Origin of the sequence: Tenacibaculum gallaicum, assembly GCF_003387615.1 — a bacterium.
In the GTDB taxonomy this organism is placed as follows: Bacteria; Bacteroidota; Bacteroidia; order Flavobacteriales; family Flavobacteriaceae; genus Polaribacter; species Polaribacter gallaicus.
The window spans coordinates 1-57,671 of the sequence record NZ_QUNS01000012.1 but is presented as its reverse complement, the minus strand read 5'-3'; the positions used below and the strand labels follow the sequence as shown (position 1 = coordinate 57,671).

At 31.9% G+C, this 57,671-nt stretch carries 47 protein-coding genes and 2 pseudogenes (1 of these 49 running past the window's edge); 29 read left to right on the top strand and 20 right to left on the bottom strand.

Features of this window, described 5'->3' with window-relative positions; translation table 11 throughout:
- A protein-coding gene (locus C7448_RS15020) for an LTA synthase family protein (RefSeq protein ID WP_245939492.1) crosses the window boundary here: on the bottom strand, positions 1-763 show its start. The gene continues 1,043 nt to the left of window position 1, outside the view; 763 of the gene's 1,806 nt are visible here — the first part of the coding sequence; the start codon lies at positions 761-763; its stop codon lies off the left edge, out of view.
- A 66-nt stretch (positions 764-829) separates the two neighbouring features.
- Complete coding sequence (gene tsaD / locus C7448_RS15015; RefSeq protein WP_115902228.1) at positions 830-1,858, bottom strand: tRNA (adenosine(37)-N6)-threonylcarbamoyltransferase complex transferase subunit TsaD; 1,029 nt, start codon at positions 1,856-1,858, stop codon at positions 830-832.
- Positions 1,859-2,040: 182 nt separating this feature from the next.
- On the opposite strand from tsaD, the gene C7448_RS15010 reads away from it, so the two are divergent.
- The 5 genes from C7448_RS15010 (at position 2,041) to C7448_RS14990 (ending at position 11,100) form a co-directional block, all read left to right on the top strand.
- On the top strand, positions 2,041-6,444 hold the full coding sequence (locus tag C7448_RS15010) for a translocation/assembly module TamB domain-containing protein (protein WP_245939491.1): 4,404 nt from the start codon (positions 2,041-2,043) through the stop codon (positions 6,442-6,444).
- A 12-nt stretch (positions 6,445-6,456) separates the two neighbouring features.
- Positions 6,457-7,380, top strand: coding sequence for a DUF368 domain-containing protein (locus tag C7448_RS15005; RefSeq protein ID WP_115902226.1), 924 nt, complete (start codon positions 6,457-6,459; stop codon positions 7,378-7,380).
- A gap of 39 nt (positions 7,381-7,419) precedes the next feature.
- Positions 7,420-8,427: a DUF368 domain-containing protein gene (locus C7448_RS15000; protein WP_115902225.1), complete on the top strand. Its 1,008-nt coding sequence runs from the start codon at positions 7,420-7,422 to the stop codon at positions 8,425-8,427.
- Positions 8,408-9,169 carry a shikimate dehydrogenase family protein gene (locus C7448_RS14995; protein WP_115902224.1) on the top strand — a complete coding sequence of 254 codons (762 nt, stop codon included), beginning with the start codon at positions 8,408-8,410 and terminating at the stop codon, positions 9,167-9,169. The genes C7448_RS15000 and C7448_RS14995 overlap by 20 nt, the downstream gene beginning before the upstream one ends.
- 86 nt (positions 9,170-9,255) lie before the next feature.
- On the top strand, positions 9,256-11,100 hold the full coding sequence (locus tag C7448_RS14990; RefSeq protein WP_115902223.1) for a DUF349 domain-containing protein: 1,845 nt from the start codon (positions 9,256-9,258) through the stop codon (positions 11,098-11,100).
- A 58-nt stretch (positions 11,101-11,158) separates the two neighbouring features.
- Here C7448_RS14990 and C7448_RS14985 read toward each other — a convergent pair whose 3' ends face one another.
- Complete coding sequence (locus tag C7448_RS14985; protein ID WP_115902222.1) at positions 11,159-11,566, bottom strand: hypothetical protein; 408 nt, start codon at positions 11,564-11,566, stop codon at positions 11,159-11,161.
- 21 nt (positions 11,567-11,587) lie between these two features.
- Complete coding sequence (locus C7448_RS14980) at positions 11,588-13,258, bottom strand: M1 family metallopeptidase (protein WP_245939490.1); 1,671 nt, start codon at positions 13,256-13,258, stop codon at positions 11,588-11,590.
- A gap of 92 nt (positions 13,259-13,350) precedes the next feature.
- Between C7448_RS14980 and C7448_RS14975 the strand changes: the two genes are divergently transcribed.
- From C7448_RS14975 to C7448_RS14960, 4 genes are all read left to right on the top strand, one after another.
- On the top strand, positions 13,351-14,151 hold the full coding sequence (locus C7448_RS14975; protein ID WP_115902221.1) for an SDR family oxidoreductase: 801 nt from the start codon (positions 13,351-13,353) through the stop codon (positions 14,149-14,151).
- Positions 14,152-14,265: 114 nt separating this feature from the next.
- The gene (gene fsa, locus C7448_RS14970; protein ID WP_115902220.1) at positions 14,266-14,919 is read left to right on the top strand and encodes a fructose-6-phosphate aldolase; all 654 of its coding nucleotides are present in this window, start codon (positions 14,266-14,268) and stop codon (positions 14,917-14,919) included.
- Positions 14,920-15,028: 109 nt separating this feature from the next.
- Positions 15,029-16,684 carry a 2-succinyl-5-enolpyruvyl-6-hydroxy-3-cyclohexene-1-carboxylic-acid synthase gene (gene menD / locus C7448_RS14965; RefSeq protein WP_115902219.1) on the top strand — a complete coding sequence of 552 codons (1,656 nt, stop codon included), beginning with the start codon at positions 15,029-15,031 and terminating at the stop codon, positions 16,682-16,684.
- 1 nt (position 16,685) lies between these two features.
- Entirely contained in the window at positions 16,686-17,096 is a 411-nt protein-coding gene (locus C7448_RS14960; protein WP_115902218.1) for a S1 RNA-binding domain-containing protein, read from the top strand.
- 1 nt (position 17,097) lies between these two features.
- On the opposite strand, the gene C7448_RS14955 is transcribed toward C7448_RS14960, so the two are convergent.
- Positions 17,098-18,330, bottom strand: coding sequence for an alpha/beta hydrolase (locus C7448_RS14955; protein ID WP_115902217.1), 1,233 nt, complete (start codon positions 18,328-18,330; stop codon positions 17,098-17,100).
- 94 nt (positions 18,331-18,424) lie between these two features.
- On the opposite strand from C7448_RS14955, the gene C7448_RS14950 reads away from it, so the two are divergent.
- From C7448_RS14950 to ftsY, 7 genes are all read left to right on the top strand, one after another.
- On the top strand, positions 18,425-19,264 hold the full coding sequence (locus C7448_RS14950; RefSeq protein WP_115902216.1) for a 1,4-dihydroxy-2-naphthoyl-CoA synthase: 840 nt from the start codon (positions 18,425-18,427) through the stop codon (positions 19,262-19,264).
- Positions 19,265-19,362: 98 nt separating this feature from the next.
- Positions 19,363-19,971, top strand: coding sequence for a fumarylacetoacetate hydrolase family protein (locus C7448_RS14945; protein ID WP_115902215.1), 609 nt, complete (start codon positions 19,363-19,365; stop codon positions 19,969-19,971).
- Between the two features lie 41 nt (positions 19,972-20,012).
- Positions 20,013-21,257, top strand: a complete 1,245-nt coding sequence (locus tag C7448_RS14940) for a competence/damage-inducible protein A (RefSeq protein ID WP_115902214.1) — start codon at positions 20,013-20,015, stop codon at positions 21,255-21,257.
- Positions 21,258-21,421: 164 nt separating this feature from the next.
- Positions 21,422-21,661, top strand: coding sequence for a 50S ribosomal protein L28 (gene rpmB / locus C7448_RS14935; protein WP_115902236.1), 240 nt, complete (start codon positions 21,422-21,424; stop codon positions 21,659-21,661).
- 27 nt (positions 21,662-21,688) lie between these two features.
- Entirely contained in the window at positions 21,689-21,871 is a 183-nt protein-coding gene (gene rpmG / locus C7448_RS14930; RefSeq protein ID WP_093113661.1) for a 50S ribosomal protein L33, read from the top strand.
- Between the two features lie 28 nt (positions 21,872-21,899).
- Positions 21,900-22,052: a DUF4295 domain-containing protein gene (locus C7448_RS14925; RefSeq protein WP_115902213.1), complete on the top strand. Its 153-nt coding sequence runs from the start codon at positions 21,900-21,902 to the stop codon at positions 22,050-22,052.
- 236 nt (positions 22,053-22,288) lie between these two features.
- Positions 22,289-23,242 carry a signal recognition particle-docking protein FtsY gene (gene ftsY / locus C7448_RS14920; protein WP_115902212.1) on the top strand — a complete coding sequence of 318 codons (954 nt, stop codon included), beginning with the start codon at positions 22,289-22,291 and terminating at the stop codon, positions 23,240-23,242.
- Positions 23,243-23,306: 64 nt separating this feature from the next.
- Here ftsY and C7448_RS14915 read toward each other — a convergent pair whose 3' ends face one another.
- Entirely contained in the window at positions 23,307-23,906 is a 600-nt protein-coding gene (locus tag C7448_RS14915) for a nitroreductase family protein (RefSeq protein ID WP_170137058.1), read from the bottom strand.
- 95 nt (positions 23,907-24,001) lie between these two features.
- Between C7448_RS14915 and C7448_RS14910 the strand changes: the two genes are divergently transcribed.
- The 6 genes and pseudogenes from C7448_RS14910 to C7448_RS14885 all read left to right on the top strand — a co-directional run bounded on the left by C7448_RS14910 (position 24,002) and on the right by C7448_RS14885 (position 30,243).
- On the top strand, positions 24,002-24,358 hold the full coding sequence (locus C7448_RS14910) for a winged helix-turn-helix transcriptional regulator (protein ID WP_115902211.1): 357 nt from the start codon (positions 24,002-24,004) through the stop codon (positions 24,356-24,358).
- A gap of 111 nt (positions 24,359-24,469) precedes the next feature.
- The gene (locus tag C7448_RS14905; RefSeq protein ID WP_115902210.1) at positions 24,470-26,116 is read left to right on the top strand and encodes an amidase family protein; all 1,647 of its coding nucleotides are present in this window, start codon (positions 24,470-24,472) and stop codon (positions 26,114-26,116) included.
- Positions 26,117-26,266: 150 nt separating this feature from the next.
- A pseudogene (locus tag C7448_RS16235) lies at positions 26,267-26,371 on the top strand (IS200/IS605 family transposase); the annotation flags it as partial.
- 366 nt (positions 26,372-26,737) lie between these two features.
- Positions 26,738-28,072, top strand: coding sequence for an autotransporter outer membrane beta-barrel domain-containing protein (locus tag C7448_RS14895; protein ID WP_115902209.1), 1,335 nt, complete (start codon positions 26,738-26,740; stop codon positions 28,070-28,072).
- Between the two features lie 13 nt (positions 28,073-28,085).
- Entirely contained in the window at positions 28,086-29,315 is a 1,230-nt protein-coding gene (locus C7448_RS14890; protein ID WP_170137057.1) for a gliding motility-associated C-terminal domain-containing protein, read from the top strand.
- Positions 29,316-29,319: 4 nt separating this feature from the next.
- A complete protein-coding gene (locus C7448_RS14885) occupies positions 29,320-30,243 on the top strand; it encodes a PorP/SprF family type IX secretion system membrane protein (protein WP_211321929.1) in 924 nt (307 codons plus the stop codon).
- Between the two features lie 68 nt (positions 30,244-30,311).
- On the opposite strand, the gene C7448_RS15925 is transcribed toward C7448_RS14885, so the two are convergent.
- On the bottom strand, positions 30,312-30,479 hold the full coding sequence (locus C7448_RS15925; protein WP_170137056.1) for a hypothetical protein: 168 nt from the start codon (positions 30,477-30,479) through the stop codon (positions 30,312-30,314).
- A 272-nt stretch (positions 30,480-30,751) separates the two neighbouring features.
- On the opposite strand from C7448_RS15925, the gene C7448_RS14880 reads away from it, so the two are divergent.
- The 6 genes from C7448_RS14880 (at position 30,752) to C7448_RS14855 (ending at position 44,587) form a co-directional block, all read left to right on the top strand.
- The gene (locus C7448_RS14880; RefSeq protein WP_170137055.1) at positions 30,752-34,462 is read left to right on the top strand and encodes a two-component regulator propeller domain-containing protein; all 3,711 of its coding nucleotides are present in this window, start codon (positions 30,752-30,754) and stop codon (positions 34,460-34,462) included.
- A 176-nt stretch (positions 34,463-34,638) separates the two neighbouring features.
- Positions 34,639-37,707 carry a SusC/RagA family TonB-linked outer membrane protein gene (locus tag C7448_RS14875; RefSeq protein WP_115902205.1) on the top strand — a complete coding sequence of 1,023 codons (3,069 nt, stop codon included), beginning with the start codon at positions 34,639-34,641 and terminating at the stop codon, positions 37,705-37,707.
- A gap of 19 nt (positions 37,708-37,726) precedes the next feature.
- The gene (locus tag C7448_RS14870; protein ID WP_115902204.1) at positions 37,727-39,310 is read left to right on the top strand and encodes a RagB/SusD family nutrient uptake outer membrane protein; all 1,584 of its coding nucleotides are present in this window, start codon (positions 37,727-37,729) and stop codon (positions 39,308-39,310) included.
- A gap of 79 nt (positions 39,311-39,389) precedes the next feature.
- Positions 39,390-41,192, top strand: a complete 1,803-nt coding sequence (locus C7448_RS14865) for an alkaline phosphatase (RefSeq protein ID WP_245939489.1) — start codon at positions 39,390-39,392, stop codon at positions 41,190-41,192.
- Entirely contained in the window at positions 41,185-42,690 is a 1,506-nt protein-coding gene (locus C7448_RS14860; protein ID WP_115902203.1) for a calcineurin-like phosphoesterase C-terminal domain-containing protein, read from the top strand. Before C7448_RS14865 ends, C7448_RS14860 begins: the two co-directional genes overlap by 8 nt.
- Before the next feature lie 265 nt (positions 42,691-42,955).
- Positions 42,956-44,587, top strand: coding sequence for an ABC-F family ATP-binding cassette domain-containing protein (locus C7448_RS14855; RefSeq protein ID WP_115902202.1), 1,632 nt, complete (start codon positions 42,956-42,958; stop codon positions 44,585-44,587).
- A gap of 339 nt (positions 44,588-44,926) precedes the next feature.
- On the opposite strand, the gene C7448_RS14850 is transcribed toward C7448_RS14855, so the two are convergent.
- The 10 genes from C7448_RS14850 to C7448_RS15920 form a co-directional block, all read right to left on the bottom strand.
- Positions 44,927-45,304: a DoxX family protein gene (locus tag C7448_RS14850; RefSeq protein WP_115902201.1), complete on the bottom strand. Its 378-nt coding sequence runs from the start codon at positions 45,302-45,304 to the stop codon at positions 44,927-44,929.
- A 392-nt stretch (positions 45,305-45,696) separates the two neighbouring features.
- The gene (locus C7448_RS14845; RefSeq protein WP_115902200.1) at positions 45,697-47,538 is read right to left on the bottom strand and encodes a PLP-dependent aminotransferase family protein; all 1,842 of its coding nucleotides are present in this window, start codon (positions 47,536-47,538) and stop codon (positions 45,697-45,699) included.
- A 226-nt stretch (positions 47,539-47,764) separates the two neighbouring features.
- Complete coding sequence (locus tag C7448_RS14840) at positions 47,765-48,133, bottom strand: VOC family protein (protein ID WP_245939488.1); 369 nt, start codon at positions 48,131-48,133, stop codon at positions 47,765-47,767.
- 200 nt (positions 48,134-48,333) lie between these two features.
- Entirely contained in the window at positions 48,334-49,149 is an 816-nt protein-coding gene (locus tag C7448_RS14835) for an AraC family transcriptional regulator (protein ID WP_115902198.1), read from the bottom strand.
- A gap of 243 nt (positions 49,150-49,392) precedes the next feature.
- Entirely contained in the window at positions 49,393-49,992 is a 600-nt protein-coding gene (locus tag C7448_RS14830; RefSeq protein WP_115902197.1) for a tetratricopeptide repeat protein, read from the bottom strand.
- A gap of 117 nt (positions 49,993-50,109) precedes the next feature.
- Positions 50,110-52,248 (bottom strand): amino acid permease, encoded by a 2,139-nt coding sequence (locus C7448_RS14825; RefSeq protein WP_115902196.1) that lies wholly within the window; start codon positions 52,246-52,248, stop codon positions 50,110-50,112.
- 411 nt (positions 52,249-52,659) lie between these two features.
- Positions 52,660-53,106, bottom strand: coding sequence for a hypothetical protein (locus tag C7448_RS14820; protein ID WP_115902195.1), 447 nt, complete (start codon positions 53,104-53,106; stop codon positions 52,660-52,662).
- A gap of 192 nt (positions 53,107-53,298) precedes the next feature.
- Entirely contained in the window at positions 53,299-53,835 is a 537-nt protein-coding gene (locus C7448_RS14815) for an HD domain-containing protein (protein WP_115902194.1), read from the bottom strand.
- Between the two features lie 35 nt (positions 53,836-53,870).
- The gene (locus C7448_RS14810) at positions 53,871-54,383 is read right to left on the bottom strand and encodes a hypothetical protein (RefSeq protein WP_115902193.1); all 513 of its coding nucleotides are present in this window, start codon (positions 54,381-54,383) and stop codon (positions 53,871-53,873) included.
- 142 nt (positions 54,384-54,525) lie between these two features.
- Positions 54,526-54,699 carry a hypothetical protein gene (locus C7448_RS15920; RefSeq protein WP_170137054.1) on the bottom strand — a complete coding sequence of 58 codons (174 nt, stop codon included), beginning with the start codon at positions 54,697-54,699 and terminating at the stop codon, positions 54,526-54,528.
- A 187-nt stretch (positions 54,700-54,886) separates the two neighbouring features.
- Between C7448_RS15920 and C7448_RS16230 the strand changes: the two are divergent.
- Positions 54,887-55,044, top strand: a pseudogene (locus C7448_RS16230) (transposase); the annotation flags it as partial.
- Between the two features lie 248 nt (positions 55,045-55,292).
- Here C7448_RS16230 and C7448_RS14805 read toward each other — a convergent pair.
- From C7448_RS14805 to C7448_RS14795, 3 genes are all read right to left on the bottom strand, one after another.
- Positions 55,293-55,568, bottom strand: coding sequence for a hypothetical protein (locus tag C7448_RS14805; RefSeq protein WP_115902192.1), 276 nt, complete (start codon positions 55,566-55,568; stop codon positions 55,293-55,295).
- Positions 55,569-55,943: 375 nt separating this feature from the next.
- A complete protein-coding gene (locus tag C7448_RS14800; RefSeq protein ID WP_115902191.1) occupies positions 55,944-56,813 on the bottom strand; it encodes a zinc-dependent peptidase in 870 nt (289 codons plus the stop codon).
- 304 nt (positions 56,814-57,117) lie between these two features.
- Positions 57,118-57,387 (bottom strand): hypothetical protein, encoded by a 270-nt coding sequence (locus C7448_RS14795; RefSeq protein WP_115902190.1) that lies wholly within the window; start codon positions 57,385-57,387, stop codon positions 57,118-57,120.
- Positions 57,388-57,671 lie beyond the last annotated feature (284 nt).

The window sequence follows — 57,671 nt, the reverse complement described above, 5'->3', positions numbered from 1 at the left end:
CATTTGGTTTTTGAGTGTTTAAAATAGAGTCTGTATTAGCTGTTAAAAGTTGATTTTTAGTTTTATTGATGATGTTTTTAGCAACATCTTTTTTATAGTGTATATAAGGGTTTTTACCATCCGTTTTATGACTAATCGTATTAGCGAAATTCCAAATAAAATTTACTGCAGCATGATTAGCAAACATATTTTTAGAGAAGTACACATTACTTTGGTTAATAGGAATGTTAGCAAAACCACCTCTCATAGGAATAATTAAGCTAGCAATTAATAGTAAAAATACAGGAGCTTCTAAAAAATGTTTTTTGTTTAATTTGCTAAGAGCTTTGTTTAAAGTCTTGTTGAAGAAGTAAGTAGTAACTATAGAAAGTAATATCCAAGCAAATATTCCACCAACTAACTGTAAAGTACTCACTGAAGCTAGCATAGCTTTAGGAGTGTTGATGTAATTTAAAACTGTAACATCTATACGAACCCCCCAAAATTTATACAAAGACATGTCTGTTAACATAAATAAGTTGATAACCAAAAGGATTGGGAAGGTATATCCTTTAATAATATAACCAATAATTTTCTTAGGAATCCAGATTGAAAGCAAGATGGTTAAAAAAGGAATGGCAGCTAAATAAGCTGCAAAAGAAAAATCTAATTGAATACCGTATAAAAATGTTTTTAAAGTGGTAAAAAAACTTAACTCAGAAGTTTTATCAAAATAATATATTAAAAATAAAAAGCGAGCGAGTAAAAAATATACTACCCACAAAAAATAATATGTAACACTAAAAAGAAATCTGTTTTTAAAGTTAGTCATTGTAGTAAAAAAAGAGATTTATTCTGTAACCTTTAAACGAGCTTTGGCTGTTACAGAAATATCAGAATAATCGTTGTTTAAAAACTTTAAATATCCAGCTATGGAAATCATAGCGGCATTATCGGTGGTATATTCAAATTTAGGAATGTAAGTTGTCCACCCCCAGTGTTTTTCAGCTAAAGTTAAGCGTTTTCGTATTTCTGAATTAGCAGAAACCCCACCAGCAATTGCTATGTGTTTGATGCCAGTTTGTTTTACAGTATTTTTAAGCTTATCCATTAATATTTCAATAATAGTGTATTGAATAGAAGCGCAGATATCGTTAAGATTTTCTTTAATAAAGTTAGGGTTTTCTTTTACATTCCTTTGTACAAAATATAAGATTCCAGTTTTTAATCCACTAAAACTAAATTCTAAATTACCCACTTTAGGTTTGGTAAACTTAAAAGCTTTAGGATTTCCTAATTGAGCATACTTATCAATTAAAGGCCCTCCTGGGTAAGGCAATCCCAATATTTTTGCTGATTTGTCAAAAGCTTCTCCAACCGCATCATCAATCGTTTCACCTAAAATTTCCATTTCAAAATGATTGGTAATTTTTACAATTTGTGTGTGTCCGCCACTAATAGTTAAACAAACAAAAGGAAATGGAGGTATTTTACTTCCTTTTTCATCAATAAAATGAGCTAAAATATGTGCCTGCATGTGGTTCACATCTATTAAAGGAATGTTTAACCCTAAAGCTAAAGATTTAGCAAAAGAAGTACCAACTAATAATGAACCCATTAATCCAGGGCCACGAGTAAAGGCAATAGCATTTAAATTATGTTTAGTTATACCAGCTTGTTCAATAGCTTGTTGTACAACTGGAACAATGTTTTGTTGATGGGCTCTTGAAGCTAGCTCAGGAACCACACCACCGTATTTAGCATGCACTTCTTGGTTTGCAACAACATTACTTAACACTTTTCCGTTACAAATTACTGAAGCACTTGTGTCATCACAAGAACTTTCAATACCTAAAATATAGATGTTTTCTGTACTCAAATCTTTTCGGATTTAGGTTACAAAAATATTGATATTACGTTAGATTTTCGTTAAAAATAAGATTTCTTTAAAATAAGGCAGCATTTTTGCAGTTTGCTGATTACTTTTGTTAAACAGGATTACAAATAAGGGAAGTTATTAAAAGATTAGGGAATATAGTAGGTAGAATAATAAAGTACGCAGTGCTTTTTTTACTCTTGCTTTTTATTTTACTATCATTACCTATTGTACAAAGTCAACTTGCTAAGTATGCAACTAATTGGGTAAATAAAGAATTCAACACCAATATTGTTGTAAAAAAGATTGATTTGTCTTGGTTTGGAAGTGTTCAGTTAAAAGATATTGAGATTAGAGACCACCACAAAGACACATTGATATTTGTAAATAATTTAAGCAGTTCCTTATCAAACGCTAAGCGTGTATTAGAAAATCAAGTAGATTTAGGAGAAGCTTCTTTAAGTGGAGTTCATTTTTATATGAAGACATATAAAGGTGAAAAAAATGATAATATGTCTATTTTCATAGATAGTTTTGAAGATGGAAAACCAAGAGATAGTTTAGCAGCACCGTTTATTCTAAAAAGTGATAAAATTTCCTTAGATGGTTTAACTTTTAAATTACTAGATGAGAATAAAGGAGATCCTCTTGAGTTTGCAGCATATAATGCTGGGGCTGAGTTAAATGATTTTTCAATTGTTGGACCTGATGTTTCTATGAAAATAAGGAACATGTTTTTTACAGGAAATAGAGGAGTAAATGTGTCGAATTTATCCACTGACTTCAAGTATACAAGGTCCTTTATGGATTTTAAGAACACAACATTAGAAACAGATAATAAAACCAAGCTTCAAGCTAAAATTAAGTTTACCTACAACCGAAAAGACTTTGTGAACTTTAATGATAAGGTAAGAATAAAAGCCAAGTTTCAAGAAAGTGTAGTTTCAGTAAAAGATTTAAATAAACTTTACAATGAAATTGGTGGGCATGACTTTCTATATATAAGCGGAGATATTGATGGTGTACTAAATAATTTCAGTGCCAATAATGTGAGAGTACACTCAAAGGGAGGTATGAGAATTATTGGAAACATGGGATTTGTTAATGCTGTTAAAACCAGTAGAGGTTTTGTGTTTGATGCAAACTTGGATAACCTTACGGCAAATTACTATCAATTAAGAAATGTATTACCAAACTTATTAGGAAGAACTTTGCCAACAGAGTTTCAGAGATTAGGTAATTTTACTTTGAATGGAATTGTAAAAGTGACTCCACAGCAAATGGATGCTACGATATCAATAAAGTCTGAAATAGGAACTGCAATTTCTGATCTTCAATTAACAAATATTGATAATATTGATGCAGCAAAATACACAGGCGAGGTTGAATTTAAAAGTTTTGATCTTGGTGTTTTTGCAAATGACCCTGTATTAGGAACTGTTTCACTAAAAGCAGATGTAAATGGTAGTGGGTTTAATGTTGATAATGTTAATACCATAATTATAGGAAAAGTAAGTAGTTTATTTTTTAATGAATATGAGTATAAAAATTTACAGGTAAACGGACAGTTTCAAAATAAAAAGTTTGATGGTTTGCTAAATGCAGAAGATGATAATTTTAAATTAAAATTTGAAGGGTTAGCCGATTTTTCATCAGAAATTAACAAATTTGACTTTATTGCGAATGTTGATAGAATTGATTTGAAAAAAACAAACTTATTCACTCGTGATAGTATCTCTGAGTTAAAAGGGAATATTAACTTAAATATTTCAGGGAATACATTTGATGATATTGTAGGAAAAGCAACTTTTAAAAACCTAGTATACACAAATCAAAAACAGAGTTATCCTTTTAAGAGTTTTGAAGTAAACTCATCTGTAAAAGATAGTATAAAAACGATTGAAGTAAACTCAGAAGATATTGTAAAAGGAAGTGTAAAAGGTAAGTTTTCTTTTGAAGAATTACTGCCAATAACCCAAAACGCTTTAGGTAGCGTATATACGAACTACCGCCCTCACGAAGTGGCACCAAATCAATTTTTAGATTTTGATTTCACAATTTATAATCAAATTATCGATGTGTTTTTACCAAACATTTCAATAGGAAAAAATACAAGATTAAAAGGACGTATTAATTCAGATAAAAACTCACTAAAACTTACATTTGAGTCTCCAGAAATAAATGCATATAAAAATATAATTGAAGGAGTAGTGTTAAGGCTGGATAATAAAAACCCATTATATAACACTCACTTAACAGCAAAAAAAGTCAATACAAAGTATTATAATATTGAAAAGTTAAACCTGTTAAACCGTACTCAAAATGATACATTATTTTTTAAATCGGTTTTTAAAGGAGGGAAAGATTATGGCGAGAGTTTTAATTTAGATTTTTTTTATACAATTAATGAGCTACAAAAATCTGTTGTAGGAATTCAAAAATCGACATTATATTACAAAGGTTTTGATTGGGAAGTAAATCCTAATGATGATAAGAATAATAAAGTGACATTTGATTTGCAAAAAGATGATTTTACAATTAGTCCATTTGTTTTTAAATCAGGAGAACAAAAAATAGATTTTAAAGGAATTGTAAGAGATAGTACCTACAAAGACATACAAGCTAACTTTAATAAAGTAAAACTAGCTAGCTTTTTACCTCCAGTTGATAGTTTAAAATTAGATGGAAAACTAAATGGTACATTAGAGCTCAAACAAGAAAATAAAACAGTAGCTCCTAAAGGGAGTTTGTATGTTGAGGATTTTTATATAAACAATTACTCACAAGGAAATTTAGCGTTGAATGTTACAGGAGATAATTCCTACGAAAAATATGACGTCAACTTATATTTAGAAAGTGAAAACGCAAAAAACATTTCAGCTACAGGAGAAGTTGACTTTTCAAGAGAAAGACCAATTATAGATTTAGATATTTACTTGAAAGAGTATGATATTGGAGCTTTCGGACCGTTAGGAGAAGGTGTCTTATCTAAACTAAGAGGAAAAGTAACAGGAGATTTTACGGCAAAAGGTTATTTAAGAAACCCAGATTTTAACGGAGTTCTAAACTTTGAAAATGCAGGATTAGCTTTTCCGTATTTAAACGTAGATTTTGATTTAAAAGGAAACACGAGCGTAGTTTTAGATAAACAAGAATTTGTTTTTAAAGACATAATATTAGAGGATACAAAATACCTAACACAAGGGGATTTATCAGGAAGTATTGTGCATCAAAATTTCGAAGACTGGTTCTTGAATTTTGATATTAATACTCAAAATTTACTGATTTTAGATACACAAGAAACGGAAGAATCTCAATATTACGGAACTGGGTTCTTAGATGGTGAAGCAAAAATTAGAGGACTTACCAGCTATTTAGATATAGAGGTTAATGGAAAAACAAATAAAGGAACTCTTTTTGTAATTCCGTTAAGTGATGTTAAAACAATAGATAATTATAAGTTAATCCGATTTAAAACAGGAGAAGAAGAAGAGGGATCAAAAGGGAAAGTTATTGGTGATATAAAAGGACTTGATTTAAGACTAGATTTAGCTGTAACAAAAGATGCTGTAGCTCAAGTAGTGATTGATAAAGTTTCGGGAAGTGAATTAAAAGGAAGTGGTGAAGGAAACCTTAGAATTGATATCGATACACGAGGGAAGTTTAATATGTTCGGAGATTTTACGGTAGATAATGGTTTTTACAATTTCAAATATGCAGGAATAACAAAGCCTTTTATAGTGCAAAAAGGAGGAACTATTTCTTGGAATGGGGATCCTTACGAAGCAGATCTGGATATAACAGCAGTATACAGAACAAAAGCAAACCCAGCACAGTTATTAGATAATATCAATTCAAATCGTAAAATCCCAATTGATTTATATACAAAAATTACAGGAGGATTATTTAGTTCAAAACAAGAGTTTGATATTAAAATACCAAATGCAAATTCAACAGTAAGTTCAGAGTTAGAGTTTTTATTAAACGAGAATGATTTAAATACAAAAATGCAACATTTCTCGTTTTTATTAGCTTTTGGTACATTTTATAATGCGGATGCTATTGGTAATAGTGCAAGTTCAGGAATTACAGGTACAGCCTCTGAAATTGCCTCAAGTATTTTAACAAATATGTTAAATAGCGATGGAAACAAATTTCAATTAGGAGTTGGGTATACGCAAGGAGATAGGGGAAATGTTGATAACCTTAATTCGGATGATCAAGTAGATGTGTCAGTATCGACACAGTTAACTGATAGAGTGTTGGTTAATGGTAAAGTAGGGGTGCCAGTAGGAACTAATACACAAACTAGTGTTGTTGGAGAAGTAAAAGTAGAAGTTCTTTTAAATGAAGAAGGTAACTTAAGAGGTACGGTATTTAACCGTCAAAATGAAGTGCAATATTCTACCGAAGAAGAAGGGTATACGCAAGGAATAGGTATCTCATACCAAGTTAATTTTAATAACTTGCGCGACTTAGGAAAAAAAATAGGTTTAAATAAAAAAGCAAAGAAAAAGGAAGTAAAAAAAGATAGCCTTAAACCAAAGAAAAAAGGGCTGATAAACTTTAAATCTAAAGAAAAAAAATAACCAAACTATTTTATGAATAGAACAAGTAAGGATTACCTTGTAATCATGTTAAAAGGAATGGCTATGGGAGCTGCTGATGTTGTTCCAGGTGTTTCAGGAGGTACTATCGCTTTTATTTCAGGGATTTATGAAGAGCTATTAAGTTCTATAAGTAATATCAATATAAAGCTACTTAAAACCTTACAGAAAGAAGGTTTCAAGTCAGCATGGAAACAGGTTAATGGTAATTTCTTAGCATCTCTTTTTATTGGGATTTTTATTAGTATCATCTCGTTAGCAAAAATGATTTCTTGGTTATTAGTAAATCACCCAATTTTAGTATGGTCTTTTTTCTTTGGCTTAGTACTGGCAAGCGTCATTTACATAGCAAAACAGGTAACTCAATGGAATCTTGTTTCAGGAGTTCTGCTAACTTTAGGAGCGATACTTGCTTACTATATAACTACGTTAAATCCACTAGTTTCAGAACATTCATCAATGTCGTTTATGTTTTTAGCAGGCGCTATAGCAATTTGTGCAATGATTTTACCAGGTATTTCAGGGTCTTTTATTTTGGTGTTATTAGGGGCTTATAAACCAGTTTTAGCAGCTGTAAATAACCGTGATTTTACAACTATAACATTTGTTGCTTTAGGGGCAATAGTAGGCTTGCTAACGTTTTCAAGAGTTTTAAAATACTTGTTTTCAAATTATAAAAATTATACGCTAGTTGTGTTAACAGGGTTTATTATAGGTTCATTAAATAAAATCTGGCCATGGAAAAAAGTACTGACTTATAGAACCAATTCTCGTGGAGAACAAGTTCCTTTTAATGAGTTATCTATTTCTCCGTTTTCTTATGATGGAAACCCTCAATTAATGTATGCAGCTGTGTTAGCCTTAATTGGTTTCGGACTTATTTTATTACTAGAAAAAATAGCAGTAAAAAAGCATTAGAAAATAACTAACTTAGCGTTCTAATTAAACAGCATGAGCATGTATAAAGAGCGAACGCTATCACAAAAAATAAATCTTTTTTTTAAAGGATTGATAATGGGAGGAGCTAATAAAGTACCGGGAGTTTCTGGTGGTATGGTGGCTTTTGTGATGGGGTTTTATGAAGAACTTATTTATACTTTTCAAAGAATAAATGGTAAAGCTTTTAAATTGTTGTTTAACGGTCGCTTTAAAAGTTTTGCTAGTTATACCAACTTACAATTTTTAGTATGGGTAATGGCAGGAAGTATGTTTAGCTACTTCAGTATTTCTCTTGTTTTAGATTACTTCTTAAGAAATTACCAACTATATGTATGGTCATGGTTCTTTGGAATGATTATAGGTTCTATTTACTACATATCGAAAGATTTTGGAGACTGGAAACCTAAAACTATTTTAGGATTACTCATAGGAGTTTCAGTAGGAATATCTATTAGTTTTATGACACCAGCAACAGAAAATGACAACTTATGGTTTGTGTTTTTATGCGGGATAATAGGAGTCTCAGGAATGACATTGCCAGGGCTTTCAGGCTCATTTATACTCATATTATTAGGGAACTATGTGATGTTGTTAGTAGATAGTGTAAATGTACTAGGAAATGTAATTACAAATCTATTGTCTGGAAATTTTGAAGTGTTGAATAACCAGATAAAAGTACGTTACTTAAAAATTATTGGAGTTTTTACAGCAGGTTCAGCGTTTGGTCTTGTATCTATTTCACATGTTTTGGGCTATGTTTTAAAAAGATGGCATCAAATTGTAACGGCAATTATCATAGGTTTTATTACAGGGTCATTAGGGGTTGTTTGGCCATGGAAAGAAACTATTTATAAAAAAGAAGAAGGTGTCTTTTTGTTAGATCAAAGCGGAAATAAAATTATAGAAAATTACCAAAGATTTATTCCGAATTTTAACAATCAAGAAACATGGATTTCAATAGGATTCATTATTATTGGAATCGCATTAATATTAATTATTGATTTTTATGACCAAAAAAGAAAATAAGCATTTATATGCTTTAGTAGGAAAGAATATTTCGTACTCATTTTCTCGTGGATACTTTACAGAAAAGTTTGAAAAATTAGATTTAAAAAATCATAAGTATATCAATTTTGATATTCAATCTATACACGAACTTCCTCAAAAAATAAAAGAAAATAAAAAGCAGTTAAAAGGAATGAATGTGACCATTCCATACAAACTAGATGTTTTTAATTTTTTAGATAGAATAGATAAGAAAGCCTTAAAAGTAGGAGCGGTCAATACTATTAAAATTACTAAAAAAGGAAGGTTAAAAGGATATAATACTGATGTGTATGGTTTTAAAAAGTCACTAAAACCATTGTTAAAAAAACATCATAAAAAAGCTTTGATTTTAGGAACAGGAGGTGCTTCAAAAGCAGTAGCCTTTGTGCTTGAAAATTTAGGAGTGAAATACAAATATGTGTCGAGAACTCCCGAAGGAAAAAAACAAATTTCATATCAAGATATTACTAAAGAACTTATTGAGTCATATTTTGTTATTGTAAATTGTACACCGCTAGGCACACATCCAAACGTAGAGAACTGTCCAAATATTCCGTATGAATTTTTGTCAGACAAACACCTGTTATATGACTTAATATACAATCCATCAGAAACTACTTTTTTACGCAAAGGAAAAAAACAGGGAACAACTATAAAAAACGGATTAGAGATGTTAGAGCTTCAAGCAGAGAAAGCTTGGAAAATATGGAACAATAGCTAAAATTTTAAAAACCAAAATAAAATTTGCTATTCTCTAAGAATCCTTATCTTTATAATCTAAATCAAAGGAACTTAAACATTGTAGATATGTTAGAAAATAACGAAGAGAAAGTAGAAAGGCCAATTACAGAAGAGCAAACGAAGACAAATCAAGAAACTGAAAATGCTGTTAATGAGGTTGAAAATGAAGTAGCCAATGAGTCTGAAAAAGCAGATGAAAAGCACGAAATCCCCATGCTTGACTATGCTTCGATGGAGTTAGAGAAATTGGTAGATGAATTAAAAAAAACACTTAAAAGCCACCCAATTCAACAACTAAAATCAAATGTAGATGCTATTAAAACAGCATTTAATTCTAAGTTTGGAGCTTTATTAGCAAAGAAAAAAGAAGCATTTTTAGCTGATGGAGGAAATTCTATAGACTTTCAATTTTCTAGCCCAGTAAAAACAGAATACAATAATTTATTAGGTGAATATAAAGCCAAACGTGATGCATACTATTCTCAGTTAGAAAAACAATTAAAAGAAAACTTAGAAAGAAGAAATAATTTGATTGAAGAATTAAAGTCTTTAATCAAAAATGCTGATCCTAAAACGATGTATAATGATTTTCAAGAAATTCAAAATCGTTGGAAAAGTATAGGAGCAGTGCCAAAAACAAAGTATAACGATACATGGAGAACCTATCATCATCATGTAGAACGTTTTTATGATTTACTACACCTAAATAAAGATTTTAGAGAGTTAGATTTCAAACATAACCTAGAAGAAAAACTGCGATTAATTGAAAGAGCAGAAGCCTTAAACGAAGTAGAAGATGTTAATGTTGCTTTTAAAGAGCTGCAAGAGTTACATCGTATGTGGAAAGAAGATATAGGACCTGTATCAAGAGAGCACAGAGAAGATGTTTGGGGCAGGTTTAGTGAAGCTACTAAGAAAATTCACGACAGACGTCATCAGCACTACAGAGAATTAAAGTCAAAGCATCAAGAAATGATTGATGCAAAATTGGCAGTTGCTGCAGAAATAAGTGCATACGATACATCAAATAATAAAACACATAACGATTGGCAAAAAAGTATTGCAGAAATAGAAAAGCTGCGTAAAAAATACTTTGACATAGGAAAGCTGCCTTATAGTAAAAGTGAAGCAGTTTGGCAAGAATTTAAAGTAGCTACAAAAAAATTCAATACAGCGAAAAATGCTTTTTATAAGGAAGAAAAAAGTTCTCAAAATGAGAATTTAAAGAAGAAGATGGAGCTGGTAGAACTAGCTGAAAGTTTAAAAGAGAGTGAAGATTGGAGCGAAACTACCAATACTATGAAACGTATTCAGGCTGATTGGAAAAAAATAGGACATGTACCTAGAAAGTTTTCTGATGATATTTGGAAGCGTTTTAAAAATGCTTGTAATCATTATTTCGATAGATTGCACGCTCGTAAAAATGAGCAGAATAAAGAGCAGTTAGCTGTAGTAGAAACTAAAAAAGAGTTTATAGAGCAAATTAAAACGGCTGAAATATCTAACGAAGAAGATGTAGAAAAAACGTTAGCTGATTGGAGAGCGTTAGGAGCGTTGCCAAGAAATGCACGCTACTTAGACGAAAAATTCAATAAAGCAATGGATGCTCACCTAGATAAGCTAGATATGAGTAGAATTGATATTGAAATGATGAAGTTTAAAGGTGTTATTGATACATATTTATCACAAGAAGACTACAGAAAACTAGATAGTGAACAGTTCTTTATTAGAAAGAGAATAGATGAAACTGTACGTGAGATGCAACAGTTAGAAAATAATTTAAGTTTTATTTCAAACGCTACAGAAGACAATCCTTTAGTGCAAAATGTTCGTAATGGAATACAAGATTTTAAAGATCAATTAGATCTTTGGCAAGAAAAACTAGATTATTTAAGAAGATTAGATTATTAAGTAATAATATATAGTTAAAGAAAAACTCGAACCAGATAAGGTTCGAGTTTTTTTATGTCTAATTTTTGGTAAGTCTTTTTGCTATGGTAAGTTCAACTATAGATAGAATGATAATGATTGAGACTTCAACTAAAATATAACCCCACCCAATGCTAGTGATTGTTTTAAAATGATAGAATGCTACTCCAATAGAAAGACAACAATATAGCAGATTTAATATGGCAATTCCTTTTAAAAAAGGTTTTAGTTCATTGTATGTTTTTTGATAACTGTAGAAATCATAGATAGTAAAAAATATGGGTAAAACAGCTAGTAAATAAAGTGTTGAAGGTGGAATGCCTATAATACTTTCAAAATTCACCAATACAACTCCTAGTAAAAAAGTAGATATAACAGCTCCTAATCCGTCAATTAAGAACAGTTTTTTAGGGGTAAGTGTAAGGCTTTTTAGTAACTGTTTAATCATAAAAGGTAAAATACAGCTATTTTAAACGGATTTAAAGTTAACATAATAATTCTTGTCAACTTTAATAGAGTCTCCTTTAATAGTTTTTGTTTGCCAATTCTCAGTAGGATGTAATAATTTAGATTTTCCGTTAATAATTACTTTTAAAGGCATGTTAAACCCTTTTACCACATTATCCCAACGATATTTTAAGGTGTTGTTTTTAATTTTGTACTTAAACTCTGGAATTTTCACTGTACGTAAATATTGGTCGAACACTTTACTTAAATCAATTCCTGATTTTTCAATCATATATTTTTCAACCTCTTGTGTAGTTACTGTTTGATGATAAAAATTAGCATTCAATCCACGTAAAATTTGTCGCCATTTTTCATCGTTGTTTATTAACTGACGAATAGTATGTAACATGTTGGCACCTTTGTAGTACATATCGCCAGAACCTTCATTATTTACATCATAATTTCCAATAATTGGAATGTCGTTTTGAATTGCATTTCGAGTTCCAATAACATATGCTGCAGAAGCTTCTTTACCGTAGTAATAATCTAAAAATAAGTTTTCTGAATACGCAGTAAAACTTTCATGAATCCACATATCAGCAATATCTACATTGGTAATATTGTTAGCAAACCATTCATGCCCCGCTTCATGAATAATAATAAAATCAAACTTTAGTCCCCAACCAGTTCCAGATAAATCTCTACCTAAATACCCATTTTTATATTGATTTCCATAGGTAACAGAACTTTGATGTTCCATTCCTAAATACGGAACTTCTACCAGCTTAAAACCATCTTCGTAAAAAGGATATTTACCAAACCAATGTTCAAAAGCTTTCATCATTTTAGGAGCATCTTTAAATTGCTTTTTGGCTTTTTTAAGATTGTCACGTAACACATAATAATTCATGTCTAGCTCTCCATCTTCACCGTTATACTTTTCAGAAAAATGAACATAATCTCCAATATTAACGTTAACACCATAATTATTAATTGGGTTATCAACAAACCAATGATATGTTGTAGTATTATCATTATGTTGTTCGATGTTACGAAGACGTCCGTTAGAAACATCCATTAAGTTTTTAGGTACACGAACGCTAATAGCCATACTATCTACTTCATCATACATATGATCTTTATTTGGCCACCAAATACTGGCACCTAACCCTTGACAAGAAGTTGCTACAAAATGGTTTCCGTTACTGTCTTTTTTCCAAGAAAAACCACCATCCCAAGGAGCTCTGATAGCTTCTTTAGGTTTTCCTTCGTAATATACATCAACAGAATTTATAGCTCCTTCCTTTTGAGGGAGTTTTAGTTGAATAAAATGGGCATTTCCTTCAGAAACAACTTGTAGTTCCTTGTTGTTTTGAGTGACTTTAGTAATTTTTAAAGGAGGTTGTAAATCTATTTGTAAAACTTGATGAGGTTTTAAAACTTTGTATTGTACCGTGTTTTTTCCTTCAATAAATTTTTTATCAGGATTCACAGCTACGTTAAGATGATAATATGTTAAATCCCACCACAATCTTTCAGGAGTAATAGAACCACGTAAAGAATCTTGACGAGTAAACTTTTCAGTATTTGAAAATAAAGATGTGTTTTTTTGAGCTGTTGAAGAAGAACATCCGACAATTAAAATAGCCAAAGATGTCATAAAAACAGATAAAGAAAATGGTTTTTTATACATAGTGTTTATTCTTGAAAGATAAAACGCTAAGATAAGTTTTTAAAGTTTTTTTATTGATGGTAACTTTAAGATATTTGCTTAAAATAAGAACAATGTCAAAAATAGTTTTCATTACAGGAGCTTCTTCAGGAATAGGGAAATCAATAGCTTTATATTTATACGATAGAGGGTTTACAGTTTACGGAACAAGCAGGAACCCTAAAAAAGTGGATGTTCCATTTCAAATGGTGTCGTTAGATGTAACCAATGAAGAATCTATAAAAGAGGCTATAGCAAAAGTGATTAATTTAGAAGGAAAGATAGATGTGTTGATAAATAATGCAGGAAAAGGTATCACAGGTCCAATTGAAGATACTCCGACAGAAGAAATGAAAGATAACTTTAACACAAACTTTTTTGGAGTTATTGATGTTGTTAAAGAAGTGTTACCCCACATGAGAAAACAACAATCGGGAACTATTATTAATACAACCTCAATTGCAGGGTACATGGGGTTACCTTTTAGAGGAATTTATTCTGCAAGTAAAGGAGCATTAGAGTTAGTAACTGAAGCATTGAGTATGGAAGTGAAAAGCTTTGGAATTAACGTGGTGAATGTAGCTCCAGGAGATTTTGCTACGAATATTGCAGCAGGAAGATACCATACACCAGTTTTTGAAAACTCTGCCTACAAAGAAAAATATGCTGAAAACTTAGCTTTGATGGATACTCATGTAGATTCAGGAGCAGACCCAATACTAATGGCGGAAGCTATTTATAAAATCATTGAAAATAAAAATCCTAAAATTCATTATAAAGTAGGTGGATTTATGGAGAAGTTTTCAATTGTGTTAAAAAGAATACTGCCCGATAAAGTTTATGAAAAGCTTCTAATGAATCATTATAAATTGTAAATTCGCAGAAGAATAGTAATTGAAGAAAATTACGGCATATAAAATTGTTTTATAGAGGGTTTAACCCTTTTGAAATACTAAGAATTAGAACACAACTACATAATAAATATACAGATGAAATTTTTTATAGACACAGCTAACTTAGATCAAATTAGAGAGGCGCAAGCTTTAGGTATTTTAGATGGAGTAACAACCAACCCATCATTAATGGCTAAAGAAGGAATAACAGGAGAAGAAAACATAATCAATCACTACAAAGCAATTTGTGAAATTGTTGAAGGTGATGTTTCTGCTGAAGTAATATCTACTGATTTTGATGGAATGATAAAAGAAGGAGAAGCGTTAGCTGCTTTGAATTCTCAAATTGTAGTAAAGTTACCTATGATTAAAGATGGGATTAAAGCATGTAAATATTTTTCTGATAAAGGAATTAAAACCAATGTTACATTAGTGTTTTCAGCTGGTCAAGCATTATTAGCAGCAAAAGCAGGAGCTACGTACGTATCCCCATTTATTGGTCGTTTAGATGATGTTTCTACAGATGGTTTAAACCTAATTGCTGAAATCCGTCAGATTTATGATAACTATATGTTTGAAACACAAATCTTAGCAGCATCTGTACGTCACACAATGCATGTTATTGATTGTGCTAAGATTGGATCTGATGTTATGACTGGGCCATTAAGTGCTATTGAAGGGTTGTTAAAACACCCATTAACTGATATTGGTTTAGCTAAATTCTTAGCAGATTATAAAAAAGGAAACTAACCAACTTAGTTGGAAATAATACAATGTCATTTCGACAGAAGTGAGAAATCTATTTGTTAAAAAAGGTTTTTCGTTTTTTTCGAAATGACATTTTTTAACTTTAAAAGAAATGTTCCCAAAAAAAGAACTCGCGCAATTAGTAATTTCAGCATGTCATCAATTTAATATTGATACCGTTGTTATTTCTCCAGGCTCTCGTAACGCACCGCTTACTATTGGATTTTCAAATCATCCAACAATTGAAGCATTAAGTGTGGTAGATGAGCGTTGTGCAGCCTTTTTCGCAATGGGAATAGCACAGCAAAAACAAAAACCTGTAGCTATTGTATGCTCTTCAGGTTCAGCTTTATTAAATTATTACCCTGCAATAGCAGAAGCTTTTTATAGCCAGATTCCGCTAGTTGTAATTTCAGCAGATAGACCTAAACACTTAATTGATATTGGTGACGGACAAACCATTCGTCAAGAAAATGTATTTGAAAATCATATTTTGTTTTCTGCTAATTTGATTGAGGAAGAAAGTAAGTTGAAAAATAATACCGATTTACTGGTTGAAGCACTACAAACTTCTATAAATAAAAAAGGACCAGTTCATATCAATGTTCCGTTTGACGAACCTTTATATGAAACTGTAGAAGAGCTAAAAGTTTTTGATTTTTCAAACGTTATTTCGAGTGAAGTTGAGAAATCTCATAAGGACTACGAGATACTTTCTTCTATTTGGAATTATTCAACTAAAAAAATGATTTTAGTAGGAAGTAATTTTCCAGATGTTGAACTTCAAAAAATATTAGATGTCTATGCAGAAGATACTTCTGTTTTAGTATTAACAGAAACAACATCAAATGTATATCATCCGAAGTTTATCAATAGTATTGACAAGCTAATATCTAAGTTAACGGAAGAAGAATATAAAAAACTACAACCTGAAGTATTAATTACTTTAGGAGGAATGGTGATTTCTAAAAGAATAAAACAGTTTTTAAGAAAGTTACAACCAAACCATCACTGGCATGTTGATGAGTTAAAAGCAATGGATACTTATCATTGTTTGTCGGAATTTGTACAAACGAATCCTGTAACCTTTTTAAGAGTGCTTTCTGGTAAAAAGAAAGATATTCAAAGTAATTATCAAACAAGGTGGTTACAAGAAAAAGAACTTAGAGCTATAAAACATGAAGAGTACTTAAAAAACTGTGAGTATTCAGATTTAAAATCTTTTGAAGTTATTTTAGATAGTATTTCTGATAACTCACAAGTACAAATTAGTAACAGTTCGATTATTCGATATTCGCAATTGTTTGATGTAAACGCTACATTACAAGTGTTTTGTAACAGGGGAACTAGTGGAATTGATGGAAGTACAAGTACAGCTATTGGAGCTGCATTTGGTTCAAAGAATCAAACAGTATTTATAACAGGAGATTTAAGCTTTTTTTACGATAGTAATGCGTTGTGGAATACTAATACTCCTAAGAATTTTAGAATTATTATTTTGAATAATGCTGGAGGCGGTATTTTTAGATATATCCCAGGTCCACTATCAACGAACGCTACTGAATACTTTGAAACACCACACGGTTTAACAGCCGAACATTTATCAAAAATGTATGGTTTTGAATATGTTCAGGTAAAAGACTTAAAAAGCTTACAAAATAGTTTGACTTCGTTTTATTCAGAATCAAACCAACCAAAAATAATGGAGATTTTTACTCCAAAAGAAATAAATGATGTAGTTTTAAAAAACTATTTTAAAAACGTATAAGATGGAATTAAAAGAAGGTGATAAGGTAGATTTAGTTATTGGTGTACAGACCTCATTAGGGTATACAGTTTTAATTAATGAAGAGTACGAGGGATTGTTGTATAACAATGAGGTTTTTAGTGATGTTGAAGAAGGAATGCGAAAAGTAGGTTACATTAAAAAGATACGTGAAGACGAAAAAATTGATGTATCACTACGTCCACAAGGGTTTGAAAATGTAATTGATTCAGATGTGGAAAAAATATTGATAAAGCTAGAAGATAAAGGGTTTTTACTGTTAACAGATAAAAGCTCTCCTGAATCAATTAAATTTCATTTACAAATGAGTAAAAAAGCATTCAAGAGAGCTGTTGGCAGCTTGTATAAGAGTAAAAAAATAGAATTACAAGAAGACAGAATAGTGTTAAAATAGCCTATTCTTGTTCTTCTTCCTCAATAATTTCCTCATCATTAGTATTATTTTCTTCTTCTGTCTTTTTACCCCCCATTAAATCGTTTACACGTTTAATGTTTTCATAAAAAGCATCGGCGTTAGGGTTAGAAGGATCCATTTTCCCATAAGCAGCTTTATAATAAAAATCAGCTTTTTCGTAGTCTTTCCCTAACTCGTAATATTTACCAATGTAAAAATCACCCATGTGAGAATCAGGGTATTTTATCATTACAAAATCACCTAAAACTCTTAAATAATCACCGTCTTGTCTATCAATAACGATGTCTTCAATAACAAAAATATCATCCAAACGAACATTTAAGTTAGAACCATACAAATATTGAATATCTAAATATTTTTTCTCAACATATTTAATAGCATCTAAAGGAGCTAAATCTTTCACATTAGCCTCAAATTCCTCTTTAGTAATCTTAGAATATAAACTAAACATTTGTGTAAAAGCTCTAGGAATAGTTTCTCCAATCATCGCTAAATAGCTAGGAGAAGATTCAAATTCATCAAAAGTAACATTAAAGTTTTTAGCTTCATATGATGTTAACAAAGTTCTAATTTCACTAAAACGATTGTATTGCTTAGGGTCAATATATTTTTTGTTATTACTTGTGTATACGAAGTAGGTATTATCAATAGAACCCAGCCTGCTAAGAGAATATGATTCTAAAATTGCCGGAGCAAATTGAGGTAAATCAGGTGTAATACATATGTATGAGTTAAAAACAGGCTTTTCATCCTTTAAATAATGAGTAATAAAATTAGCACCCTTTCCTTCACCAACAATTGTCATGAAAGGAGAAGTTCTGTAGTTTCCTTCCATAAAAGGAATCAATTCGTGTTTAATAAAATTAAAAAAATGTACTCCAGAACTTGTTAAAGCATTGTTAGAAGGTATAATAGAAATATCTTTTCCATAAGTATTTTTCATGTCAATCCCTACCACAATTTGTCTCGGAGCTTTATCAACATTAGCATAAAGCTTAGCATTTCCTACATATAAATCAAAAAGGTACTCATCACCTAAAACGATAGCCAAAGGGTAGTTAGTGGTTTCGTCTATATCATATCCTTTAGGAAGGTAGATTTTTATGTTTCTATCTTTTTCTAGCTCTTTCGAATTGACTTTCTGAGTGACAACACTTTGAGAAAAAAGGCTAGTACTAATTAATAAGGTAAATAATAAATATACTTGTTTCATATTGGGGGTTAATTATATCGTTCAAATATAGAAAAGAAAAATAAAGTTATTATGTTATTTTTGTACAACTAATTAACGACAAGATATTAAAATTATGATACAACCTAATTGGATAGTTGCCAAAGAGTATGAAGATATTACTTATAAAAAGTCACACAACGTTGCAAGAATAGCATTTAACAGACCAAATGTACGTAATGCATTTCGACCAAAAACTACTTCAGAGTTATTAAATGCATTCCAAGATGCGCATGAAGACACCAATATTGGAGTTGTGTTATTGTCGGCAGAAGGACCATCAACAAAAGATGGAGTTTGGAGTTTTTGCTCTGGAGGAGATCAAAATGCACGTGGAAACCAAGGGTATGTAGGAGATGATGGTTATCACCGTTTGAATATTTTAGAAGTACAACGTTTAATACGTTTTATGCCAAAGGCAGTGATTTGTGTAGTTCCAGGTTGGGCTGTAGGTGGCGGACATAGTTTACATGTTACTTGTGATTTAACGTTAGCAAGTAAAGAACATGCTATTTTTAAACAAACAGATGCTGATGTAACTTCGTTTGATGCAGGTTACGGTTCAGCATATTTAGCTAAAATGGTAGGACAAAAGAAAGCACGTGAAATCTTTTTCTTAGGAAGGAATTATTCAGCGCAAGAAGCGTATGAAATGGGAATGGTAAATGCCGTAATTCCTCATGACGAGTTAGAGCAAACTGCTTTTGACTGGGCACAAGAAATTTTAGCAAAATCACCAACCTCAATTAAAATGCTAAAGTTTGCAATGAACTTAACGGACGACGGAATGGTAGGTCAACAAGTATTTGCAGGAGAAGTTACACGCTTAGCCTATATGACAGATGAAGCTAAAGAAGGACGTGATGCGTTTTTAGAAAAACGTAAACCTAACTTCCCTAAAACTTGGATACCTTAAACCCACCCTAACCCTCCCAAAGGGAGGGGATTAGTTTGAGTAAATTATAAAAATAAAAGAGTATGATTTTTCCCCTTTGGGGAAATTAAAAGGGGCTTATGAAAATAATTTGTATAGGGCGTAATTACGCAAAACATATAGAAGAATTAGCGAATGAAAAACCAGAAAACCCAGTGGTTTTCTTAAAGCCAGATTCAGCTATTCTTCCAAAGAAAATGCCATTTTTCATTCCACCGTTTTCAAATGATATTCATTACGAGGTAGAAGTATTGGTGAAAATTAATAAGGTTGGAAAACATATTTCTCCAAAATTTGCACACAAATATTATGACACTGTAGGTTTAGGAATTGATTTTACAGCACGTGATGTACAGGCACAGTGTAAAGAGAAAGGATTACCATGGGAAAAAGCAAAAGCTTTTGATGGTAGTGCTGTTGTGGGAGAGTTTTTTCCTAAAGAAGAGTTTAACATAGAAAACTTATCATTTCAATTACAGAAGAATGATGAGGTGGTGCAAGATGGAAATACGTCAAGTATGTTGTGGAAAATTGATGAGTTGATTAGTTATGTGTCGCAATATTTTACCTTAAAAAAAGGAGATATTATTTTTACAGGAACGCCAGCAGGAGTTGGTAAAGTAGCAGGGAATGACATTTTAACAGGAACTATTGAAGGAAAGCAAGCTTTTCAACTAAAAGTAAAATAAAATATATCCCGCTTCGGCGGGATTCTTTTTTAGATATATAAATGAATGCAGAAATTATAACGATAGGAGATGAAATTCTTATCGGACAAATTGTAGATACCAATTCACAATGGATTGGTCAAGAACTCAACAAAATAGGAGTTTCAGTTTACCAAATATCATCAATACAAGATGAAGAACAACATATTTTAAATGCTTTAAAAGAAGCAGAAAGTAGAGCTGACATTGTTATTATTACTGGAGGATTAGGGCCTACCAAAGATGATATAACCAAAAAAACGATTGCAACATACTTTAAAGATGAAAAGATAGTTGAATACCCGGAGGTGGTCGATAATATTAAATACTTATTCAAAAAAGTGAATCATCCATTTAACGAAATTCAGAGGTATCAAGCGCAGCTTCCTTCTAAGGCAATTTTATTAATGAACCGTTTAGGAACTGCACCAGGAATGTGGTTCTATGAAAATAATACGGTTTTTGTATCACTTCCAGGAGTTCCTTATGAAATGAAAGGATTAATGAAGTATGACGTACTTCCAAAGCTTCAATCAACTTTTAAATTGCCGTTCATTATACATAGAACCATTATGACGGTTGGTAGAGGGGAAACAATTATTGCTGAAAGAATTTCCGACTGGGAAGATAATTTACCTAATTTTATAAAGTTAGCGTATTTACCATCTTTTGGAAGTGTACGTTTGCGATTATCAGCTAAAGGAAATGATGAAAAACTGCTAGTGCAAGAAATGGAAAAGCAAGTTACTGAACTATACACTTTAATTCCAGAAATTATTGTTGGAGACGATAATGAAACATCATTAGAAAAAGAAGTAGGTAAACTGTTAAAAAAATATGGTAAAACTGTAGCTACGGCAGAAAGTTTAACAGGAGGGAAAATAGCATCAACTATCGTTGCTGTTTCAGGAGCATCCTCATACTTTATGGGTGGATTTGTAACCTATTCAGCAGCTTTAAAACAGCAGTTATTGGATGTTTCTAAAGAAACAATTAATCAATTTACAGTAGTAAGTAAAGAAGTAGCTTCAGCAATGGCAAAAGGGTGTTTAGAGAAACTACAAACTGACTATGCTATAGCTGTAACTGGAAACGCAGGACCAACAACTGACCACAATGATAAGAATGTAGGTCTAGTGTATATCGCTATTGCTACTAAGGATGGAGTAGAGGTTCATGAATTTAATTTTGGACAACCAAGAGAAAAGGTTATTAATAGAACTGTAACTAAATCTTTAGAACTTTTACAGGCTACGATATTAAAATAATTAGTATTTTTGCCGCCGTTACGCTTCCGAATAGGTTAGATGCTGAACCTAGTTTTGAAAAGATTAAAATAATTAGAAATTTAATCGAGAATATTTTTGTGCAATAAATTAAATTGCATAAATTTGCACCTCGTTTAGAAATAACACTAAAAACTGTCAAGAAGATGTCTAGAGTTTGTGAATTAACAGGAAAAAAAGCGATGGTAGGTAATAATGTATCTCACGCTTTAAATAGAACTAAAAGAAGGTTTAACGCTAATTTAATGAATAAGCGTTTCTATATTCCAGAAGAAGATAAATGGGTAACTTTAAAAGTATCTGCTTCTGCATTAAAAAATATTAATAAAAAAGGAATCTCTGCGGTTATTAAAGAAGCTAGAGAAAAAGGTTTCTTAACTAAATAATTCCTTACTAGATAAAATTTTAGAGAGATGGCAAAAAAAGGAAACAGAGTTCAAGTAATTTTAGAGTGCACTGAGCACAAAGCTTCTGGTAAACCAGGAACTTCTCGTTATATTACAACAAAGAACAAAAAGAATACTCCTGATAGAATGGAATTAAAGAAATTTAATCCAATCTTAAAGAAAATGACAGTTCATAAAGAAATTAAATAATAAGCTACGGCGTAAACTTTAATATAAAATGGCAAAGAAATCAGTAGCATCGTTACAAACAGGTTCGAAAAGATTAACTAAGGCTATCAAAATGGTAAAGTCTCCTAAATCTGGAGCTTACACTTTTGTTGAAGCTATTATGGATCCAGCACAAGTAAACGACTTTATAGCAAAAAAGTAATTCTTGTATACAGTTTAAAGAAAAGCTACTTTCATCAGAGAGTAGCTTTTTTTATGTATTAAAAATCTGTATTTTTGAACGTTACCCTTCGGGTCGGGCTTTTCGCTATATCTTTTTCTTCAAAAAAGGATGCCGTTACAATCCCTAACGCGAATTGTAATCGTACAATGACAATTTGACCGTATCAAAAATTTGGTATAGTTTTTAACCTATATAAGCGATTATAAAATTTAAGAATGAGTTTTTTTAAAAAAATCTTCTCGAAAGAGAAAAAAGAAACCTTAGACAAGGGATTAGAAAAAACCAAATCAAGTTTTTTCTCTAAATTATCAAAAGCAGTTGCAGGTAAAGCAAAGGTTGACGATGATGTGCTAGATAATTTAGAAGAAGTATTGGTGTCGTCTGATGTAGGAGTTGAAACTACCCTAAAAATTATTGATAGAATTGAAGATCGTGTATCTCGTGATAAGTATTTAGGAACTGAAGAATTAAACCAAATCTTACGTGAAGAAATTGCAGGTTTATTATCAGAAACGAATACAGGAGATGAAACCGATTTTACGATTCCTACTAATAAAAAACCATATGTGTTAATGGTAGTAGGAGTGAATGGAGTAGGAAAAACAACTACGATTGGGAAGTTAGCCTCACAATTCAAAAAGAAAGGTTTAAAAGTGGTGCTAGGAGCAGCTGATACTTTTAGAGCAGCAGCGATAGACCAACTACAAGTTTGGGCTGACAGAACAGATGTACCTATCATACGGCAAGATATGGGATCAGACCCTGCTTCCGTAGCCTTTGATACTGTAAAATCAGGAGTTAATCAAGATGCTGATGTAATTATCATAGATACAGCAGGACGTTTACATAACAAGGTTAATTTAATGAATGAGTTGACAAAGATTAAACGTGTAATGCAAAAAGTAATTCCAGATGCTCCACACGATGTATTATTAGTATTAGATGGCTCTACTGGTCAAAATGCATTTGAACAAGCAAAACAATTTACCAAAGCAACAGAAGTAACATCGTTAGCAGTAACTAAATTAGATGGTACTGCAAAAGGGGGAGTAGTAATTGGTATTTCAGATCAATTCCAAATTCCTGTAAAATATATTGGAGTAGGAGAAGGTATCGACGACTTGCAAGTATTTAACAAACACGAATTTGTAGACTCGTTTTTTAAATAATATCTTTTTACTGTGAAAGAATATATAACAAAGTAAAAACTCCCAAATTGGGAGTTTTTTTATTTTAAATTGTTTCAATAACCTTGTTAAATACTAACCTTGATTTTGGTTTTCTATCTGGTTGATTAAAATCTTCGTTATCTCTATAGCCTATAGCTACAGCAACAAGGGTTGCATAACCTTCGTTATTCAAAATTTTGTCATAATTTTCGGGTTCAATACCTTCCATTGGAGTAGCATCAATTCCCATTTCTGCACACGCACTTAAAAAAACACCTAAAGCTAAATAAACTTGTCTGTCAAACCAAGCTTTAATCTCTTCTTCAGGTTTTGGCTTTATAAATTCTTTATAATAACCGACAGCTCCTTCAGGTAGTTCTTCTTCAATTTGTTTTTCAAATAATTCAATATCATTAATTCGGTTGAATACTACAACAGTATCACTCTCAAGAACTTTACTTGTGTTTAACCAAGATACTTCTGAAAGTTGTTGTTTAGTATCAGCATCAGAAACAAAAGTAAATTTCCAAGGCTGACTGTTTATTGATGAAGGACTTAATTGTAATACCTGTTGTAATTCTTTAATTTTTTTAGATTCAATTTTTTTTGAAGCATTGTATTTTTTGGTAGTATAACGTTGCTGCATTGATGATATAAAGCTCATATTTTATTTTTTAATTAAACTATAAATATTATAGTAGCAAAAGTAATTATAGTATTTTATCTTTGCAATAACGGTCAAAAAGGATAGTATAAATTATGGACAGACAAACATCTAAAACATTTACATTTAAAGGGAAAGAATTTCCTTGTTGCACTAGTCTTACTATGGGAGTAATTGGAGGGAAATGGAAAACAGTAATTCTTTTTCATTTAATAAAAGGAACACTTCGTTACAGTGAGTTAAGAAAAGAGATTCCAATGGTTACAGAACGAACTTTAAGCTTACAGTTGAAAGCCTTGGAAGAAGATGGTGTAATTAAAAGAAAAGTGTATACATCAAAACCACCTTTAAAAGTAGAATACTCTTTAACAGATTTAGGACAAAGTTTAATTCCAATAATTCAGTCTATCGCAGACTGGGGAGATTTTGCTGTAAAAAATCATTCCAAATAATAGTGTTTAAACATCATCAGTTATTAGAATTTAGACTGAAGGGTAGTTTTGTTATCCTAAAAGAAGCTTTTCAATTTTTATAATTACATTTGATTATCAAATACTTGTTAAATGAGAAAAGCAGTTTTTTTATTAATAACAATTCTATTAATAGGTGCATGTAAGCAAACACCAGCAAAGGTGCATTTTAAGAAATACGATGAATCTTCTGAAATAGAAAAGCAACAGGAACACGAGAAAAAGAGAATGCAGTTTCAAGTACTTCAGTCTAAATTTTTAGACTTGAATAAAGAGTTTACACCTTTTGAAAAGGAATTATCAAATTTTTCTGAAGAGCAGTATAATGAATTAAAACCATTGGTGTTAGAAAAAGATATTCCGTCTATTCAAAAGAGCATTGCAGAAAAGAAACTTAGCTACGAAAAATTAACTCTGTTTTATTTGTATAGAATTCGAAAGTTTGAAAGTGATAGTACAAAGTCTTTAAACGCAATAATATCCCTAAATCCAAAAGTATTAGAAGCAGCAAAAGCAAAAGATAAAGAATCAAAAAAAGTTAGAGAATTCTCTTTGAATGGAATCCCTATTTTAATAAAAGATAATATTGATGCAAAAGGAATGATAACTACTGCAGGAGCTGTAGCCTTGCAAAACAATTCAATTGATAAAGATGCTTTTATTGTTAAAAAGTTAAAAGAAGCTGGTGCGTTAATTTTAGGAAAAGTTAATTTAAGTGAATGGGCATATTTCTTTTGTAAAGACTGTCCACTAGGTTACAGCGCTACAGGAGGACAAACCTTAAATCCTTATAAAAGAAAAATTTTTGAAACTGGGGGGTCTAGTTCAGGAAGTGGAGTATCAGTTGCGGCAAATTATGCAGTGGCAGCTGTAGGGACAGAAACAGCAGGATCAATAACTTCACCATCAAGTCAGAACTCAGTAGTTGGATTAAAACCAACAATTGGTGTTTTAAGTCGCTCAGGAATTGTTCCAATTTCAAGTACTTTAGATACACCGGGACCGATGACGAAAAATATTGTGGATAACGCTATTTTGTTTGAAGCAATGTTAGGAAAAGATAATGAAGATAATTCTTCTATAGAAACGGAAGGTTTTAACCCTAAAGAATTGCTTAAAGAAAACTATACCATCAAAGGAAAAAGAATAGGAGTATTAAAACCTATTTTAACAGACTCAATTTATAAAGTAAGTGTAGAAAAGCTACAAGAAGCTGGTGTAGAAATTATTGAGATAACGCCACATAAAATTTCGTTTGATGGATTTATCACCCTGTTGAATATAGATATGAAACACGATTTACCTAAGTATCTATCTACTTATGGAAGCAAAAATATAACAGTAAAAAATGTAGAAAATATAGTAGTATTCAACAAAAAGGATTCAATTAAAAGAGCACCGTATGGACAACAATTATTTGAAGGAATAGTAAAGGATACTACTAACTTAACTCAATTAGAAGTAATAAAAGATAGCTTAAGTTTTAACGGGGAAAAGTTTTTAAAAGACTTAATAGAACAAAATTTAGGTGCTATTGTATCAATAAACAATTATCATTCAGGTATTGCTGCTGTAGCAAAATGTCCAACTTTAACAGTTCCTATGGGATATAAAAAGTCAGGAGAACCAATTAGTTTGACTTTTATAGGAAAACCCTTTACCGAAAAAGACCTATTACAATTAGGGTATGCATTTGAACAACTAACGAAAGCAAGAAAAATACCTGTTAATTATCAATAATAAAAATAGATTGTCAAGAAAAAGAAATAACACAAAAACTCCCTAAATGGGAGTTTTTTGTTGCAGTATTATTGGTCTGAATTTAGGGTTCAAAACCCTGCAATTTTATTGCAGCACTTTCAGTTATATAAAAAAATAATATCTTTCTTATATGGAGTTTGGGGTACAGGTAATATAACAGATGAAATGGTTAACGAATATTTAGAGCATCATAGGAAGCCAAATTCAGACAATTCTAATTTTATATTAGAATAAAAAAAGGGGACTTTTAGTGCAGAGTGATTTAGTTAGTTATCAAGCTACTTTAAATAACTATACAGTTCGAATTATTTTCACTCATAAAGAGAGTTGTTCCTAGGGTAGTGGACTTTACCTGGTAATTAAGATGAATTAAAACTAGCACTCGTAAAAATCATTTTTTTTTAGTAAATTGTAAGAGGTTAGTGTGTTGTAAATCAGTTTGTTTAGGTGTTTCTTCAAATCTATCGCCTTTTAGCTATGAAGACAGTGCTGATATAACACCCATATTTACTCGAAAAAAACATTAGAATTAATTTATTAATAAAATTGAATTAATGTAATACATGATTGCAAAGAAGTCCCACCCAAACAAAGAAAATAATGAAAAAAGCAGCTACCCTCGTACTCTTAATTTTAAGTGTAACAACTACAGCACAAGTAGGTATAGGAACCTTAACACCTAATCTATCTGCCAAATTAGAGATTAAGTCAAATACAAAAGGCTTATTAATCCCCAGATTAGATATTGATAATTTAAGCACAGCTTCACCTGTAAGTAGTGTTACTATTAATGAAAGCTTATTAGTTTATAATACGAATAAAACTTCAGGAAAAGGTTTTTATTACTGGAATGGAATGCTGTGGGAAAAAGTAGTAGATATAACCACAGCTTCAAATCTTATTGCTACACAAGCAGATAATCAACAAATAACAAGTTTTCTTTTAAACAGTTCTAATACTCTAACTATAGAGTTAGAAAATGGAGGTTCACAATCAGTTGATTTATCGTCTCTTTTAGGAGGTAATGAATTACTAACAGGAGAAGGATCACCCACTAGTAATTCTATAGATCCAGTTACAGGCGTTTTATATGTAGATACTAACTCTGGGGAGGTTTATAGCTCAGACGGAACCTTATGGGAGTCAGTTGTGTCATCAGGAGCCGATGGGAAATCTGCTTATCAAACATGGTTAGATGCCGGAAACAGTGGTACTGAAACCGATTTTATCACCTATTTAAAAGGAGAAACTGGAGCAGCAGGAACCGATGGGCAAGATGCCGCTTTATCTGGATCAGGAAATCCTAACGGAATTGTTACGGGGATTGCAGGTCAGGTTTATACAGATACAGTTTCGGGAATATTATATAAAACTAGTGATGGAACTACATGGGGAGTTGTTGATTCAGATACGCAAGATTTGAGTTTAATTGGTAATACCATTAGTTTAGTTAATGGAGGGGCTGTTGATATAGGAGCTTCTTTTTTAGCAGGAGATGTTGCCGGAAACAATGTTTTAGCTACAACTAACCAAACAAATATTACAACTATTAATTCTTATTTAGCAAGATTAAATAGTATAAGAATTGTTAAGAATCCAACAAGTAGCACAACTATTAATAATTCAGATGGTACAGTAATAATTGAACAAACAGGCCTATTAAATCTTGGACTAGGAAAAGACATAATATTACCAACACCAAACAGTAGTAACCTAGGAAATAAATTAGTGATTGTTAATAGAGCGGGTAATGGGCTTTTAATTGGACTTTCGGTCTCCTTAAATTTAAATGTAATAGGAGGAGGCTCTATAAAAGGATCTGGATTGAGTTCATTAGGCACATCCTTATTAGGAATTAATTCTTCTATAACAATACAATGTGGTTTTGATGGAACAAACTACTATTGGTATAAAATTGATAGTACTTCTTTATAATAAGCAGATAATTATGAAAGAAAAAATAATATCATCAATAATTATGTGCTTTGTTATAGCTGTTAAAGCTCAAGTGGCAAGTATAGGGTCTCTTTATGTTTCAGAGAATACATTGGTAAGTGTTCATGAAGATGTACTTATAAAAGATTATGGGGCAATTACAAACGATGGAGATTTGTATTTATTTAAAAACTTTACTAATAATGGGAAATTCAAGTTTTCTAATAATAAAGTAACAGGTTACACAAGTTTTGTAGGTAATGATAATCAAACTATTTCAGGTAAAGGAACCTCTAGCTTTATGTTTGTAGAATTCGATAACCCATCAACAGATTTAGCTTTTAACTTAGATAAAGAAATAGAAATAAATGGAACCACATTTTTTGAAAATGGAATTATAAAAGAAAGTAAAAAAGGTATAGTTACTTATTTAAATGAGGCAACAAATACAGGTGCTAGTAATGAAAGCTATGTAAATAACAAAGTTCAAAAAAAAGGAAATGAAAAATTTACTTTTCCCGTAGGAGATTATAAGTCCGATAGTTATATGTTAAGAGCGGTAACTATTTCTGCTCCTTTAAGTTTAAATACAACTTTTTTTGTGGCATTTAATTGGGAAAAGGCAAATATAGACTTCAATAAAAAAGAGGAAGATATTGGTTTAATAAATATGAATGAGTTTTGGGAAGTTCAAAATAAATCTAATAATGAGCTGGTAGATTTAACTTTAACATGGAATAATGTAACCACACCAGAAAATGTTTGCTCAGACCCAAGTAAAATAATGATAGTACGATGGGATGGAGAAAAGTGGATTAAAGAAAGAGAAAATATAAAGATAGATGCTTCTAACAAAAGTATAACAGCTAAAGTTTCAGGTTATGGTGTTTTTACATTAGCAAATGATAAAAAAAGAGGGACTATTGATTCAGTTATAGACTTTTCTATTTCTAACTCTTTTTCTCCCAATGGTGACGGTGTTAATGATAAATTCATAATACCAGGTTTGGCAGAAGCGTACCCTAAATTTAAAATAAAAATATATAATAGATATGGAAATGTAGTATATGACTATAGCAATAATGATAAGTTAAACCCTACTTGGTGGGAAGGAAAGTCACAGGGTAAGTTAACATTAACAGGAAATACAAAGGAGATGCCAGCTGCCACTTACTGGTATGTAGTAGATTTTAATGATGGGGTAACTAAACCGTACCAAGGTTGGTTGTATTTAAATAAATAAGTATATGAAAAAGAAAATATATTTACTACTGCTAGTTATATATGTAAATACAAACATTAAAATGTTCGCTCAACAAGACCCTCAATACACTCAGTATGTTTATAATATGGCGATAATTAATCCAGCTTATGCAGGCAGTAAAGAAGGAACAAGTTTAGGGTTACTAGCACGGTCACAATGGGTAGGTGTTAGTGGAGCTCCAAAAACATTTAGCGGATTTATACATAGTCCTGTAAGTAGAAAATTAGGCTTGGGCTTATCTTTAATTCATGATAAGATAGGGCCTGTAAGTGAAACACATGCTTATGTAGATTTTTCCTTTACAATTAATACATCAGAAAAAGCTAAACTAGCTTTTGGATTAAAAGCAGGAGCAACTTTTCAGCAGATTGGATTACTAACGTTAAATCAAGTAGAATCTAATGATCCAAAATTTAATCAGAACAGTAATAAAACCCATCCGAATTTTGGTGTAGGAGTATTTTATTATCAAGAAAAATTTTATATGGGAATTTCCATACCTAATTTACTAGAAACATTACATTTTGAAAGATCGAACGGGAAAATAACCAAAGCATCAGAAAAAATGCATAGTTTTTTAACGACAGGATACTTGATAGACTTAAAAAACGATTTTCAATTAAAACCATCTACATTGATTAAGTATGCAGATTCAGCACCTTTGTCATTGGACTTGTCATTAAATTTATTATGGAATAACAAAGTGGAATTTGGAGTGTCTCATAGGTTAGATGATTCATGGAGTGGAATAGTTAATTTTAAAATAAAGAAAAACCTACAAATAGGTTATGCGTATGATCACACTATATCTAACTTAGGAGAATTTAGTTCTGGGTCGCACGAGTTCTTACTATTGTTCGATTTTAAATCAGGAGAAGATAGCTATAAACAACCAAGGTTTTTCTAAGAACGTAAGTAATTTTCAAGTACTTAAAGAAAGAAAAGCTGTTTTTCAACAGCTTTTCTAGTTGAATCTTAATCCCATAATCCACAGCATTCACTACTAATAGGCATAAGACAAGTAGTAGCTTCTCTAGGAGCAGGAATGCATAAATCTGTTACAGGATCATCACCACCTCCATTGATAAACTGTTGCTCATTTTTGTTCAAGAGAGAACCTAAGTTTAAAATGTTTTTCATCATAATTGTAAGTTTTTTAGGATTTAAAAATAAAAAGTTAAGAGAAATAAGTTGTTAAAAAAAACGTAAAATAAGTAAGGTTTTTCATTATTTTATAACTAGATAGTAAAGGATGTTAAATTCATTATCTGTATAATCTACAATTAGCTTAGTAATTTTTATTATGAGACAGTTCAGGATTTAACATTTGGATAATCAAAACTTAATTTTATTATGGTTAACCTGTGTTTCTACTAAAGTAATTTTGTCAGTTATAAAAGATGAAATTGTTTGGTATGAGGTTGTTTTTTTTCTTTTTTTTAATTGTTACTACTAGTCTTGGTCAATCTTTAAAATTTAAAACATTAACTACAGAAGATGGACTTTCCAATAATTCAGTAAATGATATTATAAGCGATGCAAAAGGACGACTATGGGTTGCCACTTGGGATGGACTTAATCGTTATGATGGTAAAGACTTTAAAGTTTTTAAACATATAAATAACGACTCAACTTCTCTTGCAGGAAATGTAATTTACAGTCTGCAAATAGATGGATTTAAAACAATTTGGTGTCTAACAGATAATAATACCGTAAGTAGATTCGTAAATCAATCAGCCTTCCAAAACTTTTATTTTTCTGAAACTCCTGTTAACCTAAAACTATCAAAGAAAAATAATCTTGTAGTAGAAACTAAAAGCGGACAATATTTAGAGTTTGATGGAACGAGTTTTTCAAACGTAAACGAAGCACAAGTAAAAACAGACAAACAACTAATTAATGATCAATTATTACTCAATGAATTTCTTGAAGTAGTTATTAATGAATCTTATCAAGACAAAAAAGGAAATATATGGTATGCTACAAGAAAAAGTGGACTTTATGTAATAAGAAATAATCAGGTAAATATTCATGAAACAAAAATAGAGCACTATACCTACGATTTATATAACCCTTACAGTTTTACAGGAAATGAAATTGAAAAAATTTATGAGGATAGCTTTGGTAACATCTGGCTAGGTCACAAAGATGGAGGGCTTAGTATGGCTTATGTTGGTTCCGAGTATATAAATACAATTGCTCCGCATCCAGTTAATTATAAACATTTGCCAAACGAAACAGTAAGAGCTATTACGATGGATAAAGATAATGACCTTTGGCTAGGTTATTATACAGAAGGATTGTACAAGTATAGCAAGTCAGAGAAGTGCTTTATTAAAAAACAATTAGAGAAAGCAAAAGAAAATAAAGAATGGGAAAGAATACGTAGCTTATATACTGCAACAGACGGTTCTATATGGGTAGGAACCTATGCAGGACTTATTCGTATAAAAAAATCGGAAACTTTTTATTATAGTGCTGATGAATTTTCATTGCTGCCAGCAAATAGAATTTATGCAATGGTGGAAACGGATGATGATAGAATTTGGTTTGCTTGTTGGGGAGGAGTAGCAGTATTTAATTTAAGAGAGAATAAGTTTGAGAAAGCTTTTAGAGTAGATTTATTAAAACAATATCATATTCGAGATATTGTTGCAAGTGGTAATGAATTAGCTTTGGCAACTGAAAACCATGGAATGATTCTATTTAATAGGAATAATGGAGAAAAACACCATCTTACTACAGAAAATGGTTTAACAGGTAAAAGTGTATATAGTATTGCTAAAGATGAAGAAACAGGGTTGTATTGGATAGCAACTTTGGGGGGAGTAACAGTTTTTGATCGTCAAAAAGGAGTAGTAAAAACTATTTCAGAAAAAGAAAACTTACCAAGCCACATGGTTTATAGTGTAATTCCTAAAGGAAAACACATATGGGTGAGTACAACTAAAGGTCTTGCTTCAATAAATAAAGAAAACTATAAAGTAAATACCTTACATCCAGAAGAAGGGTGGCAAGCACCAGAGTTTTCAGAAGGAGCTTATTATAAAGATAACAAGGGAGTGTTGTATTTTGGAGGTATTAATGGAGTTAATTATTTCGCTCCTGAATTAATAGAGTTTAATAAGAATCTCCCTCAATTAGCTGTAGAAATAGATGGAGTAGAAAGTAGAGGAGATGCAATAGAAAAAACATTTTCTGAAAATAATTTAAGTTTAAATATCATCCCTGTAGCGTATCGAAAAAATCATGAAAACTTAATTTTATATAAGTTGAAAGGCTTTGATAAAGACTGGAGAGTCTATGGAGTAAATTCTGTTTCATACAAAAAAATACAACCAGGAGAATATACTCTAGAAGTAAAAAATAGCTTAAGTGCTTCAGATGAGGAGTTGATTTCTATTCCCGTAATAATTAATCCACCATTTTATAAAACCTCTTGGTTTTTATGGATATTGGTTTTTGGAGGAATTGTTTTAATAATCTTGGGATTTAGTTATAAGGTTCGTAAGGATAAGGTTTATAAAGAAAAATTAAAACAAAAAATTAGCGAGCGAACAGCAATAATTGAAAGACAAAAAAAGGACTTAATAAAAGCAAATGCAAAGCTAGAGGAGCAGAACCGTGAAATCTTTCAACAAAAAGAAGAAGTACTAGATCTGCATCATAAATTAAAAAACGAAGATTTTGAAATAGATAAATTTAAAACGTTTGTACTGGCAGAGTTTAAAAAGCCATTAATGCAAATGCTACAGTATAGTCAGCAAAATAACATTCCAAATGAAATACAAACAAAATTAGTTAGTCAAGCTAAAACCATGATAGATGTATTAACGGAGTGGGATTTTTTAGAACAAGTAAACCGAATAAACACTACAGAAAAATCGGTAATAAAAATCAATACATTCTTACATCATTTAACCCAAAATTTAGAACGAAAATTACTACAATCAGGAATAAATCTTAGCTATCAAACCCAAGTAGAAGACAAGTGGATAACTATTGATTTACTCCGTTTTAAACTTTTTTATAAATATATTTTCAATGACTTTATAAAGTATAGTAATCAAGGTAGTAACATACAAATGACCTATACCGAAAAAGAAAACAAATTAATACTAAAAGTAAAATCTGATAGTGGCATTTTAGCTAATAATATAAAAAGTTTACAACGCTATAGTCCCTATTTTAAAGCAGCGAAAGATTTACTATTAGAATTAAATGGAAAGTTGGATATAAATAATTCTGAAGAAGGAATTATTTCAATAAAGGTAGAAGTACCCTTTCACAAAGTAATCTCAGAAAAAGCCTCAATGGTACAGTGGAATCATTTAGGTATGATAAATGAGCTCCCACAAGGCAAGCATAAAGTGTTGGTATTGACTAGTGAAATGAACTATGGGATATTACAATCGTTATTGGGAGAAGAAACTTATCATTTAATATTTGAAAACAACGTAGATAAATTATTCTCAGCACTTTCAAGTCTTAATGTAGATATTATAGTGTTTTATGATGTAAAACTTACAAATAAAGTAGTACAGTTTTTAGAAAACCGTAAAGAAAATATAAAAAAATCTAATTATCCTATATTATATCTATCAGAAGAAATTGGGTACTTTCAAATGGAAGAAGTTACTAAATTAGGAATAGATGTTACCATTCAACTTCCAGTGAGTAAAACTTTTTTACAAGCTAAACTAACCAACTTACTAAGCAACAGAAAAAAACTACTTGAAACAGAAAATTACATTGGTTGGATTGAGAGTCATAAAGATGAGCAATTACTATCACCAAACGAAAAGCTAGTAAAAAAGGCGCTTACCTATATGCATGAGTGCTTGCACGATCATACTTTTAATATTGAAAGTCTTCAAGAAAAATTAGAAATATCTAAAGTAAAATGCTACCGTGTTTTTAAAGAAATACTCAAACAATCTCCTTCAGAAGTGCTAATTAGCCTAAGACTTCAAAAAGCACAACACTTATTAGGTCAAAATGTTTTAAACATTTCAGAAATTAGTTTTGAGTGTGGTTTTGCCAATCCAAAATACTTTAGCAGGCAATTTAAAAAGCATTTTAATATGAGTCCTAAAGCTTATAAAGAACAAAAAATAGTAGCATAAAAGTTAGCTTCAGATTAGGCTAATGTTAGCAGAAGGTTACTGAAACAAAAGTGTAAGAATTAAGGTGTTTTTATGAGGCTTTTTGAAATATAAGTACTCCTTTTTGAAACCATTTGACCCTCTTTAAAAAGCATCTTGAAATAGATTCGTCTCAGAATCAAAACCTAAATTATCAAATGAAAAAACACTATTTATTTATATTGTTATTATGTTTTGGGGTAGTCTCCGGAACGGTAGCACAAACTATCTTAAAAGGTACCGTTGTGTCTAAAATAGACGGAGAACCCATTCCCGGAGCAACTGTTCTTATTAAAGAGCAAAGTAAGAATGGAGCAGCTACCGATTTTGATGGTAAGTTTACACTAAGTGTAAATAAAGATCAAGGAACTTTAGTAGTTTCTTTTATAGGGTTTCAAACACTAGAGCTTCCTTTCTCGGGAAGTCAAGAGTTTTCAATAGCACTTAATGAAGAGTCGAGCGTTTTAGATGAGGTAGTACTAATTGGTTATGGTAGTGCAAAAAAAGGAGATCTTACTTCAGCCATTTCAACAGTAGAAAACATAGAATCTATGTCTAGTAGGCCAGTATCTACGTTAAATGATTTTTTACAAGGAAGTGTATCTGGTGTAACTGTTTTACAACAAGGAGGAGATCCATCTGAAGATGGTAGAGTGGTTATTAGAGGGTATGGTTCTTTTGCAAATGAAGAGCCACTAACGGTTGTAGATGGTGTGCCTTATTATGGTCCATCGATTAATCCAAATGATATTGCATCGGTATCTATTTTAAAAGATGCAGCTGCTGCTGCAATATACGGAGCACAAGCAGCTTCTGGTGTTATTGTAATTGAAACTAAAAAAGGGAAAAAAGGAAAACCAAGAATTAGTTTTGACTTTTATAGCGGTGTGCAATCAGCAGCTAAATTACCTACACCTTTAAATGCAAAGCAACAAGCAGATGTATATAATATGGCAGCAGATAATGCAGGTGCTCCAAGACAGTCTGCTCACGATGCAGAACAAAATCCATGGGGTCAAGTAACACGTACCAACTGGATGGATGCTATTTTTAGATCAGGAGCTATGTACAACACCAATATGAATATAAGTGGTGCTACTGATAAGATGAATTATATGACCTCTTTTGGTTATCATAAAAAAGAAGGATTATTACTAAATACCTATTCAGAACGTTTTTCTTTTAGAGTAAAAACAGACATACACCTTACAGATAATATTACTATAGGTGAAAATGTGTATTATTCAAGAAGTGAAGCAGTAGGTACAAACTCAACAAGTTCTTACTCAGGTAGTATTGTAAATGCATTATACATGCCGTCATCTGCACCTATTCGTGATGCAAACGGAAATTTTAGTGGAGTAGTACCAGAAAATTTATCAAATTATGCAGGAGCTTACGGAGACGTATATAATCCTGTAGCCTTGTTGTTACGTCCAGATATTAGTAATCCTGTTAATTACTTAAACGCTAACGTATATCTTAACTACGACATTACGGACGGATTAAAGTTTAAAACGAGTTATAGTTATAGTACTACGGATACGAAATATAAAAAGTTTTCACCTCGAATTCCAGAGTTAGGAAGAACGAATTTAAACAATTATTTATATCAGAGTTATTCAGATACTAAGCGTTGGGTATGGGATAATCAATTAAGCTATAAAAAGAGTTTTGGAAATCATAATTTAGATCTTACCGCTGTTTACTCGTCACAGTTTACCGATTACGAATACTATTTCCAGCAAGGAGAAGGATTTAGTAGTGAAGAACCTTTCAATCAATTCATGTCTAATGCATCAGTAATTAGAACTCCAGAGACAGATGTGTACGAGGATGCTTTAACTTCTGCAATAGGAAGGGTACTGTATAACTATAAAGGTAAGTATTTCTTATCAGGAAGTATTCGTAGAGATGAAACCTCACGTTTAGCTAAAGAAAATCAGGCAGATTATTTTCCATCAGCTTCAGCAGCATGGAAAATATCAGGAGAAGATTTCTTTAATATTGAAGCTATTAATAATTTAAAAGTAAGAGCATCTTGGGGACAAATAGGAAATATAAACTCTGTAGGGTATTACTCTTTTGATGTTCCTTTAAACACCACAAATGTTATTTTAGGAGCAGATGGTTCTTTAGACGATAAAGGTACGTATGTAGGAAGACAATCAAACCCAAATCTTAAATGGGAAATCTCAGAATCATTAGATTTTGGGGTAGATTTAAACTTATTTAATAACAGACTATCTGTAGTTGCTGATTATTTTGAAAAAACAACAAAAGGAATGATTATTCCTGGGTTAGAAGATGTTCATCAAGGAACTTCAGCAGCCGATGTAAATGGAGGAGAAGTTAAGAACACAGGTTATGAATTTGCTGTTTCGTATAAAGATTACGTTGGAGACTTGAATTATAGCGTTAGTGCTAACGCTAGTTTTCTTGATAATGAGTTAATGAACCTTAATGGCTATAACAGTAGTGGAATTGATTATATAGCACATTCAGATAATGTTAGAAGCACATTATATCCATACAGGTCTGTAGTAGGAAAAGAATTATACGCTACCTATTTAGTGCCTTACTTAGGAATTTTCCAATCGCAAGAAGAAATTAATGCACATAATAAAGATGGGCAATTAATACAGTCTAACGCAGTACCGGGAGATTTTAAGTTTCAAGACACTAACAACGATGGTAAAATAGATAATAACGACCGCGTTTTTATGGATAGCTATTTACCAGATGTAACCTATAACTTGGGATTAAATTTAGACTATAAAGGTTTTGATTTAAATATGAACTTCCAAGGGGTAGGTGGTGTAAAAGTGTTTAATGCGTATAAGTTTACAGCTTTCAATGCTTCTCAGCAAGGCTATAATTTAGATAGTGATGTATTAAATGCTTGGACACCTACCAATAGAAATACGAATATTCCACGACTATCAACACAAGACAATAACCAAACTTACGGAACGGCTTCAAGTTGGTATTTAGAAGACGCTTCTTACTTACGACTTAAAAACGTAACACTTGGCTATACAGTGCCAACAAGTAAAATGAGTTCTGTATTAAGCGAGTCTTCATTAAGAGTATATGTTTCAGGAGAAAACCTATTTACAATTACAAACTATAGCGGAATGGACCCTGAAGTAGGAGGTAAAGGGTTAGATGTAGGAAGATACCCTTCATCAAGAACTATCTCAGCAGGAATATCATTGTCATTATAACAAAATAAAAAATAAGAAGATGAAAAATACATATATAAAACTAATTGCATACATCGTAAGTATTCAAATAGGATTTGTTTCCTGTTCAGATGATTTCACAAATTTAGATCCATTAGGAAGTACTTCATATGAAAACTTCTGGAAAACAGAACAAGACGCTCTGGAAGCAGTAAACAGTTTGTATTATTATATGAAAGATGATGATATGTTTGGAAGAGGATTCTTTTGGTACATCAATGCATCAGATGATATGGTAACAGGGCGACTAAATGCTACAGCAGATAATGTGAAAAATTTTAATATAACAGGAGATGAAGGTTATACCTCTTGGATGTATCCTCAAAGTTATAAAATAATAAGAAGAGCTAACGATATACTTAAAAATGTTCCAGCAATGAACATTAGTAAAGAACAAAAAAACAGAATTGTAGGAGAAGCTTATTTTATGAGAGGATTTCATTATTTCTGGTTGGCACATACCTATGGAGATAATGATAAAAATGGAGGTGTCCCTATTGTTACCGAAGATAATATGGACGATGAAGCAGGGAGTTATAAACGACCAAAAAGCGTCATAGAAAATTATGAATTTATTGTTAAAGACTTAAAAAAAGCAGCAAACTTATTGCCTCTTTTTACTGAAATGGGAGAAGGTGATTACGGACGTGCACATAAAGATGCAGCCTTGGCGTATATTGCAAAAACCTATTTGTATTGGGCACAATATGACAGTTCTAAATATACTGATGTGGTAACCTATTGTGATGCAGTAACAAACTCAGGATCGGGAAGAGCACTTATTGATACAGATAATCCTAAAAAAGATTTCAGATTGTTACATAGTCATCTTAATAACTGGACAAGTGAATACATTTGGTCTGCTAATTCAGGTGTTGAAGGCGGAAGTATTTTACCAGGTGTAATGTTAGAAAATAAAGGCTGGGGGCAATATAATGGTTGGGGATATTATACACCAACAGAAAGCCTGTATAACGAATTTGAACCTAACGATGTAAGAAGAGAAGTAACTGTCTTAAAATTTGGAGACGAATTTGAATTTTTTGGAGAAACAAAAAGATACCAATCAGAAAACTCACTATCAGGGTTTCAGTTCAACAAATACATGTATGAGTATACATTTGAAAATCCAGTAGGAACGTATATAAATTCCAATGGTAACTCACCAACAACACTATATAATACTCCAATACTGCGTTATGCAGAAATATTGTTAATGAAATCGGAAGCATTAATTCAACAAGGAGGAAATGGAGATGCAGATTTAAACAGAGTAAGAGAAAGAGCAGGGTTACCACCTCTTAGCAATGCAACATTAGAAGATATAAAACACGAAAGACGTGTTGAGTTTGCAGGTGAGTTTGCTAACAGACATTACGATTTAGTACGTTGGGGAGACGCAGTTAAGGTATACAGCAAACCTTTATATGGTAGAATTCATACAGACAGATCAAATCCAGATTCAGACTACACCGTTGAACAAGTGTGGCAAGCAAGAAATTTTGACCCAACATATATGCACGTATGGCCTATTCCTAACGAAGTAATTATCTCTTCAGGAATAAAGCAAAATACTGGATGGTAATTTTAGTCATTTTTTTAGTTTAATTTAAGTTTAACAAAAAGATGTCGTTACGGCGGCATCTTTTTTATAAATGCATAAAATGAAATTTATTCAAAAGATATTTTTATACTTAATGTTAGGGGTAGGAGCTATACAAGCACAAACATTAAGCTCTACTTATAAAGTACATTCTCACAACGATTATAAACAATCAATTCCTTTTTGGAAAGCCTATGCAGCGGGAGTTCATTCTTTAGAAATAGATGTAATATTAAAAAAGAATACCCTATTTGTAGCACATGGAACAGCCGAGATTATTAAAAATCATACTATAGAGTCACTTTATTTAGACCCTTTACGAACAGCGTTAAAAAACGATCTTCAACTTACACATAAAATACAATTGTTAATAGATGTAAAGTCAGAACCCTATAGTACACTAAATCGTTTAGTAAAAACTTTAAAAGGATACCCAGATCTTACCAAAAACAACAACATACAGTTTGTAATTTCAGGCGGGAAACCACAAGTTAAAGACTATGTAGACTATCCAGATTATATACAGTTTGATCATCAAAAGCTAACCAAAATTTTAAACCAAGAAGCTTGGAATAAGGTTGGATTGATAAGTGTAGACTATAAAAAATATTCTGTATGGAACGGAAAAGGAAGAATGGTTGCAGATGATCTTAAAAGAGTAAAAAAAGTAATTGAAACAGCACACGGTTTAAACAAACCTTTCCGTTTTTGGGGAGTTCCAGATTCAGAGTCGGCTTGGAAAACTTTTACAGATTTAAAAGTTGATTTTATAAATACCGATCAACCTTTTGAAGCTACTAAATACCTAAAAAGTTTATCAAAAAGAGTAAGTTATAATAAAGAAAAGTCAGAAGTTTACAAACCTACATTCGCCTACGATCAAAAAAATAAAAAAGTAGAAAATATCATCTTATTAATTGGTGATGGTAATGGAGTATCACAAATTTCAGCAGCAGCTTTGGCAAATGGTGGAGATTTAACATTAACCCAATTAAGAAGTATTGGATTTTTAAAAACACAATCGTCAGACGATTTTACAACAGATTCTGCTGCAGGTGGTACGGCTATAGCAACAGGAACTAAAACATACAATAGAGCAATTGGTGTAAGACCAGATGGGAAACCAGTAAAAAACATCAGTGAGTTATTAGTAGAACATAATTATAATATAGGTTTAATTACTACCGATGAAATTACAGGAGCAACTCCATCGACTTTTTACGCACATCAAAAAGATAGGTCGTATATGCAGCAAATAGCTACAGATCTTGTAATGAGTCAAATTTCATTGTTTATAGGTGGAGGTGCAAAGTACTTTTCAAATAAACAAACGATGCCTTTCAATATTAAAAATGCTATTGAAGATATTACTAATGATGAAGAAAGAGTAGGGGTTTTTGCTGCAGAAGGAGGTATGCCAGGAATTAAACAAGGAAGGGGTAATTTTTTAGCAGAAGCAACGCAACGTAGTTTATCTTTTTTAAAGTCGAAAAAAGAACCATTTTTATTAATGGTAGAAGGGGCTCAGATAGATAGTTATGGACATTTTAATGATACAGAAGGTATTATAGCAGAAGGAATTGATTTTGATAAAGCGGTAACAGAAGCGATAAAATTTGCTGATGCTAACAAAAATACCTTGGTAATTGTTACGGCAGATCATGAAACATCAGGGTTTTCGATTCCGCAAGGAGATATGAAGAACCACATGATTGAAGGCGATTTTACTACGCATGATCATACAGGAGCAATGGTGCCTTTGTTTGCTTACGGTCCACAATCAGATAAGTTACAAGGAGTTTATGAAAATAGCGATCTTTTAGGTAAGATTCTAGAAATCTTAAAGATAAAAACCAATGAATAAATCAATATTTATTTTCAGTTTATTAGTGCTTATGGTGCAAGTAGCTTTAGGACAATCGTCAAAAGTTTCAGGAAGAGTTTATCATGATAAGAATCAAAATGGAATTTATGACAAAGGAGATAAAGTCCTTAAAGATATATTTGTAAGTAATGGAAAAGATGTAGTTGCAACAAATACTAAAGGGATTTATAAAATAGAGTTTTTAGAGAATAATCCAATATTTGTTATCAAACCAAAGGGGTACGTTTCACCACGTACCCCACAAAACAACTTGAAGTTTTACTATTTATCTCAAGAGTTAATTAATAAAAAATTGTTTGATTTTCCGTTATACCCTAATAAAGAAAAAGACAAGGTGAAAATAGCGTTGTTAGGAGATCCTCAATCAGATGTAATTGATGATATCCATCATGTTAGTAAGTTAGTAACTGAAGAATTAGTCAAAAATAAACCAGACATTATTATTCCTTTAGGGGATCTTTCTTTTGCTAATCTTAGCATATTTAAGCCTCTATCAGAATCATTAGGACTGGTTGGAGTACCTGTGTTTTATGTAATAGGAAATCATGACTTAAACTTTGGAGAACAAGAATTTTCTAACAGAGATAAAACTTTCGAAGCTTCATTTGGACCTTCATATTATGCTTTTGAATATGGAGATAATCTGTTTTTAGTGCTTAATAATAACTTTCCAGTAAATAATCGTGAGTATATAGGCAAGTTTGATGAAGATCAATTAACATTTGTGTCTAACATAATTAAGAAGTTTGAAACGAAATATAATTCAATAAAAATTTTCACACATATTCCTTTGGAGTATACAAGTAATAAGGAAGAATTCATATCATTAATGAATCCTTTTGACAAAGTATTGGTTGCTGCGGGTCATACACATACACAATACCATCACTATTTTCAAAGAAGTCAAAAAGAAGCAGTACACCAACTAGTAGGAGGAGCGGTTTGCGGTGCTTGGTGGCAGGGAGCACACGATATTCATGGAGTTCCTTTTGCTATGATGCATGATGGTACCCCAAAAGGATATTGGTTCTTAGAAACAGAAGACAAAGATTATCATCTTAGCTATAAGGTTTCAGGAGCTCCTACAGAAAAGCAAATGCATATTTGGGTTCCAGAGAAGAAAAAATGGGATACAGAAATGAACGTTTTAAATGAGCCTTATATATATGTAAATGTGTTTGCAGGAGGAAAATCTACGAAAGTTGAGGTTTCTTTTGATGGTAAAACTTGGCAATCTATGGAGCATCATCAAGGAGTAGCCCCTGAATTAAAAAGATTCTATTTACTGCAAGAATTAGGTAGATACGAAGGGCAAAAATTATCTAAAGTGCCAAAACCTACTACAAAAAGTAAACACTTATGGAGGATGAAAATACCCGAAAATATAGCATCAGGTATGCATTTAATAAGAATTAGAGCCAAAGATGATGTGTTAAAGTTACAAACAGAAGACGTAAGAGTTTTTTATAAGCAATAACAAAAGGAGGGGAGTTTCTTGATAACGGTCATTTCGAAAGAGGTTACGACTGAGAAGTCTTAAGGTTATGAGTAACTCTCACTCATGAGATTACATCATTTTCCACTTCAATCATAGTTTATCTTGAGCAATAGCCAAAAGACTCAGTGTCATTACAGTAATGACACTCTATTGATTTTAGTTAATTTATAAAACTCAGGTTATACCAAAATTTTATCAAAGGTATACACCATTTTTGCTAATTTCGCCGCTTAAAATTATTTGTATGATTACGGTAGATCAATTAACGGTTGAGTTTAGTGGTAACACCCTGTTTAGCGACGTTTCGTTTGTAATAAACGAGAACGATAAAATTGCTTTAATGGGTAAAAATGGGGCAGGAAAATCCACCATGATGAAAATTATAGCAGGAGTTTCTAAAGCTACTAAAGGAGGCGTTCGCAGCCCGAAAGATACCGTAATCGCTTACTTACCTCAGCACTTGTTAATGGAAGACAACTGCACGGTAAAAGAAGAAGCGTCCAAAGCATTTGCATCTATTTTTGCTATGAAAGCCGAAATGGACGACCTCAACAAACAGTTAGAAACCCGTACTGATTATGAATCGGACGATTATATGAAAATCATTGAGCGCGTATCAGATTTAGGGGAGAAGTACTACGCGTTAGAAGAAATAAACTACGAAGCAGAAGTAGAAAAAGCCTTAAAAGGGTTAGGATTTAAGCAAGAAGATTTTGAAAGAGCAACCTCAGAGTTTAGTGGAGGTTGGCGTATGCGTATAGAGCTGGCGAAAATATTACTGCAAAAACCCGATTTAATTTTGTTAGATGAGCCTACCAACCACGTAGATATCGAGTCGGTAATTTGGTTAGAAAACTTCTTATTAAACAAAGCCAAGGCAGTAGTAGTAATATCGCACGATAAAGCATTTATCGATAACATTACCAACCGAACCATTGAGGTTACCATGGGAACGGTTCATGATTATAAAGCGAACTATTCACATTATTTAGAATTGCGTAAAGAGCGTCGTGCACATCAGTTAAAAGCCTATCAAGAACAACAAAAATTTATTGCCGATACCAAAGCATTTATCGAGCGTTTTAAAGGAACCTATTCAAAAACGAATCAAGTAGCTTCACGTGAACGAATGTTAGAAAAAATAGTCCCTGTAGAAATAGATGAGGTAGATACTTCAGCCTTAAAATTACGTTTTCCACCGTCACCACGTTCAGGAGACTATCCTGTAAAAGTGGAAGGATTGACGAAGCAATACGGAGACTTAACCGTATTTAAAGAAGCAAGTTTCTCTATAGCTCGTGGCGAAAAAGTATCGTTTGTAGGAAGAAACGGAGAAGGAAAATCGACCATGATTAAAGCAATTATGGGAGAAATTGATTTTGAAGGAGAATGTGGTTTAGGGCACAATGCCAAAGTGGGATACTTTGCACAAAATCAAGCTTCGTTATTAGACTCAGAATTAACAATTTTCCAAACCGTAGATGAGGTTGCAGAAGGAGATGTTCGAACACAAATCAAAAATATCTTAGGACGTTTCATGTTCTCGGGAGATGATTTAGAAAAGAAAGTAAAAGTACTTTCTGGAGGAGAGAAAACCCGTTTGGCAATGGTGAAATTGTTACTAGAGCCTGTAAACGTGTTGATATTAGATGAGCCTACAAACCATTTAGATTTAAAATCGAAAGAAGTAATTAAAGAAGCCTTATTGCACTTCGACGGAACCTTGATTTTAGTATCGCACGACCGTGATTTCTTACAAGGTTTATCTCAAAAAGTATTCGAATTTAAAGACCAACGTGTTATCGAACACTTTGAAACGATTGATGCGTTTTTAGAGCGTAATAATATCAAAGCGTTAAAGGAGATAGATTTGTAAAAAACGTCATTTCGAACGAATGTGAGAAATCTTATTCATGTGAGTAACTCCTATTATTAAGATCTCTCACATTCCGTGCTACTTCAGTTCGAGATGACAGGATGGTTTTGGTATTGTAGTTAACCTTTACAATTCCGAACGGATGTGAGGAGTCTCATGAAGTGAGTAACTCCTATTCTAGAGGTCTCTCACATTCCGCGTTGCTCCAGTTCGAGATGACAGTGTGTTTCGTCATTGCGAGTGGAACGAAGCAATCTGTATATCGTGTACTGATAAAAAGATAGCCACGTCGTTCATTTCGACTTCGCTCAATGAACTTCCTCGCTATGACGATAGTTATTATTTTACCATAGATTTATAAGCATCGCAGTTTTCATAAATTACCCAAAGGTTAATCGCAAAAAACGCTATAGCAATTGGAAGTCCAGAAGGCGCTTGAAAAATGTTAGTTAACATTATGCCAATCATTACAGGAAAAATAACAACAGCTCCTAGGGCTCTAGTTTTTGGGATAATGAATAGAATACCTCCTAAAATTTCAATGATTCCTACCAAAGGCATTAACCAGCCAATTTCCATCATGGCAGTCATAGCACTCATCATTTTTTCGGGTAATTCTTCTGGCATTGGCATGTAGTTTAAGAATTTGTTTAATCCTGAATTGATAAACATTAATCCGAATAGCAGACTTAGTACGAATAAAATTTTTTGCTTCATAGTGATTAGTTTGAGGTTAGTAGTTTGTTTTTTAGTTCTTTAAATATATAAAAAATAAAAAAGGTACGATAAAAAGAGTTTAGTCATTGCGAATAATTTTATGTCATTTCGAACGAATGTGAGAAATCTTATTCATGTGAGTAACTCCTATTATTAAGATCTCTCATGTTCCGTGTTGATCCAGTTCGAGATGACGTTTCGGTTAACGTCATTGCGAACGGTAGTGAAGCAATCTGTGTAAGTCGAGAGTAAGATAGCCATTTTATTCATTTCGACTTCGCTCAGTGTTCATTTGCAAAACAAAATAAAACATCATTTCGAAGGAGGTTACGACTGAGAAATCTCAATAATTAGAGTTACTCCCTTCGGTCGAAATGACGTTTTTATTGTTCTTAAATACCTTTTACAAAGTTTAAGAATACTTTTTTATGAAGTTCTAAATCCATGTTAGGAGATAGCGCTACACGAGCAATATAATCTTTATCCCCTTCTTTGGTAGTTCCTTGTGTTGAGGTTGCAGGAATCGTCCAGTAACAACCTTTTAATTGTCCGTAGCTTACACAATACTTACTTTCATTTGGTATTTCATTAATCATTAAATTGATAAGCTTTAAGTTTAAGGCTCTTTTATAGGCTTCTTTTTCTTCCGCAGTATTTCCTTTGGTAGGAAGGTCTAACGAAAATACCGATGGCGTAAATCCTTGTGCTGCTAATTCCTCAGAAACAAAATTGATTTTAGCATCTGGTAACACTTCATGAATAAAGTTTACAAACTCACGCGTATTTTTATAAGCATCGCTAATACGTTGTGTCATCGAAGGCATTTGTGTTGCTAATATTTCATATTGAAGCGGTGTAGCCTCGTTATCACAAATATGTAAGTGTTTTTCTATTTTTTTGATTAACGCATTGGTTGTTTTATTTCCAACACAGTACCCAGCAGTACATTTTCCACCACTAGGGAATTTAGATCCACTTGCAAACGAAATAGTTCTAACGTTCGCTAACATGTCTGTATCTCCTAAAAAGTGAACATTCGGACAAAAAGTTTGGTCTAAAATAAATACAGGATCAACCGCTGTTTCACCATTTGGAGTCGTACGCTTTTTACTTAAAACATCTCTTAAATCAGCAAGGTTTGGTACTTCTACTCTTGGGTTGGTCGGAATTTCAGCAATGATATAAGGAACTGCATCTTGCGCTGCAATGTTGGTTAACACGGTATCAATACTCTCTACCATGTCGTTGTCTCCATCAACAGGTAAATCAACAATGTCTACGTTATTTAAACAAGCAGCAACACGTCTTGCTTGGTCGTTAGTACCACCATAACAGTTTGGAGGCACTACAATTTTAATCGCTTTTCCTTTGTGGTTTTCAAGAGCATCATCAATCAATCCCATTAAAATGGCGTATTGTATTGAAAGTCCACTTGATGCTACTAACGCTTTTGTACTGGTATTGGTAATTTCATTGATGAGTTTTTCAACCTTTGCTTTGTTTTGTGCTACGTCAGTTACCGTAACCTCATACGGCTCATCGATAAAGTTTTTTAACGCTTTTAACGAATTAGCAGGAGTCATGGCAATAGTTTCTCTTCTTCTTACATGTTGAATGTCTGAAATATAAGCGTCGTTTTGCTCACCGTTTACTAATAAAAAGCTTCCTAATTCAGGGTGTGTATTGATGTAAAAATCAACATTAGGTAGAATGGTAAAGTTGCAAATAGCTTCTTGTTCAACAATCAATACGGTGCTACCATCAAACTCAGTTATCGCTTCAACACTATCCGCCTTTTTTAATTCAAATTGATATCCGTATACGTTTTTGATTGCTTCTGCATCAAAAAAGCTAGGGATTTCATTGGTGTACACTATTTGTGTGTTTTTATTTGCAAACAAATTTGCTCTTAACACAGCCAATACAGGTACTGTTTGTGACGAAAAACTAATTACATTTGCTGCTTTTGTGTTGTATAGTTTGGCAATCGTCCACTCTAATACAGACGATAACGGATGCCCTAAACGAATATAATCGTATGCAGTTGGTAACTCGCTTAAAGCTGAAGCAGCAGCATCGTTGTTTTTATACAAATCTTCAAATTGCTCTAAAAACTGAGTTTTGGCTAGTTTTTCTTCATAAATATCCAGGCGGTGCGTGGTAAGGTTTAACCAAGCTGCTGGCATATTTTCTACAACATTTTTTATATAGTTATGTACGTTTTTGTCTTGCATTATAGGTGTCTTTTAATAAGACTGCAAGATACGTTAATTAGATTTTTTTAGAAAGGGGAGAGAATGGTTTTATACAGGGAGTTTTGCTTTCGTTTGATGTATGAGCTGTAGCTGACTATATAAATTTATTGTTTGAATTCTTAAGATACTTTAATAAAAAATAATAACGGTTTGAGTTAGTTCTCAAACCGTTATTATTTCCCTTTACTGTTGTGGGGTTGTTTTTTTAATTTGGTGAATGAAGTCCGATTTTGTTTCCTTCTGAGTCGAGAAAAATGGCAAAGTACCCGTTTTCGTCAGCGTGAGGTGTTTTAGGTATCATAACTTTACCACCATACTCTTCTACTTTATCAATAATAGTTTGCAGGTTGTCTCCACCATTGAGGTAAATGGTAACTCCGCTTGCAGAAGGTTCATAACCTTTGCCCTTTATAATTACTCCTGTAACCATTTGGTTTTGGTAAGGAAATAACCCCATTTCCATTTCTGGAAAATGGAATCTTTCAATTTCTATTTCTAAAATTTCTTTGTAAAAATTAACGGCTCGTGTAATGTTGGTTGCTGGAATTTCGAAAATTGAGACATAACTTTTCATCTGTTTTGTGCTTTTAGTGATTGGTTTTTTAGATTGGGTTGTTTTAGAGACTGAAGTGTCTTTGTTTTTGCAAGACACAAAGCAAAAAAGTAGAGCAATAATGGTAATAAATATTTTATTTTTCATTTTCGGCTTAGTATTATTGATGCAAAACTAAGAGCAGAAAATTAGTTGAAATTGTAAAAATGCGACACCTTAGCTTATTTGTAAAAAAGGGTAGAAAGCGTTAAGCTTTCATCAGTAAGAAACTCTTTAGGGTTTATTCCTGTAAATTCTCTAAAGTCTTTGATGAAGTGAGCTTGGTCGAAATAGTCGCTTTTATAGGCAACATCGGTTAGGTTTTTAGATTTTTGGTTAAGCATCAATTTTAAAGCTGTTTGTAACCGAATTACTTTTCCTAATTGTTTGGGACTTACTCCAATTTGTTTTTTGAAGTTTCTTTCAAGCTGCCTTCTTTTAGATAGGTTGTATTGGAGGATTGAGTTTATAGAAACACTTCCGTTTGTAGATAGGAGAGTATTCACAGTGCTTTTTACTATTTTATGAATCGTTTTTTGGTCGTTAAACGTATGTAAGAGAAACTTTTCGATTATTTCTATACGTTGTATCGTGTTTTCAGCGTTGATTATTTTTTGTTGCAAACCATCTGCGGTTTCCTTTGCAAAAAGTAGGTCTAGGGGTGTTTCTGTATTTGCTAAGTTGTTGATTGGTTCAGAAATAAAGTTAGCAAACCCATAAGGATAAAATCTAATAGCAAAAGTATTGACATAACCTGTTGGTTCAATATAAAATGGCTCAATTGTTTGTCCCAATATCATTGCCCGTGGTTGAAGTATAAAGTCATTTTCGGAAGTGTACCGTTTTATATCGTCTCCAAGAATAAATGCCATTTCTATACAGCCATCTGGTACAATTCGTTGTTTTTGTGGTTCGGAATGTATGGGGACTTCCAACGTCCAATAACAACTAATAATTGACTTTAAATCTGTATGTGGTTCGTATGTTTGGTAGTCCATTTTGTCGTTTAATCTTTTTCAGCAAGAGGCATGGTTTACCAAAGATATAATTTCTATAAGAAGTGTAAACTGATAATATAAAATTGTTAGATATGGTAAATTAGATTTTTTTAGAAAGGACTGAGGAGGATGTTTTGCTAAGGTTTCATTTATGAAAAAAATGCAGGATTTCTTTCGTTATAGCCAAAAAATAATAAATTCAAGTTAGAATTCGATGAAGAATTTAATAGGCGTAAATTATTGTTAGCCACATCTTTTTTTAACAGTCTTTTCTATACTTAAATATAGTTGTGTTAAACTTGTATCTTCTTTTAAAATTTGTGATTTGTTTAGATGTTTTTTAATCTTTTCACAGTTTTCTCGATTATTAATATATATAGTTGTTAAATAGAAATTAGCATAGGCAGTCCAATATTTTGATTTACATTCTTTTATCATGTTTTTTAAAGTTACTTCTGCTTTTTCAAAATCTAATTCAATGACAAAAACTCTTGATTTATTGATATGGCTTGGGTAGTAAGTTTTGTCAAGTGTAATACTCTCATTAAAATATGATAAAGCTTCTTTATATTTATTCTCTGCAAGCGAAATAGTTCCAAGCTCGTTTAGTGTGATAGGACTTTTTTCAATTTCAAATGATTCTTTTAAATAACTTTGTGCCAATTTAAAGTTTCCATTAGTTAAGTTTTCAGTCCCTTTAAAATACAATTCGATGGCTTTTTCATTTTCCAAGTTTTGATTAATTTGTTCGTGTGGATTATGTTTTTTTGGGATTTTATTTTTTACTTCAGATTTACAAGAAATAAAAAAGATGAGACAAAGAATTATAAATTTATATTTCATTTAGGGTCATTTTGTCAAATTGTAACTAATGTGATTAAGGGTATAAATTAGTTAATGACTAAAAATCTATACCAATAGCGAATTTATTTAAAATAGTTTTAGAAATCAAACCGAAAATTAAGTAGTCTCCTCCGTGTCTAGTTTATCTATTTCATAACTCATGTATTCCTTATACAGTTTCGCGATAGACTTGGGTTCTCCAAGTATGGTGAGTACATCATCCGTTACTAAAACCGTAGAACCGTTAGGGGTAAAGGTTTTGTCGTTTCTTTCAACTAAAGCCACTAAAACATCTTTTGGTAACTGAATTTCCTTTAGCTGTTTTCCAATCATGGTGTCTTGCGGAGTTCCTTCGAGTAGTTTGATACTTACAAATCGTTCGTTTTGTAGTAAAAACTCCTTAATTTCTCTATGGCTATTCATTTTAAGCAAGGTTTTTATGATGTGCTCTCGCTCTAAAATATCAAGAAGTCTCGATAGCATACGTAGTTGCTGTTTTGGGTTTTCATCAGAATTAATTAGAAAAGCACAGATTTGTATGGGCTTTTTAAACTCATAGCCTTCAGACGGGAATGCGCCTTTAATTTGGTTTTTAGAAATCACAATTTTCATGGAAGGATGCGAAACGCTCTTAAACTTGGCATGAAAAACTAAAATACCAGGTAACGCTATCACAGATTCATCGGGTATCGATTGGAAAAACTTGTGGAGTACTCCTTCTTTGTTGAGGTCTAACTCCCTACAAAAGTAATCGGAAGCGATATTTAAGACTTTGTCAAAGTTAGTGGTGTCCTTAAGTATTTTTATTCTCGATGTAATTACGGTTTCATCAAACGGATCTCCTTCACGGAGTCCTTTTTCTTTTAAAATAGTCATTAACTCGTTTTCCAATTCATCGTATTGATGCCTTCCTAAAAGCGCAAACCAATGAAAAATAGCGCCTTCTCGTTTGACTTTTCCTTTGGAATAGAAGTGATACCAAAGTACCCCAATAACAATAATACCAGAGGTAAAAAGTATAGGCATCCATCCTAAATAAATAATAAGGATGAATGAAATAACAATTCCGATAACTTGCATAAACGGATATAATGGAGATACATATCCAGGATCGTATGATTCTATTTTACTTTTTCTAAAAACGATAACAGAGAAGTTAATAAAGATGAAAATCAACAGTTGGAAGGTACTGGCAAGCTTTACAATACCTTCTTCTGATAATACTAAAATGAATACGATAATTAGTGCTGTGGTTAAAAATATAGCGACTACAGGGCTTCCTTTTTTACCAATTTTAGCTAAAATAGCAGGAAATAATTTATCGCGTCCCATGGCAAACGGATATCTTGATGCTGATAAAAGCCCTGCATTACCTGTGGAAGCAAATGCAGCAAGCGCTGCTACTGACATTAATAATACTCCCACATTATCGGGTAACCACTTAAAAAGATGTTCTGCTGCTGTAGCCGCAGGAGCTAATTCGTTAGCAAAGGCAGTAGGCTCAATAAGAGTTACCATAATAAAAACACCCAAACCATAAATTAATCCTGTAACGACTAAAGAGAGTATCATACCTAAAGGAATATTTCTTTCAGGGTTTTTAATTTCTTCTGCAACACTAACTATTTGAGTGAGACCTAGGTAGGAAACAAAAACAAAACCTATGGTAGTAAACATGCCTCCAAATCCGTTTGAAAAGAAGGGCGTAAATTGTTTGTTAATAGATTCATCGGTGATAGTATCTGAGGTGAAGATGGAAAAAAGTCCATCAGCAATAAAACCAACCAAGATGATTAATAGAAATATGACAAATACTTTTTGAAAGGCGGAGGTTTTTTTAGCTCCTACTAAGTTTAACGCCATAAAAAAAAGAGTGGCTACGATAGCAACTATTTTGGTGGGAACTTCCCAAAATATAGCGGCATAAGCACCAATACCAATAATTGCAAAGGCTGTTTTTAGCATTAAAGCGAAATAGGTACCGAGTCCGCCAATGGTTCCCATGAGTGGACCTAAACTTCTGTCTAAAAAAAAGTATGCTCCTCCTGATCGTGGTAGAGCTGTTGATATTTCAGCAATGCTAAACATGGTGGGTAGTATTAATACACCTGCAAGTAAGTAGGCTAAAAACACAGAGGGGCCTGTATAATGTGAGGCGATTCCTGGTAGTAAAAAGAAACCAGAACTAAACATAGCTCCAGTACTTATGGCAAAAACATCAAATAATCCTAAGTCTTTTTTTAGTTTGTTCCTCATGGCTTTTGTGTTTAAGGCTTATTATTAAGTGGTTAGACCATGAGAAGATATGAAAAAAAATAGACTTTTTAGGTGTGATTTAGTTAATGTATTGCTTGTAATATGTTCTTTTACAGTGTTTTTAGTTAGAAAGGTTAGCTTTTGTTGGTTGGTTTATAATCTAAAGATAATATCTAGTTATTATTGGGGTGACACCCCAACGGTAATGGAAAAGGCATTTCCTGCCTAAGGGAAGTGACACTTCCACGGTAAGGGAAACGATACTTCCTGCCTAAGGGGAATGATTCACCCATAATTAAGGGAGTTGTTTTTTATGGTTTATTGGCTACCGTGTAGAAAAATGTTAGTTAAGAGGTATTGTTTTAAAAGTGGTTCTTTTAACGACTTTTGAGAATAGTTATGTTACTTCTTTTAATTAAAAGTTAGTACAAAAGTATCTACGGCACTACCTTCAAAGCCTTCATTTTGGTTAATAATCAATACTCCATCTTGTACGCTATAGCTCCCATATTCATCATCTGTATGAATTCCAAAGTCTTTAATATGAACAAAAGTCTTTCCATTAGCTTCCGAAAGATAATAGTTGTAGGTTCCGCTTTGTAAAGGTAAGTAGGTGCTTTGTGGACCGTTATTTATTAGTGTGCTTTTAACGGTAAGGGTTTCTGTTTTAGCATTAAACTGCCAAGTAACGGTTTCATTTTCATAGTTTACATCTACTCCAGTAAATCCTCCATTAACATTTTTTAAATTCCAAGTTCCATTTATAGTTTCAGCTTGTGGTATTTCATTGTCGCTATTACAGTTTATAAATAGCGTTGCGCTTAAAAACAATAGTAAAGTTGATATTCTAATTTTCATAGTTCAATATTTAAATGATTTACTATATAGATGCAAAAACCTTGTAATGGTTGCGCCAGATTACTATTGTATCTTTTTAAAGAAAAGTCTTTTTTATAATTTAATAAATTTCGGCTAACAAATTATTATGGAATTTTTTGGAAATAGTGAGAGCAAGTAAATGCTTATAGCCGTTTCTGCATGATGTTACTTTTATTCAATATACTTTTTATATTTAGCAATTTTATTTTCTAATCTTTTATTTAAATATTTATTCTTGTTATTTAGTGCTTCATTAATTAAGATAGCTTCAGATAAATAGTTTTGAATTTTATCTTTTTTCCAATGTTTTGGCGGCTCTTGAAGGTTTGTAATCCTGTCCGCTAATTTTACCATTCCAACTTCTTTTTCAAGTTTGTTGATTCGGTTCAAGCTGTCTATCATTTTCTCTTTTTTAGAATCTAGGTTTTTATTTTTAGTTAATGCTTGAACTCCAATAGCAATTTTTTCACCAAACATTTTCAATAATTCCGAAAAGTCGGTTTGAGTATCTTCTAATGTATCGTGGAGTAGCGCTAATTGAACAGTATAATTCAAATCGAAATTATTATTTGCATTATATGCTATGATTATTTCCATAGCAACGTTAGAGATATGTAGCAAATAGTTAGAATTTGTTCCAGGAACTTTTTGATCTTTATGTTTTTCTCCAGCAAATTTTATTGCTTTTTGATATAGTTCTTGTGTCATTTGAGGTGTTTTTCTGTTAATTAGCTATAATTTGTTTAATCTTTATAGTTTTCTAAGGCATATCTTACATTTTCATTTCCGCTGTCTATTAACTCCTTAATTATTTGATTGCTTTTAGGGGAGTTTATAGCTTTCAATGCATGAACACATTTTCTTAAAGTTGATTCGTTTTCATCATCGTATTTTCTGTAAATCTCTTCTTTTACAGCAATTTCTTTTAGAGACTCAGTAAATCTATCATCTTTAAAACTTCTAACTATATCAACAACATCTTCATGTTCTTCATGCCAGTCAGCTAAAATAATTTCTTCAAAAAAATCTATATACTCATTATCAGTACCATCATAAAAGCACACAGTAATACAAAAGGCAAGTTTATCATTATCCTTGTTTTCAATGGCTTCTCTAAATAGTTTTAAAACTTGAGTTTTATATTTTTTTCTATTAAGAGAAATACCCTCAAAAAAGTCTTTTCCTTGTCGTAGATTTTTTTCGTAATTAGAATAAATATCAGATAGTTTCTTTTTATGAAAGAGTTTTTTTAGCATGGTCTGTATTATTTAAGAGAATAAAAAGTAGTTGAGAGTTAGTTTGTTATCAATCCTTTTTTTAATACTCTGATGTTTTTTGATTATTATTTAGTCTTTCGGAATTAATAGAAGCTAATAAGTAATCTTCTTTAAAAGTTTTTTAATCAATTTTAAAGGCTATTTGACAGATTGAATCTGATTTTTTAAGTTCTTTATCCAGATTTACTATTTCTGCCTTGTTTATTGTTTCGTAGTAATTCAGATAATTTTGAGCAGATGTTTTTTGAATACCTAATAGTAAAATTGTAATCAAAAATGCTAGTATTTTCTTCATTTAGTTTGTTTTGTGATAATTATACGCAAGGTTCTTTGTATGTGATTATTTACCTGTTTTATAGCTTAAAAATTAGTAAGACGCACATTGAACTGAAAACCTGTGAAGATTTTTGTAGGTAGGCAAAAACAAGCAATTATTTATAGTCATAATTACTGTTGTACAAGATATAAAAAGAATTTTAGATTTAGCCTTTTTATATGATTTTACTTGAGGATACTATGGGGAAAGTGGACAAAAAAGTATAGATCTAATTGTGTTTTTTAACTCTGTTTAGTAGGTTATTTAGAGAATATAATAAGTGACAGACATTTAATAAATCATTGTAGCTTACGCTTAGATATGCATTTATGTCGTATTCGTCATATTAGCGTTATGGATAAAGAGGCTAGCCCAATATGAAAATCAAAACAGGATAAAGCTTCAAAATATCACCAAGAAGTAAGTGATAGTACAAGTTACAGGCCATAAAAGTAGAAACAAAAAATAAAAATAAGTGTTGATTTTTTGTTTCGTTTTATATCAAGACAAAAAGAAAGTGTTATGAGGTAACATTACTTATGTTCCTTGACTTGTAGGGTACAAAAAACGTGTTAAGAATACTCGTAAGTACGTCTTTTTTCTAACCAAGAACTCACACTACCTAGTTCACGAGCTTGATAAAAATTATTCTCTCGTAAAATACAATCTGTAGAAGCAGTTGTGTCTATTTTAATAAATCGATATAGAACCAATTTTATAATAGATTCTCTCACTGACTCGTAAGTAGCTCCGTTATTTTGATTGTTGTTAATTATTTCTTGAATAAAGCTATCTATTCTATTAAACTTAGTATCATTCTGTAAGGCTTTGAAAACTACTTCTTCCATAATTCATGTTTTATACAGGCAAAATTATCTATTAGAACAATGATTTAAAAGGAGATATATACAGAAAAAAATGTGGATTTCCGAAGAGGTGTTTATTGGTCTCTGTCCAATTGAAGGAGTATGAGACTGAGAAATCATAAGAATAAGAGTTACTTACTTCATGAGATTTAGGTACGTTAAACCTTATGGTTTCTCCTATCGTCGGAATGAAGTAAAATTAACTATAATAACAAACCATACGTCATCTCAAACTGAAACAATGCGGAATGTGAGAGATCTCAATAATAGGAGTTGTTAACTTCATGAGATTTAACTACGCTGAACCTTACGATTTCTCACTCGTACCTTTTTCGAAATGAAAAGTATAGGAGACGGTTAATTCACCCCACAACACTTTTTGTATTTCACTCCGCTATCACAAGGACAAGGGGCGTTTCTGGAAATATCAAGACGTTTTAAATGTAGGTTCATGTCATCCATATCTTGCTTAAAAATTTGTTCTAGCAATTCATAAAGTTCAGGGTGTTTTCTAGCTAATAACTTCGGGCGTTCAAAAAAGTATTCGCTTGCTACCGAGAAAAACTCCGCTTTGTTAGTTCCACCATACGGATTGATATCAGAAGCATCGTCGTATATTTCTTCAATCTTTTTGTTGATTAAGTCTACCCAAGGAATGCTGTATTGTTTTTCTAATAATACATGTGGAATTCCGTCAATATTTCCATCTAGTTTATCAATTAAATGCACAAATTCGTGGATGGCAGTATTCTTTTTATCGGTTTCATTTTCAAAACCTAGGTGTAAAGCAGGTTTTGATAAAACCATTTTTCCTTCTAAATACCCATTACCTACCATTCCTAAAATCCTTCGGTTGTCTCCTTCAGTTTCAAAATGTTCGTTAAACATGGCAGGGTATAAAATGATTTCTTTGATGTTAGGATAGCGCCATTCAGGAAAATTAAAAATAGGAATTACAGCACTAGAAGCTATAAGTAGTTTGTCCGTGATTGTAACCGTAACATCAACACCAATAACGTCATGATTTAACAAAAACTCAAAAACTTTGAACTCGAACAATTCTTTTTTATTAGGAGTAAGTGCGTTGTAAAAAGTAACTTTTTTAGTTAAAATAATTTTCCATTTGTTAGGAAAAGGAGTTGTAGGTTGTTTCCATTGAGGTGCGGAGGTGTTTTTTTTGAATACAAGAAAAATACCTATGATTATAATTATAGATAGATAGGTCATTTAAAATAGAGTTGCGACAACTAGTATTTTTTTTCAAATATATAAAAATAGGGTAAAGAGGAAACATTAGTGAAGCCATTTACTAATCGACGGATTCTACTTCGACTTTGCTCAGTATCCATTTATAATGACAGTCTAAACATCAATTTGAGTGATTTTGTGTAACAAAGAGGAACAAAATAGTATCGAGAACCTTGTTATTACCGAGTACTTCTCGATACAAAATTCCCTTCACTACATTTTGTAAGTTTCATTCGAAGTGATAGTTTGGTATTGTCTTTATTTTAAAGAGTAAGGAACTTTATTAAGAGTATTCGTAGGTACGTCGTTTTTCTAACCAAGAGCTCACACTATCTAACTCGATAGCTTGATAAAAATTAGGCTCTTTTAGAATACAATCTTGACTTGAAGTAGGATATATTTTAATAAAACGGTATAAAACCAACTTTATATAAGATTCTCTTACTGTTTCATAAGTAGCATTAGTATGTTTGTTGGTATCAATTATTTTTGAATAAAATTGTCTATTAAATTTAGTATCCGTTAACAAAGCTTTAAAAACTACTTCTTCCATAATTAACATTTTATAGGCACAAAACTATCTATTATCGTAATGATTTAAAAGGTGATATATGCAGAAAAAAATGCGGATTTTCGAAGCTTTTTTATCGTAATTATAAAGAGTTGGGGAGGAAGTAACCTGCTTCTAGACTATCGTCATTGCGAGGCACGAAATAATCTTTTTTTCAATGACTGTCATTTCTGTAAAGGTTAACTAATTCGTTGACAAAATCTTATATTTTGTTATGCGTATAAATACAGATGATTTAACTCTAGTTCGAAGCTATTTACAGAAAT

Coding starts and splice junctions, on each gene's coding strand:
- C7448_RS14960 (WP_115902218.1), top strand. CDS start 16,686: ATGGAATTAAAAGAAGGTGATAAGGTAGATTTAGTTATTGGTGTACAG.
- C7448_RS14985 (WP_115902222.1), bottom strand. CDS start 11,566: ATGATTAAACAGTTACTAAAAAGCCTTACACTTACCCCTAAAAAACTG.
- C7448_RS14895 (WP_115902209.1), top strand. CDS start 26,738: ATGAAAAAAGCAGCTACCCTCGTACTCTTAATTTTAAGTGTAACAACT.
- C7448_RS14870 (WP_115902204.1), top strand. CDS start 37,727: ATGAAAAATACATATATAAAACTAATTGCATACATCGTAAGTATTCAA.
- C7448_RS14945 (WP_115902215.1), top strand. CDS start 19,363: ATGAAAATAATTTGTATAGGGCGTAATTACGCAAAACATATAGAAGAA.
- C7448_RS14940 (WP_115902214.1), top strand. CDS start 20,013: ATGAATGCAGAAATTATAACGATAGGAGATGAAATTCTTATCGGACAA.
- C7448_RS14925 (WP_115902213.1), top strand. CDS start 21,900: ATGGCAAAGAAATCAGTAGCATCGTTACAAACAGGTTCGAAAAGATTA.
- C7448_RS15000 (WP_115902225.1), top strand. CDS start 7,420: ATGTATAAAGAGCGAACGCTATCACAAAAAATAAATCTTTTTTTTAAA.
- C7448_RS14800 (WP_115902191.1), bottom strand. CDS start 56,813: ATGACCTATCTATCTATAATTATAATCATAGGTATTTTTCTTGTATTC.
- C7448_RS14890 (WP_170137057.1), top strand. CDS start 28,086: ATGAAAGAAAAAATAATATCATCAATAATTATGTGCTTTGTTATAGCT.
- C7448_RS15920 (WP_170137054.1), bottom strand. CDS start 54,699: ATGAAGAAAATACTAGCATTTTTGATTACAATTTTACTATTAGGTATT.
- C7448_RS14905 (WP_115902210.1), top strand. CDS start 24,470: ATGAGAAAAGCAGTTTTTTTATTAATAACAATTCTATTAATAGGTGCA.
- C7448_RS14995 (WP_115902224.1), top strand. CDS start 8,408: ATGACCAAAAAAGAAAATAAGCATTTATATGCTTTAGTAGGAAAGAAT.
- menD (WP_115902219.1), top strand. CDS start 15,029: ATGTTCCCAAAAAAAGAACTCGCGCAATTAGTAATTTCAGCATGTCAT.
- rpmB (WP_115902236.1), top strand. CDS start 21,422: ATGTCTAGAGTTTGTGAATTAACAGGAAAAAAAGCGATGGTAGGTAAT.
- ftsY (WP_115902212.1), top strand. CDS start 22,289: ATGAGTTTTTTTAAAAAAATCTTCTCGAAAGAGAAAAAAGAAACCTTA.
- C7448_RS14885 (WP_211321929.1), top strand. CDS start 29,320: ATGAAAAAGAAAATATATTTACTACTGCTAGTTATATATGTAAATACA.
- C7448_RS14860 (WP_115902203.1), top strand. CDS start 41,185: ATGAATAAATCAATATTTATTTTCAGTTTATTAGTGCTTATGGTGCAA.
- C7448_RS14835 (WP_115902198.1), bottom strand. CDS start 49,149: ATGGACTACCAAACATACGAACCACATACAGATTTAAAGTCAATTATT.
- rpmG (WP_093113661.1), top strand. CDS start 21,689: ATGGCAAAAAAAGGAAACAGAGTTCAAGTAATTTTAGAGTGCACTGAG.
- C7448_RS14880 (WP_170137055.1), top strand. CDS start 30,752: ATGAGGTTGTTTTTTTTCTTTTTTTTAATTGTTACTACTAGTCTTGGT.
- C7448_RS15005 (WP_115902226.1), top strand. CDS start 6,457: ATGAATAGAACAAGTAAGGATTACCTTGTAATCATGTTAAAAGGAATG.
- C7448_RS14805 (WP_115902192.1), bottom strand. CDS start 55,568: ATGGAAGAAGTAGTTTTCAAAGCCTTACAGAATGATACTAAGTTTAAT.
- C7448_RS14855 (WP_115902202.1), top strand. CDS start 42,956: ATGATTACGGTAGATCAATTAACGGTTGAGTTTAGTGGTAACACCCTG.
- C7448_RS14850 (WP_115902201.1), bottom strand. CDS start 45,304: ATGAAGCAAAAAATTTTATTCGTACTAAGTCTGCTATTCGGATTAATG.
- C7448_RS14980 (WP_245939490.1), bottom strand. CDS start 13,258: ATGTATAAAAAACCATTTTCTTTATCTGTTTTTATGACATCTTTGGCT.
- C7448_RS15925 (WP_170137056.1), bottom strand. CDS start 30,479: ATGATGAAAAACATTTTAAACTTAGGTTCTCTCTTGAACAAAAATGAG.
- C7448_RS14845 (WP_115902200.1), bottom strand. CDS start 47,538: ATGCAAGACAAAAACGTACATAACTATATAAAAAATGTTGTAGAAAAT.
- C7448_RS14915 (WP_170137058.1), bottom strand. CDS start 23,906: ATGAGCTTTATATCATCAATGCAGCAACGTTATACTACCAAAAAATAC.
- C7448_RS14820 (WP_115902195.1), bottom strand. CDS start 53,106: ATGAAAATTAGAATATCAACTTTACTATTGTTTTTAAGCGCAACGCTA.
- C7448_RS14865 (WP_245939489.1), top strand. CDS start 39,390: ATGAAATTTATTCAAAAGATATTTTTATACTTAATGTTAGGGGTAGGA.
- C7448_RS14840 (WP_245939488.1), bottom strand. CDS start 48,133: ATGAAAAGTTATGTCTCAATTTTCGAAATTCCAGCAACCAACATTACA.
- C7448_RS14990 (WP_115902223.1), top strand. CDS start 9,256: ATGTTAGAAAATAACGAAGAGAAAGTAGAAAGGCCAATTACAGAAGAG.
- C7448_RS14815 (WP_115902194.1), bottom strand. CDS start 53,835: ATGACACAAGAACTATATCAAAAAGCAATAAAATTTGCTGGAGAAAAA.
- C7448_RS14950 (WP_115902216.1), top strand. CDS start 18,425: ATGATACAACCTAATTGGATAGTTGCCAAAGAGTATGAAGATATTACT.
- C7448_RS14975 (WP_115902221.1), top strand. CDS start 13,351: ATGTCAAAAATAGTTTTCATTACAGGAGCTTCTTCAGGAATAGGGAAA.
- fsa (WP_115902220.1), top strand. CDS start 14,266: ATGAAATTTTTTATAGACACAGCTAACTTAGATCAAATTAGAGAGGCG.
- C7448_RS14910 (WP_115902211.1), top strand. CDS start 24,002: ATGGACAGACAAACATCTAAAACATTTACATTTAAAGGGAAAGAATTT.
- C7448_RS14825 (WP_115902196.1), bottom strand. CDS start 52,248: ATGAGGAACAAACTAAAAAAAGACTTAGGATTATTTGATGTTTTTGCC.
- C7448_RS14875 (WP_115902205.1), top strand. CDS start 34,639: ATGAAAAAACACTATTTATTTATATTGTTATTATGTTTTGGGGTAGTC.
- C7448_RS14955 (WP_115902217.1), bottom strand. CDS start 18,330: ATGAAACAAGTATATTTATTATTTACCTTATTAATTAGTACTAGCCTT.
- C7448_RS14810 (WP_115902193.1), bottom strand. CDS start 54,383: ATGCTAAAAAAACTCTTTCATAAAAAGAAACTATCTGATATTTATTCT.
- C7448_RS14830 (WP_115902197.1), bottom strand. CDS start 49,992: ATGAAATATAAATTTATAATTCTTTGTCTCATCTTTTTTATTTCTTGT.
- C7448_RS14795 (WP_115902190.1), bottom strand. CDS start 57,387: ATGGAAGAAGTAGTTTTTAAAGCTTTGTTAACGGATACTAAATTTAAT.